Genomic DNA, 54,427 nt, shown 5'->3' with positions numbered 1-54,427 from the left:
TGCGCCGCGCTGGAGATCACGCTCGGCCCGTTCGTCGCGACCCTGGCCTTCGCCGGCACCCTCGCCCTGACCGGGGCGGCGGCGCCGCTGCGCGTCGGCGGGCGGCCCGCGCCGATCAACGCCCCCGTCCCCTTCCGCGCCGGCGACCGTGTCGAGATCGGCCGCGCCGTGGCCGGGCTGCGCGGATACCTCGCCGTCGACGGAGGTTTCGCCGCGTCGCCGGTACTGGGCAGCCGCGCCACCGACACCCTTGCGGTGCTCGGCCCGCCGGTCGTCGGCGTGGGCGCCGTGCTGGCCGTGGGCCCCACGACCGGCGACCCGTCCACCGTGGACGTGGCGCCCCGCCCCGCCCTGGGCGGCCCCATCACGCTCGGCCTGACCTGGGGCCCCCGCCACGACTACTTCGCGGCCGCCGGTGACCTGCTCGCCGGCACGTACACCCTGAGCAACGACAGCAACAGGATCGGCGCGCGGCTCGGCGGCCCCGCACTCACCCGCGCCCACCAGCGCGAGCTCCCCAGCGAAGGCATCGTCCTCGGCGCCGTGCAGGTCCCGGCCTCCGGCCAGCCGCTGATCTTCCTCGCCGACCACCCCACCACCGGCGGCTACCCGGTCGTCGCCGTCGTCGACCCCACGGATCTGCCGCTGCTCGCCCAGGCCCGCCCGGGCGATACCGTTCGGTTCCGTGGACCTCAACAGTGACCTCGGCGAAGGCTTCGGCATCTGGACCCTCGGCGACGACGACGCCCTCCTGGACATCGTCACCAGCGCCAACGTCGCCTGCGGCTTCCACGCCGGCGACCCCTCCACGATGCGCCGCGTCTGCTCCAGCGCCGTCTCCCGCGGCGTCCGGATCGGCGCCCAGGTCAGCTACCGCGACCTGGCCGGCTTCGGCCGCCGCCGCATCGACGTCGACGCCACCACGCTGACCGACGAGCTGCGCTACCAGATCGGCGCCCTGTCGGCGTTCGGCCCGGTCACCTACGTCAAACCGCACGGCGCCCTCTACAACACCGCCGCCGTCGACCCCGTCCACGCCTCGGCCGTCGCCGCCGCCGCTGCCGCCTTCGGCCTCCCCGTCCTGTGTCAGCCCGGCTCGGTCCTGGCTCGGCTCGCCGCCGAGGCAGGCCTGCGCGTGGTTTTTGAGGGCTTCGTGGACCGCGGTTACCTCCCGGACGGCCGCCTCGTGCCCCGCGGCACCGAAGGCGCCGTCCTGACCGACATCCCCACCGTCACCGACCGCGCCGTCCGCATGGCCCGCACCGGCGAGGTCGTCGCCATCGACGGCACCGTGCTCCACCTGCCGTTCGAGTCCCTGTGCGTCCACGGCGACACCCCCGGTGCCGTGTCCATGGCAACCGCCGTCCGCACCGCCCTCCTCGCCGCAGGCCTCCCCTTGTCCCCCTTCACCCCCAGCGAGCCGCCCCCACCCTCCGCTTCCCCGTGACCCGGAAGACTCCGACACACCCTCTTCCGCCTCACGGTCGACGGCATCGTCCGTGGGCACTGTCGTCTGCTGCCGACCCGGACCGGCACTGCTGCGGATGTCTGCGTGGGTCCCTGCGCGTCCACTTCCTCACCAGCGAGGCGTGTCCGCGGCCCGGTTTTCCGTGATCCGGAAGACTTTGTGCTGCTATGACGACATAAAGTCTTCCGGATCATGAGCCGTGGTCATTGCAGCGCCTTGGGTGTCGCTGAGTTGTGCTGGTGTTGGTCTTGCGGCGCATCCTGGTTGGCCGACTGGGCGGGCTGCGGGCTTCAACGCTCAGCGGCGGAGGGCGTTGGTGCTGCGGCGACAGGGGTTGCTGCGGAGGGTGGCGTCAGGTCTGGGATGGCGTGCTGTGCCTTGGTGATCCGGAAGACCTTGTGTGGATCGGGGGTGGGTGCGTGAGGTCTTCCGGATCGTAAACGGCGGGCTTGGGCGTCAGGTGTCGAGGCCGCGGAGGACCAGGGGGAGGCGCTGGGCGCCGTCCTTGGCTACGCGGATCGGGACGCCCCAGTCCTGGCGGGTCAGGTGGCAGGCGGGGAACTCCGCGTCGATGTCGCACGTCGCGGCCTGGGCCACCACCTGCAGGACGCCCTCGGTGACGTCGGGGGAGAGGACCAGGCGGCGGCGCAGGTCCTGGGTCACGCCGGCGCCTTCCAGCAGCAGCTCGGGTGGGGAGGCGGACACCTCCAGGCGGGTCGACGGGCCGAACGACTCGTCCAGCTTCTGGCCCGGCGCCGGCTCGAAGATCAGGTCGAGCTGGACCTCGCCGGGGGCGAGCATCGTCGAGGGGCGTTCGGTGCGGTGCCGGACGCCGGCGACGTCGATGCCCGCCGCTGCCAGGGTGCCGGGGGCGAGCCGGACCAGCCGGTGTGCGCCCGACTCGACGACCACGACGTCGCCGGTCGAGCTGAGGACCAGGTCGCTCGGCTCGCGGAGGCCGTCGACGACGGTGGACACCACGCCGTCGGCGATCCTGCGGATGGCGCCGTTGTACGTGTCGGCGACCAGCACGCTGCCGTCGGCCAGGGCCAGCAGGCCGAGCGGGTGCTGCAGCAGCGCCTGGTCGGCGGGGCCGTCGACGTGCCCGAAGTCGAACAGGCCCTGCCCGGCCACGGTCGACATCCGGCCGTCGGCGATGAAGCGGATCGCGCTGGACTCGCTGTCGGCGATCCACAGCGTCGTGCCGTCGGGCGACGCCGACAGGCCGGACGGCTGCGCCATCCACACCTCTTGCAGCGGGCCGTCGCGGAGTGCCTCGACGGTCGTCCCCGCGTACATGCCGGCGGTGCGCCGCACCGGGTTGAACCACCACAGCTGGTGGATGCCGGCCATCGCGACCACGACCTGGTCGTCGAACCACGCCACGTCCCACGGCGACGACAGGTCGACCGCAAGGGAGTCGTGCGCGTCGAAGTCGACGCTGCCGCGCCACTGCCGGCCGCTGCCGGCGACCGTGGTCACCTCGCCGGTCGAGAGCTTCAGGCCGCGCAGCAGGTGGTTGACCGTGTCGGCGACCACGACGTCATACCCGGCGATCTCGGCCACGTGCGGGGGCAGCAGGCACAGCCCGCCCGGCTCGGAGAACTCGGGATCCGTGCCGTCCTTGCGGCCGCGCTGCCCGGTGCCGATGCGGCGGATCAGGGTCTCGTTGTCGGCGTCGAGCTCGACCAGCGACTGGTGCGTCGAGTCGGCGACCAGGAAGTGCCCGTCGGCCAGGGCCAGCGCCTTGCCCGGGAACCGCAGCACCGTCTCCTCGGTCCTGGCGGCGACCTGCGGAGCGGAGCCGCGCCGCAGCGTGCCCCGCGCCTCGTGCACGCGGACGAGCTCCTCGACCAGCCGCGCCAGCCCTTCGGCGTGCCCCTCGCCGGCCATCGTCGCCACGACATAGCCCTCGGGGTCGATGACGGTCAGCGTCGGCCAGGCCTTCGCCGCATACTGCTGCCACATCTCCATCTCGGGGTCGTCCAGCACCGGATGGTCGACCCCATACCGCTCGACGGCTGCCGCGAGCGCCGCCGCGTCCTTCTCGTGCTCGAACTTCGGCGAGTGCACCCCGATGGTCACCAGCACGTCCGCGAACCGCTCCTCAAGCGGGCGCAGCTCGTCGAGCACGTGCAGGCAGTTGATGCAGCAGAAGGTCCAGAAGTCGAGAACTACAATCTTTCCCCGCAGATCGGACAGGGTGAGTCCGTCGGTGTTGAGCCATCCGCGCCCCCGGAGTTCGGGAGCGCGGACGCGGGCCTTGAGCAGTGGCGACTGTGCCGGGTCGGTCATGCCCTCAAGTCTGCCCGAGTGCCGCCGGGCGCTCCCATGCGACGTTGGCCCCGGGCGCCTAGGTCATTTGGCCGAGGCCGGACGGAGGCAGAGGACCTCGTCCTTCTGTCCCTTGTGCTGCAGCACGACGTACGGTTGGCTGGCGTCTGAGCAGCTCTCCGGCTTCTCCACCTTCTGCACGATCGTGAATGCGTCCTTGTCCGAGCAACTCGCCTTCTTCGCCGAGTTGCCGTCCTGCTTGACGCACGAGTTGACCGCGAAGCTGGTGCTGTCGGCATTGTTCAGCGCCACCACGATGCCTGTGCCGGCCACCGCGAGCAGGAAGACCACGACCACCACGACCAGCCCCATGATCAGGCTGCGCTTGCTCTTCTTTTCAGTTGGCGGCGTCGGTACGACCGGCGCCCCACCGACAGGCTCAGCACCGGAAGGGGGTTGATCGCCGGGCATGGTGACGAGGTCGCTGTAATGCGGGCCGGCCGGTGCTGAGCTCGGCACCGAAGCCTGGTACACGCCCGTGGCGGGCGGCGGCGCAGCCTGATAGATGCCGGTCGCGGGCGGCCCGGAGGCCGGAGGCGCCGAGAACGGCATGTTGGTCGCCGGTGGTGCTGACGCCTGGTAAAGCCCGGTCGCCGGCGGTGCGCTCGTGGGCGGCATGTTGGCCGGCGGCGCGCTGGTCGGGGGCACGTTCGCGGGCGGGACGGACACCTGTGCCCGTGCGGCGAACGACGCCGGCGGGATCTTCCCCAGGTTCGGTGCCGCCGGGACGGCCCCGGCGGGCTGTCCCGCTTCAGGGCCCGCCGCACTGGGCGCCGTCGATGCCGGCGTGCCGTACGTCGCGGGCGGGGCGGAGGTCGGGGCGCCGTAGGTGGCCGGCGGAGCGGAGGTGGGCGCGCCGAAGGCGGCCGGTGGGGCGGAAGTCGTGCCGTAAGTGGCCGGCGGAGTGGCAGCGGCCGGCGGCGCCGAGGTGGGAGCGCCATAGGCGGTCGGCGGAGCGGCGGCAGGCGCGCCGAACGCGGCCGGCGGCGCAGAGGGAGCCGAGCCGTAGGTGGCCGGCGGCGCAGAGGTGGGCGCGCCATAGGCGGCAGGTGGGGCGGAGGTCGGGGCGCCGTACGCGGCCGGCGGCGTGGAAGGCGAGCCGTAGGTGGCCGGCGGTGCGGAGGTGGCCGGCGGTGCGGAGGTGGGTGGGGGCGAGGTCGGGGTGCCGTACGTCGCCGGGGGTGCGGAGGTCGGCGGGACCGCGGACGGCGGAGGCATGGCGCCGGGGACCTGGGCGCTGCCGGAGACCTGGGCGGTGCCATACGTCCGGGCGCTCCCCGAGACGGGGGCCGCCGAGACGGGAGCGTTGCCGTGCTGGGCGCCAGGCACCGATCCGACCGGCGCGCCGCCGGACCCGGGCACCTGCGCCGACCCGGATGAGGGAACACCGGACACCGGCACCTGCGCGGATCCAGCCGAAGGCGCGGCGCCGGAAGAAGGGCCGGTGCCGGAAGAAGGTGCGGGGCCGGAAGCAGGGGCAGGCGGGGGGACCGGCACCTGGGTGTAGCCGGCAGGAGGGCCACTGGGGCCCGCCGGCGCCTGAACCGGATCCTGGGCGGCGGCGGCCGGGTCGCTCTGCGGAGCGGCGGACGAGGCCTCGCCGGCCGGTCCCGCCGGGGTGAAGCCAGGGAAGCTGCCCGGCGGGCCGGGAGGCGCGTTCGGCGGCGTGCGGGCCGGAAGCGGAGGGGCCGGCGGCGCGAACGGCCCAGCCGGCGGGAACGGCCCGGGCCTCGGCTGCTGCTCGGCGTCCTCGACCGCGCCCTGGCCGGTCGCGGCGGGCACAGCGGGAGGCGCGACCGGCGGCGCGGCAGGAGCGGGCTCTGAGGAGGCGGCGGGTGAGCCGTACGTCGCGGGGGCCGGCGGCGCCGCCGGGGACGACGGCTGGACGGGAGGCCTGGTCGGCATCGGGACCGACGCGGTCGCTCGCACGGTGCCGGCCGGGGGCGTGCCGGGCGGGGGTGAGCTCGGCGCGCTCGCCGCACTCTCGTCCGCTTCGGACGGGTGGGGCTGGTCGGACGTCATCGTGCCTCCTGTGGTCAGACCCTTGCGACCGTAGTCGACCCGAACCGTACATGGCAGAGCGGAGGCTCAGGTTCGCCGGCAAGCGCTCCCAGAATAGGTGAACAAAGCGATGCCGCCCCGGTCCGGGGAGGGTCGGACCAGGGCGGCAGGCGCGGGGTGGTGCGCAGGCTCAACTTCGGCTGAGCATGGCGTGGAGTTCGTCGCGCAGCGCGGCGGACGGGTTCTTGGCGATGGCGCGCTCGATCGCGTCGAGGCGGCGGGCGGCGTTGCGGCGGGCGCGGTAACGCTCCATGAAGGTGCTCACGGCGGGCTCCTTGGGAGAATGTAAGGACGAGGCTTGCTTCGCATCCATTACACGCCCAGCGGAAGATCGTTAGCCAGCGAATAGCAAGTGACGCGGCGCACGCGCCGACGATTCGTAGGGTTGCTGGCTGCGTAAACGCCCAGTTCGTCAGCCATATGACAGTGGCCCGGCGCGTCAGCGCCGGGCCACCTGCCGTGAATTGGACTGCTCAGCTCCAGGCCAGCAGCGATCCCTCGGGGTCCTCGAGGAACGCGCCGACGTCGCGCAGGAACTTGGAGCCCAGCTCGCCGTCGATGATCCGGTGGTCGAAGGACAGGCCGAGCGTCGTCACCTGCCGGATCTTGATCTTGCCCTTGTGGACCCACGGGGTGTCCCGGATCGCGCCGAACACCAGGATCGCCGACTCACCCGGGGGCAGGATCGGGGTGCCGGTGTCGACGCCGAAGACGCCGACGCTCGTGATCGTGAACGTCCCGCCGCTCATCGCCGCCGGCGACGTCTTGCCCTCGCGGGCGGTGGCGACGAGGTCGTTCAGCCCGTCGGCCAGCTCCCGCGTGGTGAGCGCGTCGGCGTCCTTGATGTTGGGCACGATCAGCCCGCGCTCCGTCGCCGCGGCGATCCCGAGGTTGACGTAGTGCTTGACCAGGATCTCCGAGCCCTGCCACGTGGAGTTCACCATCGGGTAGCGCTTCAACGAAACCAGGGCCGCCTTGGCGACCATGAGCAGCGGCGACACCCGCACGTCGCGCCAGTCCCGCTTGGCCTTCAGCCGTTCGAGGGCCTTCATCGAGCGGGTCACGTCGACCGTCAGGAACTCGGTGACGTGCGGTGCGGTGAACGCGCTCGCCACCATGTTCTCGGCGGTCAGCTTCCGCACGCCCTTGACCGGGATCCGCTCTTCGCGGCCGACGCGGGACGCCTGGGCCGCCGCCGGGGAAACCGGAGCGGCGGCGGGGGCGGACGACACGGACAGCACGTCGTCCCGCGTGACCGAACCGTTGGGCCCAGTGCCCGTGATCTCCGCGAGGTCGACGCCGAGGTCCCGGGCCAGCTTGCGGACCGGCGGCTTGGCCAGCACGTTGCCCCGCGCTGGCGGCGTCCGGTCCACGGGCTCCGCGACGACGACCGGAGCCGGCGCTACGGGCGTGGCGGGAGGCTTCGGCAGTACAGGTGCCGCGGTTGCATTTGCAGTTGTTCTTGGCCGGCGCTTCGCGGCGGCGGTTTTCGGACCGTAGCCGACGAGCACGGCGGTGCGGCCGCCCGGCGCGGGGCCGCCGATCATGCCGGGCTCGACCGGCGCGTCGCCGGCGATGTCGACGGCCGCCAGCGAGGCCGCGGAAGGCACACCCGTGGAGGGCGCCGGGGCGCCGCCCGGATCGGTGTCGATGGCGATGATCGGGGAGCCGACCTCGACCGTCGTGCCCTCCGGGTGGAAGATCTTGGCGACCTGACCGGCCCACTTCGCGGGGATCTCGACCGCCGCCTTCGCGGTCTCGACCTCCACGATCGGCTGGTTGAGCTCGATCGTGTCGCCGACCTGGACGAGCCACTTGAGGATCTCGCCCTCGGTGAGGCCTTCGCCCAGATCGGGAAGGTTGAACTCTTTGACCCGTGTCACTGCGCGTCCCCCTAGAACCCGAACGAGCGGTCGACGGCGTCGAGCACCCGGTCGAGGTCGGGCAGGTACTCCTCCTCGACCCGGGCGGCCGGGTACGGCGTGTCGAACCCGGTGACGCGCAGGACCGGCGCCTCGAGGGAGTAGAAGCACTCCTCGGTGATCCGGGCCGCGATCTCCGACCCGAGCCCCAGGTTGCCGGGCGCCTCGTGGACGACGATCGCGCGGCCGGTGCGCCGCACCGACTCGTAGACCGGGCCCATGTCCAGCGGCGACAGCGTGCGCAGGTCGATGACCTCCAGGTCGCGCCCGTCCTCGGCGGCGGCGGTCGCGGCGTCCAGCGCGGTGCGGACCATCGGGCCGTAGGCCAGCAGCGTCGCGTCGGTGCCGGGGCGCGCGATCCGCGAGACGTGCAGCGGTGCGCTCGCGGCGTCGACGTTGACCTGGCCCTTCTCCCAGTAGCGGCGCTTGGGCTCCATGAAGATGATCGGGTCGTCGGACTCGATCGACTGCTGGATCATCCAGTACGCGTCGTCGGGGTTGGAGCAGGAGACGACCTTCAGGCCAGCGGTGTGCGCGAAGTAGGCCTCGGGCGACTCGGAGTGGTGCTCGACCGCGCCGATGCCGCCGCCGAAGGGGATCCGGATGACGATCGGCAGCCGGACCTTGCCCTTGGAGCGGTAGTGCATCTTGGCGACCTGCGACACGATCTGGTCATAGGCCGGGTAGACGAACCCGTCGAACTGGATCTCGCACACCGGCCGGTAGCCGCGGATCGCGAGGCCGACGGCGGTGCCGATGATGCCGGACTCGGCGAGCGGGGTGTCGATGACGCGCTCATCGCCGAAGTCCTTCTGCAGGCCGTCGGTGATGCGGAAGACGCCGCCGAGCTTGCCGACGTCCTCGCCCATGACGAGGACCTTGGGGTCGCGCTCCATCGCCCGGCGCAGGCCGGTGTTGAGCGCCTTGCCGATCGTCAGGGTCTCGGCCATCAGTGCCCACTCCCCTCGAACGACGACAGGTACTTGTCGAACTGCGCCTTCTGCTGCTCGAGCTCCGGCGAACCATGCGGATACACGTGGTCGAACAGGGTGCGCGGATCCGGGTCCGGCATGGTGAGGACGCGCTCGCGCAGGTCGGCGGCGGCGACCCGGGCCTCCTCGTCGACCGCGGCGAAGAAATCGTCGCCGGCGATGCCCTGCTTGCCGAGGAACGCCCGCAGGCGCGCGATCGGGTCCTTCGCCTGCCACGCCTCGACCTCGCTGGCGATGCGATACCTGGTCGGGTCGTCCGACGTGGTGTGGGCGCCCATCCGGTACGTGTAGGCCTCGATCAGCGAGGGCCCCTGGCCGTGGCGGGCGTCGTCGAGGGCCTTGCGGGTGACCGCGTAGCAGGCGAGCACGTCGTTGCCGTCCACGCGCAGGCCGGGGAAGCCGAAGCCGCTGGCCCGGTGATACAGCGGGACGCGGGTCTGCCGCTCGAGCGGCTCGGAGATCGCGTACTGGTTGTTCTGGCAGAAGAACACCATCGGCGCGTTGAAGACCGACGCCCAGATGAAGGCCTCGTTGACGTCGCCCTGGCTGGTGGCGCCGTCGCCGAAGTAGGCGATGACGGCCTCGCCGTCGTCGGAGCCGACCTTGCCGTCCTTGGTCACGCCCATCGCATAGCCGGTCGCGTGCAGCGTCTGCGCGCCGATCACGATCGTGTACATGCCGAAGTTGAACTCGTTGGGGTCCCAGGCGCCCTGGTCGACGCCGCGGAACAGGGTCAGCGGTGCGATCGGGTCGACGCCGCGGCAGTACAGCACGCCGTGCTCGCGGTAGGTCGGGAACGCCATGTCCTGCTTGCGCAGCGCCCGGCCGGAGCCGACCTGCGCCGCTTCCTGGCCCAGCAGGCTCGCCCAGATGCCCAGCTCGCCCTGGCGCTGCAGAGCGGTCGCCTCGGCGTCGAGCTTCCGGACCACGACGAGGTCGTGGTAGAGCGAGCGGTATTCCTCATCGGTGAAGTCGACCGTGTAGTCGGGGTGTTCGACCCGGTCTCCCTCAGGGGTGAGCAGCTGCACGAACGCGGGTTCAGGCGCGGCCCGTGTTCCTGACGTCCGGGCCTTTGCTTCGCCCTTCGCCATCCGTTTCTCCCTGTCGTCTCTCGCGTCGGCAGCGGGGGTAACCCTGCCGCGCAGCGGGGGTGGCTGCTACGCGGCGGCCCTGTTGGAGCCGGCGCGTCGCGGTGGGTGTGAGTGGATCACGCCCGGGAGCCGGCTCTGAGGCTCAGTCGCAGGGTATGCGGACGCTACAGCCCCGTTGCCGGTGTGTGTCCAGCATCGCAGAAGGCGTGTGGATCGACACCATGGAGTCCGGGTTCGTCCGCGTTGCAAGGTCGAAAAATCCCTCCGAACCGGGCAGATCCTCGCCCGGCGTGCGGCAGTTGCTCCCAATGAGCTTCGTTCTGCCTTCCCCCGCACACTGGAGCGCTTCCTTGGAATCCGACGTCCGTACCCACCGCATACTGTCGCCGAACCGGCGGCCGTTGCTCATTTCCGCGCTGCTCGTGGCGCTGACCTCGGTGCCGACCCTGATCGTGGTCGCCGCCGGCAGCGCCTCGCTGGACACGGCGCCGTCCGTCCGGACGCCGATCGTCGCCGAGCCACGGCCCGGACCGCTCGTGCTCGCCCCGACGCCCAGCAGCGGGCTGCACGGCACGGGCACGCCGTCGCGCGCGGCGGAGCCGACCGCGCCGCTGCCCCCGGCGACCGTGGCGAAGCCGCGCGTCAGCGAGAGGACATCGGGTGGATCAGGCGGCGGTGTCGTCGTCGGTACGGGTACCAAGCCGCCCACGGTGGTGCCGGCTCCGCCGACCGCGCCGGCGCCCGAGGTGCAGGAGCCCCCCGCCGTCGTGCCCACGCCCTCACCGACGAAGGGCGTGCCCATCCAGGACAGGGCGTGGCCGGGGTGGAACGCCACGCGCAAGGGCAAGCCGGAGGCGGTCAAGAGCTGGACCGCGCATCGGCCCCGATCGGGGTCGGCCGATCAGTCAGATCTTGAGGACTGCCCGGCCGCACAGGTTTAGCGCTGGGTCATGAAGTGTGCGCGGGTCAGCGGCCGGCGCGTGTGTTGGAGTTGCGGGTCACCATCGCCCAGGCGGTGGAGAACGGCTTGCACGGCCAGCGCGCGCAGCCGGCCGCGCAGCGTGTCGCCTGATGGACGCGTAACGGCTGGTGGCGCGCCACGAGGCGGCGGGCGTCGGTCACGGCGTGGTCATAGATGACGGCCATCAGAACCCCTGCGTCGCGGGTGCGGTCCACAGGATCCAGGCGGGATACAGCTGCTGAGCGGTTGCGAGCGCGTCGTTCGCCGAGCGGAAGACGGCGATCTCGGACTTCCCATTCCCCAGGCGCCAGGTGAGCACGGCCTGATCCGGCAGCTCGTGACCCCAGGCGACAACCTGGGGGTGGTCGTCGTCGAACGGATCGGCGACAATGCCGAAAAGCCGTGGTGCGCCTTCGAGCAGGATCACGTCGTCTTCGATCACGACGGATCTCCCTCCGGCAGAGGAACCATCTCTGACCGCCCCAGAATGCATGTGCAGGTTTCCCGGGGCAATACGTTCCGTCAAACTTGAGTAGAGCAACCCAATCGCTCACTGACGCTCACGCTTGCGCGACAACCCGGTAACGGTGACACTCGTCCTGAGTAATGGAGGTGAGTGGTGTCGCACGCGCACAGCCCCACGTTCCCCCGCTTCCAGCTGGGCAAACAGCTCCGGCGACTGCGCGAGCAGGCGAGGCTCACCACCGAGGACGTCGGCCTGCAGCTCGACTGCTCGCCCAGCACCATCAGCCGCATGGAGGGCGGGAAGGTCGGCATCCGCCGCAGCACCCTCGAACAGTTGCTCAAGATCTACGACGTTGATGATAGCGATCTCACGGAGACATTGATCGCGCTTGCGAAGGAAGGTAAGACGCGGGGCTGGTTCGCCCGCTTCGGCGACCTTCCCAGCCACTACTCCCGCTACATCGGCCTGGAGTCCAACGCGATCGAGATGCGGGACTACGAGGCGCTCGTGGTGCCCGGCATGCTCCAGACGGAGGAGTACACGCGGGCGCTGCTCGCCGCCGCCTCCCCGTCCGGCGAGTCGGAGGACGCGGTCCAAGCGCATGTCAGCGCCCGGCGTGAGCGGCAGGAGCTGCTCACCCGGGCCGAGAATCCATTGCAGTTCATCGCGGTCCTCGACGAGAGCGTCATCCGGCGCCTCATCGGTGGGGCCGACGTGATGCGGTCGCAGCTCAAGCACCTGGCCGAAATGGGCCGGGCGAGGAACGTGACGATCCAGATACTCCCCTTCAGCGGGGGAGCCTATGCCGGCATGGCTGGATCATTCGCGATCCTCAAGTTCCAAGGTGCACCAAGCGTCGTGTACGCCGAAGCCATGGCCGGCGACATCTACCAGGAAGCCGGAGACGTCCAGCGTTACCACGACGTGTTCGAAAGTCTGCGAGCCGCCGCGCTCAGCCCATTCGAGTCGGTCAAGCTGATCGAGTCAACGGTCGCTGAGACGGCCTGACAACGAAGGAGTGCGCAGAATGGCTGCGCTGAACGAGCGGTGGCACAAGCCCACCCGGAGCGGTAACAACGGACAGTGCGTCGAAGCGCGGTTCGTCGACGGCGTCGTCGAGGTCCGCAACTCCAACTCCCCGGACGCGGGATCCGTGCGCTTCACCCGCGCCGAATGGGAGACCTTCATCGCCGCGGTCGACACCGACGGCGAATTCCGCCTTCCGTAACAAACCTGAGCAACAGCTTCCCCCAACCAAGCCTGAGCAACAGCGAAGGGACCGTCCCGACCGGCGGTCCCTTCGTCGTAGCTGCGAGCCGATTTGATGTTATCGCTCACCGGCTCCATCCATAACCGTGTGGCCACGATCCGCGTGTTGCAACAAAAGGCGTGAAACGGTCAGGCGGCGATCGGCCGGGGTGCAATACCGCGATGTGGGTGTCGCGGCGGTGCGCACCGGAGTAAGCATGAACACATGGTGACTGTTCGCGCAGATGACGGCGTAGGTGGCGGGGTCGCGACGCTGCAGCCGACGATCCGGGCGTATCGACCGACGGACCATCGCGAGTGCCGGCAGCTGTGGGCAGAGCTGACCGAGGAGCATCAGCACCTCTACCCGGCGGCGCCACCCGTCAGCGGTGACCCCGGGGCCGCGTTCGAGGAGTACCTCACGCGGCTCGACCTGTCCGGCATGTGGGTCGCGGAGATCCTCGGCGTCGGCGTGGTCGGCATGGTCGGGCTCATCCTCGACGGGCGCGGTGGGCAGGTCGAGCCGCTGGTCGTCGCGTCGTCCCGGCGGGGCGCGGGGATCGGGCGGGCGCTGCTCTCCCACGTCGCCGACCAGGCCAAGCGGCGGGGGCTCGGGCAGCTGAGCATCTCGCCGGCGGCGCGCAACGTCGACGCGATCCGGTGCCTGCAGGCGGCCGGGTATGACGCGCTCGCCCGGGTGACGCTCGCCATCGACCTGCACTCGGACGGCCACGACTGGCACGACGGGATCGACCTGCACGCGCAGCGGTTCCGCTTCTAGCGCCGCTTCCTGCTACTTGCCGCTTCTAGCGGTGTGCTGGCGTTTGTCAAGGTGTGGCCGGCGGTTGTGGATCGAATCGGGCGTTGTCCACAGCCGAAAACCGCGAGTTCCCGTGGGTGGCGGCGACCGCCAGGCTCGGGTGCATGACGACCGCGACCTCGACCCTCGCGCAGCCCCGGCTGCGCCTGCGCACCCCCGCTGACATCCTTGCCGGCACGCCGTACCTGTTCGGGTTCCACCCGTCCGACAGCCTCGTCGCCCTCGGGGTGCGCGACAAGCGGCTGCGCTTCCACATGCGCGACGACCTGCCCGATCCGGGCGAGGACCTCGACACCCTGGCCGACGGCTATGGCGCCCTGTTCGCCCGCCAGGACGTCGACCACGTCGTGCTCATCGGCTATGGCCCGCCCGAGCGCGTCGAGACCCTCATCCACGCCACCACCGCCGCGATGCGCCGCCACGGCATCGCCGTGCACGAGATGCTCTGGGCCCACGAGGGGCGCTACCGGTCGCTGATCTGCGAGTCGCCCTACTGCTGCCCGACCGAAGGCCAGCCCTATGACGTCGAGACGTCCGCGGTCGCGGCGACCGCCACCCTGATCGGGATGGTCGCGCTGCCCGACCGGGCCGCCCTCGTCGCCAGCCTCGCCGCCCCGACCGGCCCCGCCCTCGACGCCGCCGAGCGCGCCACCCGCCAGGCCCAGACCCGCCTCGTCCACTCGCCCGGCACGCCCGCCGAAGGCGTCGCCTCCATCGACGCGGCGCTGCGCCGCGTCCGCGCCGGCGAGGGCCTCACCGACGAGGAGGTCGCCTGGCTCGCGTTCCTCCTCCACAGCCTGCCCCTGCGCGACGATGCCTGGCTGCGCATCGACCGCGACCTCGACACCGACCTCGACCTCCACGACCGCCTGTGGACTGACGTGCTGCGCCGCTGCGCCCCCACGTTCGCCGCCCCGGCCGCGATGCTCGTCGCCTATGCGTCCTGGCGCTCCGGCAATGGTGTCCGCTCGCGGATCGCCCTGGACCGCGCGTTCGACGCCGACCCTGGCTATCGTGCCGCCAAGCTCATGGCCGAGATCCTCGACCGCGGCTTGTCCCCGCAGTCCCTGCCCCCGATCGGCCGCCGCGACGGCCGCCGCCCCACCCCTCCCCGCCGCCGCACCACCCGCCGCCGAAGGCGCTGAACCCTGCCTGGCGCCGCCCCATCCCGGCGTGCGTTGGCGGTCTAACTGCGTGCCGCTGCTGGCTCGGGTGTGGGGCGTCGGGTGGTCTGCTCGGTGCCGCGTTCCTGATTGATGGGAGGTGTTCAGGGCGTCGTGCCTGGTTGCGACCACGAGCCATGAGCTGTTGCGGGCGGCGGTCGACGCCGCGTTCGACCTGGTTGCGGTGTTTGCCGGTCCGGGTCGGACGCGGGTGGTCGGTCGCGGTGTGGTCCTCTCGGTCCGGTTGGCGATCTGTCCTTCGGTCGCGGGGTCACCGCCACTGTCCTGCGGGCCGCCCTGGATGAGGGTGCCTTGCCGTCCAGCCGAGTCCGGGCGGCGTGCTGGTGCGTGCGCACCGCCGGGGACTGTGGATGCGCCGTTCGTCTGAGGGCTGACCCGGCATTCCCGCCCGCGGGGAACTCGGCCGGTGTGATCAGGTCTGGGGCAGGCCGGTGATGCGGTGGGCGCCGGTGTAGACGTTGAAGGTCTGGCCGCGCAGGAAGCCGACGAGGGTCAGTCCTGCCTCCTCGGCCAGGTCGACGGCCAGGGTGCTCGGCGCCGACACCGCTGCCAGCACCGGGATGCCTGCCATCCAGGCCTTCTGGCACAGCTCGAAGCTCGCCCGGCCGCTGACCATCAGCACGTGACCGGCGAGCGGCAGGCGGTCCTGTCGCGCGGCCCAGCCGATCACCTTGTCCACGGCGTTGTGCCGGCCCACGTCCTCCCGGAGGCAGACCAGGCGCCCGGCCGCGTCGAACAGCCCGGCCGCGTGCAGGCCGCCCGTCGTCCTGAACGCCCGCTGGCCCGCCCGCAGCGCGTCGGGCAGGTCGGCCAGCACGGCCGGGGCCACCCGGATGCCGTCCGCCGCGACGTCGAACCGCGAGCGTGTCCGCACGGCGTCGATGCTGGCCTTGCCACACACGCCGCACGAGGAGGTGGTGTAGAAGTTCCGGCTCGGATCGGTCTGCGGGGCCGGGACCCCGTCGGCGAGCACCACGTCCACGACGTTGTAGGTGTTCGCTTCCTGGTCGCCGGCGCACAGTTGCGCCGTCCGCACGTCCGCGGCGGATCTGATGATCCCCTCGGTGAGGAGGAACCCGATCGCCAGGTCGAGGTCGTCACCGGGGGTCCGCATCGTGACCGCCAGCGCGGGGCGTGGCGTCCCGGCCGGTCCGACCCTGATCTCCAGCGGCTCCTCGGCGATCAAGGTGTCGGGCCCGACCTTTGCCGCGACCCCCGCCGGGCCGTCCGGGGCGGGGGTGACGGTGACCCGGGTGATCGTGCGCCGTTGCGTGACGCGTCCCATGGTCGGGCCTCCAGATGCGGGGAGTGGTTCCGGTCGTTGCCCGCTCGACGGTACGTTCTGCCCATGGGCGCAGCCACCGCATGGCCGGGACTCGTGGCCGTGATCCTCGCCGGGGGTGGCGGCACGCGCCTCGGTGGCCAGGACAAGCCGATGCTGCCCGTCGCCGGGGTGCCGATGCTCGACAGGGTGCTCGCCGCGGTCGAGGGGGCGGCGCTGCGGATCGTGGTCGGGCCGCCCCGGGAGGGGCTGCCCGCGGGGGTGCGCACCGTCCGCGAGGAGCCACCCGGTGCCGGCCCGGCGGCCGCGACCGCCGCTGCGCTCGGCCTCGTCCCGCGAGCGGCGTCGGAGGACCAGGCAGAAGCGGAGGAAGGGCCGGCGCTGGTCGGGCTGTTCGCCGCGGATCTGCCGTACCTCACGGCTGAAGGAGTCGAGGTCCTGCTCGCGGCGGTCGAGAGCCACGCGGATGGCGCGGTGTTCGTCGACGGGCGCGGCAAGCGGCAGCTGCTGTGCGGGGTGTGGCGGGCCGGCGCGCTGCGGGATGCGGTCGAGCGGCTCGGGGCGCCCGAAGGCCGGTCGATGCGGGCGGTGTTGGATGGGCTGGACGTGGTCGAGGTCGAGTGGACCGGTTCCGGGCCGGCGCCGTACTTCGACTGCGACACCGAAGAAGACCTGCGGCGAGCAGACGGGGGTGGAGACCGATGAGCGGGAATCCGGAGCTGGCGGCGTGGGTGGTGCGGGCGTGCGCGGAGCTCGGGCTGGAGCCGTTGGGCGCGGGGGAGCAGGACGCGATCCTCGACCTCGCGCGTGATGTGGCGCACAACGTGGCCCGGCCGGGGGCGCCGTTGACCGCGTTCCTGCTGGGGGTCGCCGTCGGGCGGGGCGCCGACCTCGAGGAGGCCCGGGCGCGGCTCGTCGCCCTGGTGGACGAGGGCTGACCGACGCCACGACCCGGAAGCAACCAGTCCGAGGAGCCCGAGGCACCCGCGACGTGCGTCGTCTGGATAGGGTGAGCCCGGGGGGATTGGAGGCGGTCATGGCGGATGATCAGGACTACGAGGCGGCGCTGTTCGACGACGAGGACCCGATCGGCGGGGACCTCAAGGAGAAGGTCGCCGAGGCCTGGCGCGACTTCGCGCGGCACCTGGTCGACGCGCTGCGGCAGCTCGCCCCCGGCACGACGCTCGATCTGACGCTCGACCCGACGGCGTCCGGGACCGGCGACGCCATCTACTCGGTGCAGGTGACCGGCGAGGACGGCGACATGCTCGCCGCGACCGCCGTCGGCAACGCCGACCTGCCCGCGGCGTATCGGCTGGGGCGGACCGTGATCGCGCAGACGGTGGCGCTCGGGTGGTCGCCGCCGGGGGTGGTGCCGGGCTCGGGCGAGGCGTTCGGCGTGCGGGTGCCCAAGAGCGAGGCCGTCCAGCTCAGCCGGCTCATCATGCGGACGCTGCGCGACATCTACGGCACGCCGCACCCCGCGTTCCTCACCTATCTCGCCCACGACGCGCAGGGGCTGGTGGCGGCCCTGCCGTCGCTCGGCGTCGCCCGGTCGCTCGCGTCGATCGTCGAGACCGACGGCGACGGGCCGGTGGCGGTGGTGCGGGCGAAGCAGCACCAGGCGGGTGACGAGCAGGACGACCTGCCGCTGCACGACAAGGTGATCACGGTCGTGGCCCGGCTGATGAAGACGACGCCGGAGGAGCTGACGATCGACCCGGACGGTGACATCGGCATCCGGTCCGGGTCGGCGATGGTGTTCGTCCGGGTGCGGGACAACCCGCCGCTGGTCGACGTGTATTCGCCGGTGCTGACCGAGATCGAGCCGACCGAGCGGCTTTACGTGAAGCTGTCCGAGCTCACCAACCGGATGCCGATCGGCCGGCTGTACTGCACCAACGACACGGTGTGGGCGTCGGTGCCGGTGTTCGGCCGGGACTTCCAGGCGACCCACCTGATGCTCGCCGTGCAGGTGATGACCGGGCTCGCGGACGAGCTGGACGACCGCCTGCAGGGCGAGTTCGGCGGGAAGCGGTTCTTCGGCGAGAACGACACCCCCAAGCAGGTCGAGGGCGAGCGCACCGGGATGTACCTGTAAAGCGCGGCAGACGCTAGAGCCCGCAGGAGCGGCGCAGCGCCCGGGACACCCGGCCGAAGAGGTCGACGTCCCGCGTGCGCAGCAGCGTGACCCGCGTGCCGCGGTAGTCGGCGAGCAGCGTGTGCTGCCGTGGCCAGCGGCGTGCGTAGACGACCCCGACGACCCAGGTGATCAGCAGCGCCGACAGCGCGACCAGGATGACCGGCACGGAGCCGGTGGTCGCCGCCGCGCCGAGGACGACGACGTTCGCGATCCCGACCGCGACGCACGCCCGCACGCCCGGGTGCAGGGTGCCGGTGCCGTGCGCCGGTCGCGACAGCTCCGCGATCTCGTAGCGGCCGCGGTCGGTGGCGAAGATCCGGTCGGTGACCAGGATCCCGTGCTGGTTGTAGTGGATGACCGGCCGGGACTCGAACGACTGGGGTGCGTAGGAACTCATGGTCGCGCTCCCTTGCTGCTGGTCGGGGCCCGGATCGCGGACGCCGACGCGACGAACGAGGAAGGCGGCAACCGGCCACGGTGACGGCCGCCGTCCAGCGTGCCTCCTGGGATGAGGCACATCGAAGCCCAAGCGTCGCCGTCGCTGGGTGAGGCGGATCATGCAACCTCACTAGTAGCTTCTAACTTGATTACGCATCAACTCGCTGTCAGATGCAAGTGCAACCCAGTGCCGAAAGTTCTCAGTATTTGAGTGTGGATGCGGTACGGTGTGGTCGATGTCCTCGAAGCCGAGCCCGACTCTGCTCCGTCGCCAGCTCGGAGCCGAGCTGCGCCGGTTGCGGGAGGCTGCCCGGAAGACGGCCGCCGATGTCGCAGCCGAGCTCAAGTGGTCCGAGTCCAAGGTCAGCCGGATCGAGACCGCCAACAGCAGCGTCCGCAACCCGGACCTGACGAAGCTCTTCGACCTCTATCAGACCGCAGAGGCCGAGCGCACCCGCATCACCGCCCTCGCCGCGCAATCGCGCCAGCGGGCCTGGTGGGAAGCCTATGGCGACGCATTGCTCGGCGCCTATGAAACAATGATCGGGTTCGAATCCGAGGCATCCGACGTCTACATCTACGACGCGGTCATTCTCCACGGACTTCTGCAGACCGTGGAATACGCCGGCGCGATCATCAATTCGGTGTCCGTGGGGGAGCGGCCCGATGTGGTGAACCAGCGGGTGTCGGTCCGGATGGCGCGACAGGCCGTCCTGACCCGTGACCCGCCGCCGCGGATCTGGGCGATTCTCGACGAGGCGGTCCTCAAGCGGCCGGTCGGCGGTCATGATGTCATGCGAAGGCAGCTCATGAGGCTCCTGGAGATCGCCGACCGTCCGACGGTGACGCTGCAGATGGTGCCGTTCGACCGTGGGGCGCACCGGGGGATCGACGGGGCGTTCACGGTGCTCGACTTCGTCGGCGAGACCGAGCAGTCGCTCGTGTATTGCGACGGAATGACCGGCGGGGTGTTTCGCAACCGCCCCGAGGAAGTGCGGCGCTACCTGGTCGCCTTCGAATCGTTGCGCACTGTGGCGCTGAGCCACGCGGAAACACTTGATTACATTCAGCGGGCTATTCGCGAATACGAATAGCCCAGGTTCTAGGGGTCATCATCATGAGCATTGTGTGGCGTAAAAGCACGCGCAGCGGCGGCAACGGTTGCGTCGAGGTGTTACTCGACCCGAAGGCCGTCGGCATCCGGGACTCGAAGGACGCCAACAGCCCGGAGATCTTCGTGGACGCCGCCGCCTGGAGGGCGTTCGTGCAGCACGTCGCCGGAGAGCAGCGCTGACCAGACGGCGGACAGCGCTGACCGTGCGGCGGCGCTGACCGCCCAGCCGCGCCGACCGCACAGCGGCGCAGAACCGAAACGATCCAGCTAGAGCGCGATCCAGGCCTGCTCGGCCAGGGTCGCCGCGTCGGTCGCCTTCAGCCCCTGCTCCGACAGGGTCCACAAAGTGCCACCGATGATCAGCGAGCGGCGGATCGCCGTGTAGCGACCGGGGTGGGTGATCGCACCCGCCTCGGTGATCGCCGAGTCGCCGACCTTCAGCACCAGCACGGCCGGCTGGGTGTCGCGCCAGACCGGCACCGCGAGCAGCCCCAGCGGCGCCCAGTAGAGGAACGCGTGCGGGTCGTACTCCGCCTCGGAGCTGCCGCCCTGCCGCTTGAACTGCGCGACCCGCGACGGGTGCGCCGGGTCCCGCACGTCGAACAGCGACACCTGCATGCCCTGCACCCGGCCCTGCGCGTTGGCGTCCTGCCCCAGGCCGAGCAGCCGCCCGTCGCCCGCGGGGTGCAGGTATGCCGAGTAGCCCGGGATCTTCAGCTCCCCGACCACCTTCGGCGCCGCGGGGTCGCGCAGGTCGAGCGTGTAGAGCGGGTCGGTCTGCCGGAACGTGACCACGTAGCCGGTCGTGCCGATGAACCGCACGGAATAGATCCGCTCGCCCTTACCGAGGCCGTCGACGCGACCCGCCTCGGTGAGCCGGCCGCCGTCGCGGCGCAGCACGTACACCGCCGACGCCGTCGTGTTGTCGGCCGACATCGTCGTGGCGATCCGCAGGTGCCCGTCCCACTCCGACATCGAGTACTGGTTGAGCAGCCAGCCCGGCACCTCACCCGACGCGACGAACCGGGGGCTGCCCGGCGCGCCGATGTCGAACTTGAACACCTGGGTCGACGGCCGGGCCGGCGACGTCGCGACCTTCCTGCGCACCACGTCGGCGGCGAGCACCCGCCAGCGCTGGTCGTTGGCGATGTACAGGCTGGGCCCGTTGGCGTAGACGGTGTCGCCGTCGGCCACGACCGAGACCGGGTCGCCGCCGCCGAGCGCCGCACCGCCCAGGTCGAAGGTCAGCACCGTCAGCATCGACGTCGCCGAGTAGGTCGCCGGCCGGCTCACCGCGCCGCAGTCGACCCGCCCCTCGGTGCGCTTGCCGGCGGCGTCGGTCGCGGCCCACTTCGGCAGCCACGCGTCGACCGGCGCGGCCATGACCGCCGAACGGTTCGCCGCGATCCGCGCGTCGTCGCTGCCGAGCTTCGAGTTGCCGGGGAACGCGATCCGCGGCCGGGACACCACGACCACGCGGGCGGTGCCGCCGACCTGCCGGGCGTCGAGCAGGCCGCCCTCGACGGTGAACCGGCCGATCACCTTCGGCGCGCCGGCGAGGTCGACCAGCGTCATCTGCGCGCCCGACACGCCGGGCACGTCGTCGAAGCCGGCCCGGTAGTCGTAGCCGAGCACCAGCGCGCGGTCCCCGGACAGCAGCAGCTCCGTGGCGTTGGCGGCGCTCTTGCCGCTGACGTCGTCGACGGTGCCGATGGCCAGGGAGCCGGTCACCGCCCGGCCGGCGACGTCGACGACCTTCAGGGTGCCGCGCGACAGCGTCACGATCCGTTTGCCGTCGGTCTTCACGAGATCCGGCTCGTCGACACCCGCCTCATGGGTGTTGGTGCCAGAGAACTCCTGACCGGCCGGCGCGGCCGCCTTGCCGCTGTTGAGCCCGCCCTGCCGCTGTGCGCCGGTGTCCTCGGCGCGGCCGCCGCGCAGCATGCCGCCGTCGTTCAGGAACCCCCACGGCCCGACCACACCCGCGGCGGCGTCCCGCAGCGACGACAGCAGCTGCTCGCAGGAGTCGAACGCCACCAGCTTGAACACCGGCTCCGGCCCGGCGACCGTGGCCGGCGCGGACTTCGGCGACCCGCCGCCCGTACATCCGGCGACAACGAAAACCAGGGCACTCAACGCGGCAAGCGAGCGTCTCATGCGTGCTAGGACGTGGCAGGTGTCGATCCGGTTCCCGGCACGGTGACGACTTTCGGCGCCAGCCGCTCGACCAGCCGTGACAGCACGATCATGCTGCGGGTCGACGTCACGAAGGGCTCGGCGCGCAGCCGTTCGAGGGCCTCCTCGAGCCCCGCCATGTCGACCGCCCGCAGGTGGACCAGCGCGTCGGCCTCACCCGAGATGGTGTAGGCGCCGACGACCGCCGGGTGGCGCTTCGCGGCGTCGCGGATCTGCTGCGGCGACGTCCGCCCGGTGCAGAACAGCTCGACGAACGCCTCCGTCGTCCACCCCAGCGCGTCCGGGTCGACGAGCGCCGTATAGCCGCGGATCACTCCGGTCGATCGAAGCCGGTCGACGCGACGCTTCACGGCCGGTGCGGACAGCGCCACCCGCGATCCGATGTCCGCATACGATGAGCGGGCGTCCTCCTGCAGCAACGCAATGATCTGCTGGTCGATCGGGTCGAGGCGCAACAAATCCCTCCTCGAAAGCAAGCAATACCGCTGTTTTGTGCAACCCCACAAATCTACCGTTTGATCTCGTGACCCACGTCGAGCGGCAGCCACGCGAGCGCACCTACCTGATGTCGCCACCCGAGCACTTCGTGGTGGAGTACGCGATCAACCCGTGGATGGACGTGTCCACGCCGGTCGACACCGAGCTCGCCCTGAAGCAGTGGGAGGGCCTGCGGGAGACCCTGGTGCGGCTCGGCCACCAGGTGCACGTGCTGCCCCCGGAGATCGGCCTGCCGGACATGGTCTACGCGGCCAACGGGGCGTTCAGCGTCGACGGCGTCGTCTACGGGGCGCGCTTCAAGTACCCGCAGCGCATCGCCGAGGCCGCCGCGCACCGGCGGTTCTACGACAACCACGGCTGGAAGTTCGTCGCGCCGGCCGAGACCAACGAGGGCGAGGGCGACTTCGCCTACCTGCCCGACGCGCTCGGCGGCGGCGTGATCCTGGCCGGTCACGGCTTCCGGACCGAGACCTCGGCGCACTCGGAGGCGCAGGAGGCGCTCGGCCGGCCGGTGGTCTCGCTGCGCCTCGTCGACCCGCGCTTCTACCACCTCGACGTCGCGCTGGCGTCGCTGGACGACCGCACCGTCGTCTACTACCCGGGCGCGTTCTCGGCCGCGTCCCAGCGGGTGCTCGCGCAGCTCTTCCCGGACGCCGTGGTCGCCGACGAGGAGGACGCCCTGTCGTTCGGCCTCAACCTCGTCTCCGACGGGCGCAATGTGGTGCTCAACAGTGAAGCCACCGCCCTCGCGGCAAAGCTCCGCCAGGCGGGTTACGCGCCTGTACCGGTGGAGCTGACCGAGCTCAAGAAGGGCGGCGGCTCCGTGAAGTGCTGCATCGCCGAACTTCGGCCTTAAGAGGTCGCCGGAGCCGGCGCTGGGGTTTCTGTCCCGGTCCCGGTCCCGGCCCCGGCCGTGGACTGGATCAGCACGATCTGCGCCGTGTATGTCGTGGTGGGGGACGCCGCCGGGCTCCCGCCGCCGCCGCTGACCGTGATCGGGCCGCCGACCACCACCATGGAGCCCGCCTGCAGCGCGCCGGGCTGCACGCTCATGTGGTCGTTGTAGATCTTGGCGTTCTGGGCCAGGGTCCACGTCTTGGTGTAGCCGTCGGTCGACCGGACCGTCACGGACGTTTCCGTCGCCGCCGTCGCGGTGCCGTTCTGCATCGCGACCCGTATCGGGCCCTTCTTCGTCTGCACGATGCCCTCACCGTGCAGCACGTTCTTGAGCCAGTTCTCGTGCTGGCCACCCTGACCGGTCTCGCCGGGTGTCGGATCCGCCAGTGCGACCCCCGGCAGGGAGCCGACGATCACCAGGATCACGGCACTGAGCAACAGGCCTATGCGTGTGCGTCGCATCTGGGTACCTCCTGTCCGAGCTGCTCCGAGCTCCGCCGAATTGAGCCGACGGGTGCACTACCTCCTCTCACCCGGCCCAAACGGCACCGTCACCGTGAATCTTGCCCCGCCCTCGGGCGCGTGACCGGCCTCGATCCTGCCGCCGAGCCGGCGGGCCATCCGCGCGGCGAGCGCCAGCCCCAGCCCGCTGCCGACCTTGCGCGCGCCCTGGTACCGCCGCGACAGCGCACCCCGCTCGAAGGCCACCGCCAGGTCGTCGTCGGTGAACCCGGGCCCGCCGTCACGGATCTCGATCGACGCCTCCGCCGGCCCCCACACCAGCGCCAGCACCACCGGCACCCCCGTCGCCTGCTCGGACGGCACGACCCGCAGCGCGTTCTCCAGCAGGCCGTCGACGATCTGGCGGATCCGTCCCGGGTCGGTGCGCACCGGCACGGGCATCGGCGGCAGCTCCGTGCGCAGCAGCAGCCCCGCCGCCGTGAGCCGCCCGCCCCACGCCTCGGCGGTCGCCGCCACCAGCTGGGTCAGATCCACGTCGACCACCTCGACCGGCAGGTCCGCGGCCTCCAGCCGGGCCAGCACCAGCAGGTCGGCGATCAGCCGGTCGAGCCGCTCCGCCTCGTCGAGCACAGTCTGCCCGGCCCGCTGCGCCCCGTCCGGACCCACCACCCCGTCCGCGAGCGCCTCCGCGTAGCCGCGGATCGTCGTCAGTGGCGTGCGCAGCTCGTGCGACACCGACAGCAGGAAGTCCCGCTCGCGCCCCTCGCTCGTGGCGAGGGCCGCGGTCAGCGCGTTCACCGCGTGCGCCAGGTCCGCCACCTCCGCCGGCCCGTCCGCGTCCAGCGTGACCGACCGGTCCCCGGCGGTGAGCCGGTTGGCCGCGTCCGCCACGGTGCGGATGGGCCGCGCGATCCTCCTGGCCAGCAGCACGCCCGCCAGCAGCCCGGCCGCCAACCCGGCCAGCAGCGCCATCCACAGCTGCCCCCACAGCCGCGTGATGGTCGCCTGGCGCGACGGCATCCGCTCGGTCAGCACGATCCCGTTGCCCGCGTTGCCGATCGGCCGGCCCACCACGAGCTGGACCTGCTGGTCCACCACCGCCCGCCGGACCGGGACCGGCCGCCCGGCCCCGACCGTCTTGACCACCCCGTCGGGCAGCCCCGCGCGGTCCGGCTGCCCCGCCCGGATCAGGTAGACCTGGATCCCGCGGGTCCGCAGCCGCTCGACGATCACCTGCTCGTCCGTGCTCCTGGGCGTGTTGAACCGGGGGCGCAGCAGCTCGGCGGTCAGCGTCGCGTCGTCGGCCAGCCGGACCCGGGCCGCCTTGTTGGCCTCCTGGATCGCCAGCGGCGCCCCGACGAGCGCCGTCACCAGCACCGAGATGACCGCGACCAGGCACGTGACCAGCGCGCTGCGTCCGGCGATGGACCGGAACCCGGCCCTAAGCATCGGCGGTGTACCCGACGCCCCGCACCGTCCTGAGCACCCCCGCCGCGGCGCCGAGCTTCCCGCGCACCTGCGCCACGTGCACGTCGACCGTCCGGGTGCCGGAATGCGCGGCGTACCCCCACACCGAGCCGAGCAGCTCCTCCCGCGTGAACACCCGCCCCGGCCGGTTCATCAGGTGCGCCAGCAGCGCGAACTCCGTCGATGTCAGCACCACCGGCGCGCCGTCGACCAGGCACTCCCGCCGCGCGGGGTCGAGCGTGACGGGTCCGACGGTGCGGACCTGCTCGACGTCGGGCGGCCCCTGCGTGCGGCGCAGCACCGCCTTCACCCGCGAGACCAGCTCCCGCGGGCTGAACGGCTTGGTCACGTAGTCGTCGCCGCCCAGCTCCAGGCCGAGGATCCGGTCGACCTCGTCGTCCCGCGCGGTCAGGAACAGCACCGGCGTCCAGTCACCGGCCTCCCGCAGCCGCCGGCAGATCTCCGTGCCGTCCATCCCCGGCAGCGCGATGTCCAGCACGCACGCGACGGGCCGCAGCTTCCGCGCCGCGGCCAGGCCCGCCGTGCCGTTGTGCTCGACGTGCACCCCGAAGCCCTCGCGCGCCAGATACATGCGCAGCAGGTCGGCGATCGGCCGCTCGTCCTCGACGACCAGCACCAGCCCCTTGCCCTGATCCACGGGCCCATTCTGCCGCGCCCGCATCCCGCCCGATGTTCGGGCGAGGTTTGGGCATCGAGCCGGTCGGATACAAGAACATCGATCGGCTCACCCTTCGCGAGGAAGCCAGCGCCTGCCGCGAAGGGTGGGCCGATCGCTCACGCGAAGCGGAGGACCGCCTTGGCCAGGGCGGGGACCCGGGGCGTCGCGGCGGCGGCGACCACGCCCCACGGGGTGCGGAACGCCTGCTTGAGGGCCTCGTCGAGGCGCCACATCTCGACCTTGTTCGGCAGGCGGACCCAGACGTTCTCGCGGACGCCGTCGATGGCGGTCACGCCGAGCTGGATGCCGGAGCGGGTCGGCTCGGGGGTCCAGGTGACATCGGCGAGCGAGTGCAGGTCGGTGTTGAGGTGCAGGGAGACCCGGCGCAGCAGCGGCGACTCGGTGGTGATCACGAGGCGGCTGCGGGTCAGCATCAGCACGCTGTTGCGGGAGGCGCGCGACGTGCAGCGGGCGACGACGGCGACGGCGTCACGGTCCCCAGCGCAGCCGCGCAGCACCTGCACGTGGCGGCGGATGGTCGCGGCGGACAGCCTCGCCAGTGCGGTGGCCGGCAGGAACGTGCACGTGAAGGTGTCCAGCGTCTCCATATCGAAGCCAACGACGGTTCGCGCTCAGCGACACGCGTCGCGGCCCCGGAAATGCGCCGATCTTGCGGGCGTAGTGTCAGGACACTCCCACAATGTCCTTTTCGCCACCGCCACACCCGCAAGACCGGCGCACCGCCTGTCCGACAACCGGGGAGGGCTACGACGCGGACGGGCGGGGGCTGGGCTTGAGGGGAGCGCAGGCGGTGACGGCGGCCGCCACCTCCGCGTCGCCGGTGTCGAGCTGGTCGACCGGGCCGCTGACGGTGACGCCGTGCTCGGTCAGGCAGTTGCGGTACGCCGCATCCCGGCCGCCACCGTTGCCGCCGCCTCCGCCGTTGCCGAACCCGCCGCTCGGGAACGCGGTCGGGCGCAGCGACTCGCAGGCCTTCTGCGCCTTCTCCCAGGTCTGCTGGTCCACGCCGTTCGGCGCGGCCGTACCGAAGAAGCCACCGCCACCGCCGCGGAACCCACCGCTGCCGGACGGACGCGGCTGCCCCGACGGGAACGCGGTCGGGCGGCCCGACGCGTTGCCGTCAGGACGGGCGGTGGGGCGTCCGGAGCCGTTCATCTGCGGCAGGTTGACGCCGTTGTCGCGCAGGCACGACGCGTAGTCGGTGCCGGACGCCGCCGTGGCCGGCGCCGCGCTGTCCGAAGATCCGCAGGCTGTGGCGAAGAACGCCACCGCGGCGAGCGCGAGGGCGGCCCCACCGATCCGCTTGGTCATCACTCCCGACATGCAACGGCGCGAACCTCGACGCACCGTGGGCTGGACCTCAAAATTCGGTGAGAGCGCCTTCCCAGGGAACTTTGAGGTCCGGTCGAGCTGACCGGGAGCCGGGACCGGTCAACTAGCAGGCATGAAGGTCTGGTGGCTGGCCGGAGGGGCTGCCGTGCTCGCGGTCGCGGTCGTCGTGGGGGTCCTGCTGACCGGCGACGAGAAGGTCGCGCCGGCGAAGGTGAGCACGACGAAGGTGACCCGCGGGACGGTCTCGACGACGGTCTCCGCGTCCGGGACGGTGCAGGCGCAGCAGAGCCGCACGCTCGGGTTCACCAGCAGCGGCACGCTGACGGAGCTCAACGTCAAGCCCGGCGACGTCGTCGCCGCCGGCATGGTGCTGGCCAGGATCGACGCGACCGCCGCGCAGGAGTCGGTGGACGCCGCCGAGGAGAGCGTCGACAGCGCCGAGGACGCCCTGGACCGCGCGGAGACCGCCCAGGCGAGCGCCACCAGCACGCCCAGCGTCAGCCCGAGCGCCAGCCGCGCTCCCGGCAGCGGCGGCGGCGGACAGAACCCTGGCACCGGCAACCAGAACAGCGTCCAGAACGCCAGCGACAACCTGCTCAACGCGCAGCAGCGGCTCAACAACGCGAAGCTCACCCTCACCCAGGCCAACGCCAAGCTGGCCGGGACGGTGATCACCGCGCCGCTCGCGGGCAAGATCCTCGCCGTGAACGGCACCGTCGGGTCCGCCGCCGGCTCGAGCGTGATCACGCTCGCCGGCACCGGCGACGTCGTGGTGAAGGCGCAGTTCACCGAGGCGGAGGTGGCCGACCTCAAGGTCGGGCAGGTCGCCCGGATCACGCTGCCGGACAACGCGAGCGCGAAGTCCGACGGCAAGGTCATCCAGATCGACCCGGCCGGCACGGTGTCGAACCGGCTGGTGCGCTACGCGGCGCTGATCGCGTTCGACACGGTGCCCGACACGCTGCTCTACGGGCAGAGCGCTACTGTCGCAGTGGTCACCGCGTCCGTGGACGGCGTGCTGTCGGTGCCCTCCACGGCCGTGCGCGGCGGGGTGGTCGTGGTCAGGGTCAACGGCCGCGACGAGGAGCGCAAGGTCGCGACGGGGCTGCGTGGCGACGTCAACACCGAGATCACGAGCGGACTTGCCGAAGGCGACGAGATCCTGACGGCGGGTCGGTGACGATGGAGCCGATGACCGTACAGGCGAACACGCCACAGCCGAAGGTCCTCGTCGTGGACGACGAGGCGAGCATCCGTGCCCTGCTGTCCGCGACCCTGCGGCTCACCGGCTTCGACGTGAAGGTCGCCGGCGGCGGGCGGGAGGCGCTCGCGGCCGCCGCCGAGTTCGCGCCCGACCTGGTCGTGCTCGACGTGATGATGCCCGACCTGGACGGGTTCGAGGTCGCGCAGCGGCTGCGCAGCGGTCAGCGGCCGGTGCCGGTGCTGTTCCTGACGGCGCGGGACTCCGTGGAGGACCGCATCTCGGGGCTGACGGTCGGCGCCGACGACTACGTCGCGAAGCCGTTCAGCCTGGAGGAGGTCGTGCTGCGGATCCGCGCGATCCTGCGCCGCAGCCTGGGCGATCAGCAGCAGCTCGTCGACGGCGGGGTGCTGCGCTACGCGGACCTGGAGATGGACGAGGACGCGCACGAGGTCCGCCGCGGCGGGCACCGGGTCGACCTCTCCCCGACCGAGTTCAACCTGCTGCGGTACCTGCTGACCAACGCCGGCCGGGTGGTCAGCAAGGCGCAGATCCTGGACCGCGTGTGGAACTACGACTTCGGCGGCGACGGGCGCATCGTCGAGTCGTACGTCTACTACCTGCGCCGCAAGGTCGACAAGTGGGATCCGCCGCTGATCCACACCGTCCGCGGGGTCGGCTACGCGCTGCGCCTGCCCCAGAAGTAGGCCGCAGCGGTGAGACTCAGGCCCTGGCGCCAGTGGACGGTCCGCACGAGGATCGTCGGCTCCGTGGTGGCCCTCGCCGGGGTCGCCCTCATCGCCGCCAACGCGATCGGTGTCGGGCTGCTCAACTGGTACCTGATGCAGCGCATCGACGACCAGCTGGAGCACTCGGCGCACCCGCCCGCGTTCGTCGGCCGCAACCCGAACCCGAGCCCCAGCGCCTCGGTGACGGGCGGGCGGCGCGACCGGTACAGCGGCGAGTTCTTCCCCGGGCCGCTGTACCAGATCTACCGCTTCGACAGCACGGGCAAGCTCAAGGAGCCGCCGACGGTCGTGCTGGACCCGGCGCTCTTCGGTGACGTCCGGCAGCGGGCCGAGGACCCGAAGCCGTTCACGGTCACCAGCCCGGCCGGCGAGGACTGGCGGGTGATCGTGTTCGCGCTGCCGGTGCCGACGGGCACCGCGGCCGGGGCCAACGGATACGGCGCCAACGCGGTCTCCCTCGTCGAGATCCAGGACACGCGGGACCGGATGCTGCAGTACTCGCTGCTGGTGAGCCTGATCGTGCTCGGCTTCGCCGGGTTCGCGACGGCGTCGCTGGTGCGGGTCGGGCTGAGCCCGCTGACCCGCATGGAGGAGACCGCGGTCGAGATCGCGGACGGCAACCTGTCCAGCCGGATCGTCGACGCCGACCCGCACACGGAGTCGGGGCGGCTCGGCATCGCATTGAACACGATGCTCACCCGCATCGAGGAGGCCGTCGAGGACAGCGCCGACTCGGAGCGCCGGCTGCGCCAGTTCCTCGCCGACGCCGCGCATGAGCTGCGCACGCCGCTGACCTCCGTGCAGGGTTTCGCCGAGCTGTACCGGCGCGGTGGTGCCCCGCCCGGACCCGCGCTGGACGAGGCGATGGCGTGCATCGAGGCCGAGGTCAGCAGGATGCGGCTGCTCGTCAACGACCTGCTGACCCTGGCCAGGATGGACGAGGAGCGGGCCCTGCAGCGGCACCCGGTGGACCTGCTCGCCGTCGCCGCCGACTCGGTGCGCGACGCGCACGTGCGGGTGCCGACCCGGTTCGTGCAGCTGTCGGCGCTCGACGAGCGGTCGGTGACGTTCGAGCCGGTCACCGTGGAGGGCGACGAGGCGCGCATCCGGCAGGTCGTCGCCAACCTGGTCAGCAACGCGCTGCAGCACACGCCGGAGGACACCCGCGTCGTCGTGCGGGTCGGGCGGGCGACCGGCGACACCCCGCCGCCGACCGCGTCGATCGGTGCGCCGCTGCCCGAAGGGGTGCCGCTCGCCGCGATCGAGGTCAGCGACACGGGGCCGGGCATGAAGCCGGAGGACGCCACCAGGGTGTTCGAGCGCCTGTACCGCGCGGAGGGCTCCCGCTCCCGCCGGCACGGCGGCGCCGGGCTGGGCCTCGCCATCGTCTCGGCCATCGTGCAGGCGCACGGCGGGCGGGTCGAGCTGTGGACGGCACCGGGCGTCGGTGCGCGGTTCCGGGTGCTGCTGCCGGCGATGGACGAGCCGGACTTCGAGGACGAGCCCGACGGCCCTGACGACGACGAATCCGGAGAAACCGGGGCAACCGAATTCCGAGGTAACTCCGAGGTGGACTGAGGGTCGCTCCGAGCGGCACCGACCACGATTCCCCTCATGCGTTTGTCGCTGCCGTCTCTACGCCGGCCTCGTCCGAACTCCGTGGGTCTGATCAACGCCGCGCTCGCGGTCGCCACGGTCGGCGGCGGGCTCTGGGCCTATCAGATCGTCTCCGGCCCGGCGGCCGCCCAGGCGTCGCAGACCACCACGCGGACCAGGGTCGTCGCGGCCTCCCAGGGCACGGTGTCGCAGACGGTGTCGGCGTCGGGCTCGGTCGCCAGCTCCGCGACCGCCAACGCCAACTTCACCAGCTCGGGCACGGTCACCGAGGTGGACGTGAAGGTCGGCGACGTGGTCACCAAGGGGCAGGTCCTGGCGAAGATCGACCCGACGGCCGCCAACGCGTCGCTGAACACCGCGAAGGCCAACCTGACCGCGGCGAAGGCGGCGCTGACCCGGGCGGAGAACAACAACGCCGACGACGCCACCATCGCCTCCGCGGAGGCGCAGGTCGCGACCGCGCAGGCCAGCGTCACGTCGGCGCAGACGACCGTCAACGGCACGGTCTTGACCGCCCCGATCGCCGGCACGGTCACCGCCGTGAACGGCGCCGTCGGATCGGCCTCGTCGTCTTCCGGGTCATCTTCTGGTTCGTCCGGCGGCGGCGGTACCGGCGGCGCGACCTCCTCCAGCAGCAGCTCGAGCGGCTTCATCCAGCTCGCCGACCTGACGAAGCTGCAGATCAACGCCGGGTTCGCGGAGGCCGACGCGACGAAGCTCAAGCCCGGCCAGACCGCGGAGATCAGCTGGAGCGCGCTGAGCGGCACGCGCGCCACCGGCAAGGTCAGCACGATCTCGCCGACGGCGACGACCACCAACAACGTCAACTCCTACGCGGTGGTCATCGGCCTGGACACGCTGCCGGAAGGGGTGCGGCTCGGACAGAGCACCACGGCGGTCGTGACGATCGCCGAGGCGCAGAACGTGGTGCGCATCCCGACCCAGGCGCTGCGCACGGCCGGCGGCCAGCGCACCGTCCAGGTGCAGGTCAACGGCCAGGTGGAGACCCGCACGGTCGAGGTCGGCATCAGCGGCGGCTCGTTCGTCGAGATCAAGTCGGGGCTCACGGCCGGCGAGCAGGTCGTGATCACCACGACGACGACCGGCTCGACGACCGGCACCAACACCAACCAGTTCCCCGGCGGCGGCAACTTCCCCGGTGGCGGTGGCGGCTTCACCGGCGGCGGTGGCTTCACCGGTGGCGGCGGCGGCCGCCAGGGCAACTGATGGGACCCGGCGACATGCACCCAGTTCTGGACGTCCAGAAGGTCAAGAAGATCTACGGGCAGGGCGAGACCGAGGTCCAGGCCCTGCGCGGGGTGTCGCTGACCGTCGAGCGCGGCGACTATGTCGCCATCATGGGCTCGTCGGGCTCCGGCAAGTCGACGCTGATGAACATCCTCGGCTGCCTCGACATCCCGACGACCGGCAAGTACCTGCTCGACGGCGTCGACGTGAGCCGCCTCAACGACCGGCAGCTCGCGCTCGTGCGGAACCGGCGGATCGGATTCGTGTTCCAGGCGTTCAACCTGATCGCGCGGACCACCGCCCTCGCCAACGTCGAGCTGCCCCTCGCCTACGCGGGGGTGAGGTCCGCGGAGCGCCGCCGCCGGGCCAACCTGGCCCTGGCGATGGTCGGGCTAGCCGACCGCGCCGGCCACGAGCCCAACCAGCTCTCCGGCGGCCAGCAGCAGCGGGTCGCCGTCGCGCGGGCCCTGGTCACCGCGCCGGCGCTGGTGCTCGCGGACGAGCCGACCGGCAACCTCGACACGCAGTCCACCAGCGACGTCCTGGCCGTCTTCGACCGGCTCAGCGCGTCGGGCCGGACGATCGTGCTGATCACCCACGAGCCGGACGTCGCCGAGCGGGCGAAGCGACTGATCCGGCTCGTCGACGGACACATCGTCCAGGATGAGCGGCTGAAATGAACATCGTCTTCGCCCTGCGGGCGATCACCGCCAACAAGCTGCGGTCCGGCCTCACCGTGCTCGGCATCCTCATCGGCGTCGCGGCGGTCATCCTGCTCGTCGCGGTCGGCAACGGCTCGGCCCAGGCCGTACAGAAGCAGATCGAGTCACTGGGGACGAACACGCTGACCGTCACGGCCGGCGGTGGCGGTGGCGCGCGAGGTGCGGCGGCGACCACGAGCACCGCGCTCACCATGGACCTGGTGCCCGCGCTCTCCGACAAGGACGAGGCGCCGCACGTGCGCAGCGTGTCGCCGGTCGTCACCGGCTCGCAGTCGGCAACGTACGAGGGCACCGACCACACGATCGCGCAGTTCGTCGGCACCTACCCGGGCTATGTCGCGGCCTCGAACTTCAAGGTCGACAAGGGTGCCCTCTTCACCGACGAGGACGTCAAGGACTCCCGCAAGATCGTGCTCATCGGCAAGACCGTCGCGGAGGAGCTGTTCGGCGCCGTCGACCCGCTGTCGAAGCAGATCACCGTGTCCGGCAAGCTCTTCACCGTCGTCGGGGTGCTCGCCGACAAGGGCGGCACCGGCTTCACCGACCCCAACGACGTCGCGATCGCCCCGGTCACCGCGGTGCAGGAGTCGCTGACCGGCTACGGGTCGCTGAACCAGCTGCTGGTGCAGGCGACCGCGCCGGAGGACGTCAGCGACGCGCAGGGCGAGGTCACGGCGATCCTCAACGCCAAGCTGAACATCACCGGGTCGAGCACCAGCGCGTACCGCATCCAGAACGCCTCGCAGCTGCTGGAGACCCGCGCGAACACCGCGGAGACCTTCACGCTGCTCCTCGGCGCGGTCGCCGGGATCAGCCTGCTGGTCGGCGGGATCGGCATCACCAACATCATGATGGTCACCGTCACCGAGCGGACCCGCGAGATCGGCATCCGCAAGGCGCTCGGCGCGCCGAAGCGCACGATCCTCACCCAGTTCCTGGTCGAGGCGACCGTGCTGAGCCTGATCGGCGGGCTCCTGGGCGTGGCCGCGGCGGTGATCGGCAGCCGGTTCACGATCGTCAGCATCCAACCCGTGATCGTGCCCAGCTCGGTCTTCCTGGCGCTGGGGTTCTCGGTCGCGATCGGGCTGTTCTTCGGCAGCTACCCGGCCAGCCGCGCCGCCGGCCTGCGCCCCATCGAAGCGCTGCGCTATGAGTAGGAGATTCCTGTGAGCCACGCCTTTCGCCGGCCTTCCGACAATGCGGACACCGAGGTCCTCGAGCCGGTCGTGCTCCTCGAAGAACCGGAGCCGGAACCGGACGACCTGCTCGCGCAGCCGCTCGACGACGACCTGAGCGAGCGGATCAGCAAGGCGGCGCCGCGCCGGCTCGCCAACCGCGCCACGTACGTCCTGGCGGGGCTGGCGCTGCTGGTCGCCGGCTTCGTCGGCGGCGCGCAGGTGCAGAAGTCCTACGGCACCGCCCCGGCGGCCTCGACCCCGGGCGGCGGCGCCAACCCGGCGGCGCTGGCGAGCCAGTTCGCCGGGCGGGGCGGCTTCCCCGGCGGAGCGCAAGGCGGCACCGGCACCGGCACGGGGCAGACGGGCACGCGGGGCGGCATCACCGGCACCGTCAAGCTCGTCGACGGCACCACCGTCTACGTGGAGACCGCCGACGGCCAGACGCTGATCGTGAAGACCAGCGGCACGACCACCGTCTCGATGCCGGGCGCGCTGAAGGACCTCACCGCCGGCTCCAGCGTGACGATCGTCGGCCAGAACGCCGACGGGACCGTCACCGCCACCTCGATCACCAAGACGAAGTAGCGCATGCTGGGGGGCATGGACCTCCGCAGCGGAACCTTCGACCCCTCGCAGCCGCAGCCGCAGCCGCAGGCGACCGCCTTACGGTGGCGGGTGTCGACCGGCTTCGCCGCGCTGAAGGCCTGTGCGGCGATCGGCCTCCTGGTCGCCGGCGTGTTCGCCGCGGGCGACCGCCGGATGCTCACCGCCGCGGTGGTCGCCGCGGCCATCCTCGGCATCTATGCGCTGCGGGACTTCGTCGCGCCGGTCCGTCTCGCCGCGGACCCGGACGGGGTCACCGTCGTCAGCGGCTACGCGGGCCGCCGCCGGGTCGAGTGGGTGCAGGTCGAGCGGATGCGCGTCGACGCCCGGTCCCGTGGCGGCATGCGCAGCGAGCTCCTGGAGATCGACGCGGGCGAGCAGCTGTTCCTGCTCAGCCGGTACGACCTCAACGCGCACCCGGCCGACGTCTATGAGGAGCTGCTCCGGCTCCGCGGCTTCTAGCCGTCGTCGGCTTCCAGCCGTCGCTGGGTGCTAGCTGTCGTTGCGGACGGCGAAGATGGCGATGTCGTCGCGGGGCGCCTCCGCGGAGAAGCCCAGCGTCGTCGCGCGCAGGCGGGCGACGACCACGTCGGCGGGGAAGCCGGCCAGCAGCGCCGCCTCCTTGCGCAGCCGGTCGACGCCGAAGAGCTCCGCGCCGCGGCGGCGCTCGGTGACGCCGTCGGTGTAGAAGATCAGCGTGTCGCCGGGCTGCAGCGTGATCTGGGTGCGCGGGGTGTTGATCGTGTCGAGCAGGCCGAGGGCGGTGCCGCACCGGCCGGCGAGCTCCGTGCTGCCGTCGGCGCGCAGCAGCACCGGCTGGTCGTGCCCGGCGAGGTGCAGCGCCACGTCCAGGGTGCCGTCGGGGCGGCGCAGGATCTCCGCCAGGCACAGCGTGCAGAAGCGGCCGGCGCCCCGCTCGAGCAGCGTCTCGTTGATCCGCTTCAGCGTCTCGGGCATCGGCCGGCCGTCACGGACCAGCACGCGGGTGACGTCCCGCACCAGGCCGGTGACCGTCGCCGCCTGGACGCCCTTGCCCGACACGTCGCCGACGACCACCAGCCAGCGGCGGCCGGAGAGCGGCACCACGTCGTAGAAGTCGCCGCCGACGTCGACCCCTTCGCCGGTCGGCACGTATTCGGCGCCGAACTCCACGCCCTCGGCCTTCGGCAGCTGCGGCGGCAGCAGCGAGCGCTGCAGGGCCTGGGCGATGCTGCGCCGCTCGGCGTGGATGTTGGCGTTGTCGATCGCGAGCGCGGCGCGGCGGGCCACGTCCTCGACGACGGCGACCTCCTCGCTGCGCTGCCACGTGTCGCCGCCACCGCCGACCGTCAGCGTGCCCAGGTGCTGCCCGCGGGCGATCAGCGCGAGGACATACCCCTCCAGCGGCGGGCCGAGCGGCACCACCGCGTCGGTGCCCATCGCCTCCTTCAGCTGCGGGGCCGCGTGCGTGAGCGAGTCGAGCAGCCCGGTGAGCATCGACTCGTCGGCGTGCGCGGCCGCGGCGAGCCGCAGCTCACCGCCGGCGTCGGCGGCGTGGATCGCGCACCAGGTGCCCAGCCGCGGCACCACCAGCCGCGGGATGAGCGCGAGGGTCAGCTCCACGTCCAGGGACTGGGCGAGCAGCTCGCTGGCGTCGGCGAGGAACGTCAGCCAGGTGCGCCGCTCCGAGTCGGCGCGGCGCAGCCGGTGGTTCTCGATCAGCAGCATCAACCGGTCCGCGGCGAGCGACGTCAGCGGCCGCGCATACGGGTTGCCGCCACCGCCGGCCACGAGCAGCTCCGCCCGCCAGGGCTTGGTGACCCGAAGCGGCACCCGCAGGCCGCTGTCGACGGTCCCGGTGAGCCGGCCGACGGCGGCGACCGTGTGCGGGCCGTCGCCCTCGTCCAGGGTCAGCGCCGCGCCGGTCCCGCCGATCACGCCGACGAGCCGCTGCAGCAGCTCCTCCGAGACCTCGGTCAGCGACGTGCCGGTGCCCGACCAGCCGAGCGCGCTGAGCGCCTCCGGTGCGGGCGCGACGGGGATCTCGAAGCTGGGCGGTGTCCTGTCGCTGCCGACGGTGCCGGGCTTCTTGTCCAGCCGGAACCAGACGCCCTTGCCGCCGCCGAAGTGCAGGGTGCCCCAGGAGGACGCCAGCTGGTCGACGAGCAGCAGGCCGCGGCCGCGCTCGTCCAGGTCGGTGCCGGGTGCGGGGATGTTGGGCACGACCGTGCCGGGCTTGAAGTCCAGCACGGTGACCGTCAGCGAATTGTCGGCGGCGGTGATCTCCACATCGACCTCGGTGCCGGCGTGCACGACGCTGTTGGTCGTCAGCTCCGTCACCAGCAGCAGCGCCTCGTCGAGAATGCCGCCCAGATCCCGTTCGTGCACGATCGTCCGGATCGCTTCGCGGGCCAGCCCAGGAGAGCTATGGTCGGCCGGGAGTCGGATCCTCCGGACGGTCGGGGCGTTCACACCTCGCAGTCTCTACCGAACGGTGGTAACAATCCAACCTGGAGACGACGATGGGTGGACACCGCCTGCCCCCGAGACCGGTGGAGACGTCATGACCACAGTCGAAGAAGTCACCCAGAAGAGTCCCGAGACGCTGCTGCTCGAGGAGCTGTCCACCGGGCTCGACCGGTTGGCGTCGGGCGACCTGAAGTACCGGCTGAGCCGCCGCGACGGCCTGCCCGGCGAGGTCGTCGAGCGCTTCAACCGGCTCGCCGAGCTCAAGCTGCGGCACACCCGCGAGGTCATGCGGATCAGCCGGGTCGTCGGCCGCGAGGGCCGCATGACCGAGCGCCTCGACGAGGAGGGCTTCGAGGGGGCGTGGCTGGACCGCATCCACGCGGTCAACTCGCTGATCGACGACCTGGGGCGGCCCACCACGGAGATCGCCCGGGTCATCGTCGCCGTCGCCGAGGGCGACCTCTCGCAGCAGCTCGCGCTGGAGATCGACGGCCGACCGCTGCGTGGCGAGTTCCTCACCATCGGCCGCACGGTCAACACGATGGTCGACCAGCTGTCGTCGTTCGCCGACGAGGTCACGCGTGTGGCCCGCGAGGTCGGCACCGAGGGCAAGCTGGGCGGCCAGGCGCAGGTGACCGGTGTCGCCGGCACCTGGCGCGACCTCACCGACTCGGTCAACTCGATGGCCGCGAACCTCACCGGCCAGGTCCGGTCGATCTCCACCGCGGCGACCGCGCTCGCCCGCGGCGACCTGTCGCAGAAGATCACGGTGACGGCCAAGGGCGAGGTCGCCGAGCTCGCCGAGACGATCAACTCGCTCGTCGACACGCTGCGGATCTTCGCCGAGCAGGTGACCCGCGTGGCCCGCGAGGTCGGCACGGAGGGCAAGCTCGGCGGCCAGGCGGACGTGCCGGGTGTGGCAGGCACCTGGAAGGACCTCACCGACAACGTCAACTCGATGGCGTCCAGCCTCACCGGCCAGGTCCGGAACATCGCCCAGGTCGCCACCGCCGTGGCCCGGGGCGACCTGTCGCAGAAGATCACCGTCGTCGCGCAGGGCGAGATCCTCGAGCTCAAGGACACCGTCAACACGATGGTGGATCAGCTGTCGTCGTTCGCCGATGAGGTCACGCGTGTGGCCCGTGAGGTCGGCACGGAGGGCAAGCTGGGCGGTCAGGCGCAGGTGACGGGCGTTGCCGGCACGTGGCGGGACCTGACGGACAACGTGAACTTCATGGCGTCCAACCTGACGTCCCAGGTGCGTAACATCGCGCAGGTCGCGACGGCGGTGGCGCGTGGTGACCTGTCGCAGAAGATCACGGTCGACGCCCGGGGCGAGATTCTGGAGCTGAAGTCGACGGTCAACACGATGGTCGATCAGCTGTCGTCGTTCGCCGATGAGGTCACGCGTGTGGCCCGCGAGGTCGGCACGGAGGGCAAGCTGGGCGGTCAGGCGCAGGTGACGGGCGTCGCCGGCACGTGGCGCGACCTGACGGACAACGTGAACTTCATGGCGTCCAACCTGACGTCCCAGGTCCGTAACATCGCGCAGGTCGCGACGGCGGTGGCGCGTGGTGACCTGTCGCAGAAGATCACCGTTGACGCCCGGGGCGAGATTCTGGAGCTGAAGTCGACGGTCAACACGATGGTGGATCAGCTGTCGTCGTTCGCCGATGAGGTCACGCGTGTGGCCCGCGAGGTCGGCACGGAGGGCAAGCTGGGCGGTCAGGCCCAGGTGCGCGGCGTCGCCGGCACCTGGCGGGACCTGACGGACAACGTGAACTTCATGGCGTCCAACCTCACCGCCCAGGTCCGTAACATCGCCCAGGTCGCCACCGCCGTCGCCCGTGGTGACCTGTCGCAGAAGATCACCGTCGACGCCCAGGGCGAGATCCTCGCCCTCAAGTCGACGGTCAACACGATGGTGGATCAGCTGTCGTCGTTCGCCGACGAGGTCACGCGTGTGGCCCGCGAGGTCGGCACGGAAGGCAAGCTCGGCGGTCAGGCGCAGGTGAAGGGCGTCTCCGGCACCTGGCGCGACCTCACCGACAACGTCAACTCGATGGCGTCCAACCTGACGTCCCAGGTCCGCAACATCGCCCAGGTCACCACCGCCGTCGCCCGCGGCGACCTGTCCCAGAAGATCACCGTCGACGCGCACGGCGAGATCCTGGAGCTGAAGTCGACGGTCAACACGATGGTGGATCAGCTGTCGTCGTTCGCCGATGAGGTCACGCGTGTTGCCCGCGAGGTCGGCTCCGAGGGCAAGCTCGGCGGTCAGGCCCAGGTGCGCGGCGTCTCCGGCACCTGGCGCGACCTGACGGAGAACGTCAACCAGCTCGCCTCGACGCTGACCACCCAGCTGCGGGCGATCTCGCAGGTGTCCACCGCCGTGACCCGCGGCGACCTGACCCAGCGGATCGCGGTCGAGGCGCTCGGCGAGGTCGCCGAGCTCAAGGACAACATCAACCAGATGATCGTCACGCTGCGCGAGACGACGAAGAAGAACGCCGAGCAGGGCTGGCTCGACTCCAACCTGGCCCGCGTCGGCGGCCTCCTGCAGGGCCAGCGCGACCTCGGCGAGGTCTGCCGCATGATCATGGCCGAGGTGACGCCGCTGGTCGACGCGCAGATCGGCGCGTTCTTCCTGGCCGGCGCCGACGCCGGGTCCGGCCTGCGGCTGCGCCTGGAGGCGTCCTACGGCTACATGGCGCCCGGCGCCGAGGTCAGCTTCGCGCCCGGCGAGGGCCTGATCGGGCAGGCGTCGCTGTCGCGCCGCGCGATCCGGGTCAGCGCACCCCAGGACGGCCGGCTCCAGGTCCGCTCCGGGGTCGCCGCGACCCCGCCCGCGGACCTCGTCGTCCTGCCGGTGCTGTTCGAGGGCGAGCCGCTCGGCGTCATCGAGTTCGCCGGCGTCGCCTCGTTCTCCGAGCTGCACCTGGCGTTCCTCGACCGGCTCGTGGTCACCATCGGCGTCGCGCTCAAGACGATCCTCGCCAACCGGCGGACCGAGGAGCTGCTGTCCCAGTCGCAGCGCCTCGCGCTGGAGCTGCAGGACCAGTCCGCGGAGCTCCAGCGCACCAACGCCGAGCTGGAGGAGAAGGCGACGCTGCTGTCGGAGCAGAAGGGCAACATCGAGAAGCAGAACCGCGAGATCGAGATGGCCCGCCTCGGCCTGGAGGAGAAGGCGCAGCAGCTGGCGCAGGCGTCGCAGTACAAGTCGGAGTTCCTCGCCAACATGAGCCACGAGCTGCGCACCCCGCTCAACTCGATGCTGCTGCTGTCGCGGCTGCTCGCCGACAACCCGGACGCCAACCTCACCGCGAAGCAGATCGAGTTCGCCGCGACGATCCACAACGCGGGCTCCGACCTTCTCGCCCTCATCGACGACATCCTCGACCTGTCGAAGATCGAGGCGGGCCGCATGGACGTGGAGCCCGGTGAGGTCTCCTTCGACGAGATCCGCTCGTACGTGGAGCAGGCGTTCGCCCCGCAGGCGGAGGACAAGGGCCTCGACTTCACGGTCGGCACGACCGAGGAGCTGCCGCCCGCGATCGTCACCGACCCGCAGCGCCTCCAGCAGATCCTGCGCAACCTGATCTCCAACGCGGTGAAGTTCACCGAGAAGGGCGCGGTCACGCTGTCGATCAGCGTCGCCACGCCCGACCTGCAGTTCTCGTCGCCGACGCTCGCCGGCGCGCGCCGGGTGATCGCGTTCGCGGTCGCCGACACCGGGATCGGCATCTCCAACGACAAGGTCGCGCTGATCTTCGAGGCGTTCCAGCAGGCGGACGGCACCACCAGCCGCAAGTACGGCGGCACCGGCCTCGGCCTGTCGATCAGCCGCGAGCTGGCCCGGCTGCTCGGCGGTGCGATCGGGGTCACCTCGGAGGTCGGCCGGGGCGCCGTCTTCACCCTGTACCTGCCGGACGTCATCGCGACCGAGGTCACCCAGACCGTGCACACCGTGCCGGCGCAGCCCCTGGCGCCGGTGCGCAGCCTGCCGCCCGGCCCGGCGATGCTGCGGGCGCTGCCGACCCCGGAGCGGCGCCCGACCGCGGCGGCGCATCAGCTCGACGGCGCGACCGTGCTCATCGTCGACGACGACGTCCGCAACGTCTTCGCCCTCACCAGCGCTCTCGAGCTGCACGGCATGACCGTCCTGTACGCCGACAACGGCGCCGACGGCGTGCGCGTGCTGTCGGAGCACCCGGGCGTGGACATCGTGCTGATGGACGCGATGATGCCCGACCAGGACGGCAACGAGACGACCCGGGCGATCCGGCGCAACCGGCGCTTCGCGAAGCTCCCGGTGGTGTTCCTGACCGCCAAGGCGATGCCCGGCGACCGCGAGTCGTCCCTGGCCGCCGGGGCGAGCGACTACATCACCAAGCCGGTCGATCTTGACGAGCTGCTTGACGTCATGGCCGCTTGGGTAAACGGGGAGGGTCGCGCGGTGTAGGTTGCTCCGAAACGGAAGAAAGGGGCGCGTCCTTGACTGGACCGGACCGGCCGGCGAAGGTGCTGCTCGTCGACGACCGGCGGGACAATCTCCTCGCCCTGGAGGCGATCCTGCAGGGGTTGCCGGTCCAGGGCGTCGCCGCCGAGAGCGGCGAGGAGGCCCTCAAGCACCTGCTGGTGGACGACTTCGCCCTGATCCTGCTGGACGCGCAGATGCCGACGATGGACGGCTTCGAGACCGCCCGGCACATCAAGCGCCGCGAGCGGACCCGGCACGTGCCGATCATCTTCCTCACCGCGGCCGACCGTGACTCGCATCTGGCGCTTCGCGGGTACGCTGCCGGCGCCGTCGACTACCTCACGAAACCCTTCGACCCATGGGTGCTCCGGGCGAAGGTGTCCGTGTTCGTCGAGCTGTGGACGAAGACCTCACAGCTCGCGGTGCAGTCCGAGCTGGTCAAGGCCCGGGACGGCGAGCTGCGGGCCGCCGGGGTCGCCGTCGACGAGGCCACCGCGCTGCTGAAGGCCGGGCTGGCGGCCGGCGGCGAGGTCGGCCGCTCGCAGGTGGAGAAGGCGATGGAGGCGCTGACCAGAGCCTTCAGGCAGGCTCCTGGATCATCAGTGCGCCCCTGAGGCCCGTGATGTCCAGGACGCGGATCAGGAACGCGCCGACGTTGGTCAGCACCAGGTAGCTCTGTGCCATGGTCGCCTTGCGGCTGAGGACGACGAGCGTGCCGAGGCCCTGCGAGTCGCAGAACGTCACGCCACCCATGTCGAGGACGACCCGCTGCGGGGCGTCGCCGCCGAGGATCTCATCGACGGTTGTCGCCAGCCGCTGGACCGTGGACATGTCGATCTCGCCCGCGAGCGATACCACGGTCTCGGTCGGCGCGCGCCGCACTGTGACGGAAAGCTCCGGTCGATCCACCCGCACAGCCTAACGTGGATCAGCGCCCGCAGTGGCGTCGGGCACAGGTCGCCCGGGGGCGGTCGGCGTCGCCTCGGGCAGGCTGTCAGAATGGGCAGGCTGTGACAGCTATTGACTCCGCCGGCCTCGGCCCCTACGCGGGTGACGCTCCGGCTTCGCAGGCACTGTTCGACCGCGCTCAGGCCATCGTGCCGGGTGGGGTGAATTCACCTGTCCGGGCGTTCCGCGCGGTCGGTGGCACCCCCCGGTTCATGGTCAGTGGCGAGGGCTGCTGGCTCACCGACGCCGACGGGCGACGCTATGTCGACCTGGTCTGCTCGTGGGGGCCGCTGATCCTCGGCCACGCGCATCCCGAGGTGATCGGTGCGATCACCGCCGCGGCCGCGCACGGCACCAGCTTCGGCACCCCGACACCGGGCGAGGTGGCGCTCGGCGAGGAGATCGTCGCGCGCACCCCGGTCGAGCAGGTCCGCCTGGTCAACTCCGGCACCGAGGCCACGATGAGCGCGCTCCGGCTCGCCCGCGGCTTCACCGGCCGGCCCAAGGTGGTCAAGTTCGCCGGCTGCTACCACGGCCACGTCGACGCGCTGCTCGCCGCCGCCGGGTCCGGGGTCGCGACCCTCGCGCTGCCCGACTCGCCCGGCGTCACCGGTGCGGCGGCGGGGGACACCATCGTCCTGCCGTACAACGACATCGCCGCCGTCGAAGCGGTCTTCGCCGCCGAGGGCGACCGGATCGCGGCCGTGATCACCGAGGCGGCCTGCGGCAACATGGGCGTCGTCGCGCCGCACGACGGGTTCAACGGCAAGCTCGCCGAGCTCGCCCACCGCCACGGCGCGCTGCTCATCCTCGACGAGGTCATGACCGGCTTCCGGGTCAGCCGGGCCGGCTGGGTCGGCCTCGAGCCCGTCGACGCCGACCTGTGGACCTTCGGCAAGGTCATGGGCGGCGGGCTGCCGGCCGCCGCGTTCGGCGGTCGCGCGTCGATCATGGCGCACCTCGCCCCGGCCGGCCCGGTCTACCAGGCCGGCACGCTGTCGGGCAACCCGCTCGCCTGCGCGGCCGGCCTCGCGACCCTGCGACTGGCGACCCCCGAGGTCTATGCGCAGCTCGACGCGACGGCGGCCACGATCGGCAAGCTGTCCTCCGATGCGTTGGCCGCGGCGGGTGTACCGCACACGCTCGCCACCGCCGGCAGCATGTTCTCGATCTTCTTCACGGCGCAGCCGGTGCGGAACTACGACGACGCGCGCACGCAGGACGTGGCGGCGTTCAAGGCGTTTTTCCACACCATGCTGTCCCGGGGTGTCTACCTGCCGCCCAGCGCCTACGAGTCGTGGTTCGTCTCCACCGCGATCGGCGCCGAGGCCCTGGACGTCATCTCGGCCGCCCTCCCGCACGCCGCCCGCGCCGCCGCGGCCGCCTCGGCGGGCCTGTCATGACGACGAAGACGATCGTGCACGTGTTGCGGCACGGTGAGGTGTACAACCCGGAGAAGATCCTCTACGGCCGCCTTCCCGGCTACCGGCTGTCGGAGCTCGGCGTGCAGATGGCCAAGGCCGCCGCCCAGGCCGTCGCCGAGAAGGACATCACCCACGTGGTGGCGAGCCCGCTGGAGCGCGCCCAGCAGACCGCCTCGCCGATCGCCGACCAGTTCGGGCTGCCGATCGCCGTGGACGAGCGGCTCATCGAGAGCGGCAACTTCTTCGAGGGCAAGCGGGTCGGCGCCGGCGACGGCGCGCTCCGCGACCCCCGCAACTGGTGGGTGCTGCGCGACCCGGTGACCCCGTCGTGGGGCGAGCCGTACACGGCGATCGCCTCGCGCATGTTCGCCGCGCTGATGGCCGCCAGGGAGGCCGCCGAGGGCCACGAGGCCGTGTGCGTGTCGCACCAGCTGCCGATCTGGACGCTGCGCCGGCACGTCGAGCGCAAGCGGCTGTGGCACGACCCCCGCAAGCGCGAGTGCAACCTCGCCAGCTACACCAGCTTCCACTTCGAGGACACGAAGATCGTCGGGGTGGCGTACAGCGAACCGGCCGCGCACCTCGTCGCCATGTCGCCGGGCGCGCGCGACGCGAAGGGTGCATGATGCGAGCTCGCCTCCTGTGGATCCTCGTCGCCTGCGTCTTCCTGGCCGCCTGCGACAGCGCCGCCCCGCAGAACGCCCTCAGCAGCCGCAAGATCGCTGTCTCCGACCGGGTGGCGGCGCCGGCGATGCGCGGCAACTTCATGGACCGCGCCGGCTCGTTCGACCTCGCCCAGCACAAGGGCGAGGTCGTCGTGATCAACTTCTGGGCGTCCTACTGCGCGCCGTGCCGCACCGAGGCGCCGGAGTTGGAGAAGGTGTACGACGCGACCAAGGGTGACGGCGTCGTCTTCGTCGGCGTGAACGTCCACGACCAGCGCGACCCCGCCGCCGCCTTCCTGGCCGACGTGAAGCCGTCGTTCGGCAGCATCTTCGACCCGCCGGGCGAGCTGCCGCTGAACTTCGCCGTGCCGCCCAACACGATCCCCGCGACGCTGGTCATCGACCGCGGCGGCCGGATCGCCGCGGTCATCCGCTCCCAGATCGACCAGAAGCTGCTCGAGCCGATCGTGCGCGACCTGGTCGCCGAGCAGGCCTGATGCTCCTCGCCGGCGTCTTCGACTTCACCACCAGCGGCCCGCTGGTCGGTGCGATCGCCGTCGCCGTCCTCGCCGGGCTGGCCAGCTTCCTGTCGCCGTGCATCCTGCCGCTCGTGCCCGGCTATCTCTCCTACGTCACCGGCCTCGCGGGCGCCGACCTCGACTCCGGGCAGCGCCGGGGCCGGGTCGTCGCCGGGGTCGCGCTCTTCATCGCCGGGTTCACGGCCGTCTTCGTCACCCTCATCGTCCTCGCGACCAGCGCCGCCATGCAGCTCATGGTCCACCGCCGGACGATCGAGATCGTCGCGGGCGCGATCGTCATCGTCCTCGGTCTGGCCTTCATCGGCCTGGTGCCGGGGCTGGAGCGGCAATGGCGGATCCAGCGGCTCCCGGCCGCCGGGCTCGTCGGCGCCCCCGTCTTCGGCGTCGTCTTCGCCCTCTCGTGGGCGCCGTGCACCGGCCCGACGCTCGCCGCGATGATCGCGCTCGGCTCCACCAGCGGCTCGCAGGCGCGGGCGGTGACCCTCGCCATCGCGTACAGCCTCGGCATCGGCCTGCCCTTCATCGCGGTCGGGCTGGGCTTCCAGCGGCTCATCGGCGTCATCAAGTTCATCCGCCGCAACAGCCGTTGGGTGACCCGCATCGGCGGCGCCCTGCTCGTCCTCGTCGGCGTCGCGCTCATCACCGGCGTCTGGCACTCGCTCATGATCGCCCTAACGGCCAACTTCGGGCCCGGATTGGTGCCGCTGTGACGCGCTGGCTCGTCTCCGTGTGCCGGCGCGCCTGGCGCCAGCTGACCTCGATGCGCACCGCGCTGGTGCTGCTGTTCCTGCTCGCCGTCGCCGCCATCCCCGGCTCGGTCCTGCCGCAGCGCAACGTGTCGCCCGAGCAGGTCCGGCAGTACCTGCGGGACAACCCCGACTGGGGCCCGACGCTGGACCGGTTCTTCTTCTTCGACGTGTACGCCTCGCCGTGGTTCTCGGCGATCTACCTGCTGCTCTTCACGTCGCTCGTCGGCTGCCTGGTGCCCCGCTTCCGGTCCCACTTCGCCGCGATGGTGCGCAAGCCCCCGCCGGCCCCGGCGCGGTTCTCCCGGCTACCCGCCTCTGCTGCTGACTTGCCCGTTTCATCCGTCCCTTCGGTTCTGAGTGTTCTGCGGCGCCGGCGCTTCCGGACCGTCGTACGGGTCTCGGGCGACGTCACCGAGATCAGCGCGGAGAAGGGGTACCTCAAGGAGACCGGCAACCTGGTCTTCCACTTCGCGCTGCTGTCGCTGCTGATCGGCGTCGCGTACGGGTCGTGGTTCGGCTGGCACGGCAACCGGCTGCTCATCCAGGGGCAGGACTTCGCCTTCTGCAACACCCTGCTCAACTACGACGAGCACGCCCTCGGCGCCCAGGTCGGCGAGGGTGACCTGCCCCGCTTCTGCGTGCGGATGGACAAGTTCGCCGCCACGTACCTCGACAACGGCCAGCCCGTCACCTACAAGGCCGACGTGACCGTCACCGAGCGGGGCCGCTCCTCCAAGCACGTGCTGCAGGTCAACGACCCGCTGCGCCTCTCAGGCGCCAACGTGTCGCTGCTCGGCCACGGGTACGCCCCCCGGCTGCGCTACACCGACAAGTACGGCAAGACGCACGAGCAGGTCGCCGCCTTCCTGCCCAAGGACGGGATGCTCACCAGCGACGGCGTCGCCACCTTCCCGGACGTCAACCTGAACCCGTCGACCGGCACCCGCGACGAGAAGGCCCAGATCGGCTTCTCCGGCGTCTACCTGCCCACCCTGCCGTCCGACCCCTCGGTCGCGTCGTCGGCCTTCCCCGCCGAGAACGACCCGCGTCTCATGCTGCAGGCGTACCGCGGCGTCCTCGGCTTCGACGCCGGCGCGCCCCTGTCCGTGTACACGCTGGACCAGCGCCAGATCGACGCGAAGCGCCTCAGCCCCTTCGGCGACCCGATCATGCTCAAGCCCGGCGACAAGGGCACCCTCCCGGACGGCACGACGGTCGAGTTCCTCGGCACCGAGCAGTGGATCAGCATCTCGATCCGCCACGACCCCGGCCAGCCGATCGTCCTGGGCGGCGCGGCCGCGCTGCTGCTCGGCCTGCTGGGCTCCCTCACCGGCAAGCGCCGCCGCGTGTTCTTCCGCATCACCCCGACCGGCATGTCCGCGGGCGGCCTGCCGCGCGGCGACTACCCGGGCTTCGCCGAGGAGTTCGAGTCCATCGTGGCCGCGGTGACCCCTGCCGCCACTGTGCCGGACCAGGTGGCGCAGACTGACGCTGACGTCAAGGAGGTCGTTTGATGGGTGGGTTGTCCAATCAGCTGCTGGTCGTCACGATCTTCAGCTACGTCCTGGCCATGCTGGCGTACGCCGTCGAATACGCGTTCGGCGCCCGCAGCATCGTCGGCCAGCGCGCGCTGATAACTGCTGGCGCCCCAGCGGTCGAAGCCATCCCGGTGGCCGCGGCGGCTTCCACCTCTTCCGCGCTTTCCCCTTCTTCTCCGGCCTCCTCTTCCCCTTCTCCCGCTTCCCTTTCCTCCGCTGACATTTCCGATTTTTCGGATAAGCCGGACTCTTCGGGTTCGGGTCTTCGGTGGGCGGGCGTCGCGGCCGTCGGTCTCACCGTCCTCGGCTACCTGGCCCACGTCGGCGCCCTGGTCACCCGCGGCATCGCCGCCGACCGCGCCCCCTGGGGCAACATGTACGAGTTCGTCATGACCGCCACCCTCGTCGGCGTCTCCGCCTGGCTGGTCGTGCTGTTCAAGTGGCGCAACCTCCGGCACCTGGGGCTCTTCGTCACCCTGGTCGCGTCCCTCCTGCTCGCGATCGCCGGCATGACGCTGTACGTCCGGGTCGGCCCCCTGGTCCCCGCGCTCCAGTCCTACTGGCTCGTCATCCACGTCGGCGCCGCCTCGATCGCCTCGGGCGTCTTCCTCGTCGGCTTCGTCGCCGCCGCCATGCACCTGATCCGCACCGGCCACGACCAGGGCAAGCGCAACTTCCCGTACAGCCTCGGCGAGCGCATCCCCCAGGCCGACGCCCTCGAACGCGTCACCTTCCGCGTCCACGCCTTCGCCTTCCCCATCTGGACCTTCGGCGTCATCGCCGGCGCCATCTGGGCCGAGGCAGCCTGGGGCCGATACTGGAACTGGGACCCCAAGGAGGTCTGGTCCTTCATCGCCTGGGTCGTCTACGCCTGCTACCTCCACGCCCGCTCCACCCCGAGCGTCAGCCGCCGCGTCACCTCCTGGATCGCCGTAGTCGGCTGGCTGACCATGCTCGTCAACCTCTTCGGCGTCAACCTCGTCGCCAGCGGCCTCCACTCCTACGCCGGCGTCTGACCCTCACCCCACCACCGCCTCACACCGCCACCCTGCCCACCGCCACTTGATCGAAGTCCAGTTCTGGCGGTCATGCCGACCAGTTCGGTCCTTGGATCATCACGCTGACGGGCGCCAGTCCGGTGGATGCCGCAGAGGGATGGCCCGTCCGCTGGGCAGTCGGGTGTCTGCCGCGCGGGTGCGGGTCGGCCGGCTCTGGGTCTTCGCTGCGGTGCCACCCGCCGATGTCTGGTCCTGTTCGGTCGGCGTCGCGCTGGTGTGATCCAAGGATGGTTCCGGCGGTCATGACGGCCGGTCCGGTCCTTGGATCATCACACTGACGGGCGCCAGTCCGGTGGATGCCGCAGAGGGGTGGCCCGTCTGCTGGACAGTCGGGTGTCGGCCGCGCGGGTGCGGGTCGGCCGGCTTTGGGTTTTCGCTGCGGTGCCACCCGCCGATGTCTGGTCCCGTTCGGTCGGCGTCGCGCTGGCGTGATCCAAGGATGGTTCCGGCGGTCATGATGACCAGTTCGGTCCGTGGATCACCACGCTGCTGGACCCCGGGTCGGTGGAATGCCGCAGCGGTGGACGCCGCGGCGGGCGGCAGCGGCGGCGGGCGGCAGCGGCGGCGTTGCCCGCCTCAAACCGGATCGGCCGCGGTCGGCCGTCGTTGGGGCGGGGTCAGCTGCTGGAGCTGACGATGCTCGGGTTGGCGGCGGCGTCAACGTGAGTGCCAACTGCCTACGGCTGCGCGAGGTCCCATGCCTGATGCCCGTGTCCGACGTCTGCGCGGAACGTCGACACCTGCATGCGACGCCGACGTGGACGCTGACGTCCTTGCGAAGGCCTCGCGCCGGACGCCTGACGTCTGCGGGAACGTCAACGTCAAACGCGAAGGCCCGCGCAAACGCTCAACGACTGCGGAAAACACCAACACGGATGCCTGACGCCCACGGCTGCGCGAGGGTCCATGCCTGATGCCCGTGTCCGATGCCGGCGTGGAACGTCGACGCCTGCGGCCGATGCCGGCGTGGAACGTCGACGCCTGCGGCCGATGCCGGCGTGGACGCTGACGTCCTTGCGGAGCCACGCGCCCGGCGCCAGTGACGTCCGTGGGAAGGCTTCCGTCCGACGGACGTCGGGACGTCAGTGTCCGATGTGGGTGCCAGGCGTCGACGTGGGCGGGGTCGAGGTTGGTGAGATGGGTCAGGGGCGGAGGCCGCCTAAGACGGTCAGGTCGAGGAGGGCGAACACGAAGAGTGCGATCCCCACGAAGCCGTTGGCGGTGAAGAAGGCTCGGTTGACGCGGGACAGGTCGTCGGGGCGGACGATGGCGTGCTCGTAGATGAAGGCGACGGCCGTGGCGGCCAGGCCGATCCACCACAGCCAGCCGAGGTCGACGAGCTGGCCGAACCACACGAACAGGCCGAACGTCACCACGTGGGCGGCGCTGGACAGGTGCAGGGCGAAGGGGACGCCGTAGCGGGAGGGGACGGAGTGGACGCCGATCTCGCGGTCGACGGTGGCGTCCTGGCAGGCGTAGATGAGGTCGAAGCCGCCGATCCACAGGCCGACCGCGGCGCCGAGCACCCAGGCGGGGCCCGAGCCGCGCAGGTCGCCCGTGACAGCGAGCCAGGCGCCGACCGGGCCGACCATCTGCGCCAGGCCGAGCAGCGCGTGCGGCCAGTTGGTGAAGCGTTTGCCATACGGGTAGAGGACCAGCGGCACCACGGCGAGCGGGGCGAGGACCAGACACAGCCAGTTGAGCAGAGCGGCGGCGCCGAGGAACACGACGAGGGCGACGGCGGCGCCGGTCCACGCGGTGCGGACGCTGACGGCGCCGGTGACGAGCTCGCGCTGGGCGGTGCGCGGGTTACGGGCGTCGATGTGGCGGTCGATGATCCGGTTGGCGGCCATGGCGAACGTGCGGGCGCCGACCATCGCGATCGTCACCAGGAGCAGATCGGCCCAGTTGACGTGGCCGCCGTGCACGGTCATCGCGGTCAGCGCCGACAGATAGGCGAACGGCAGCGCGAACACCGAGTGCTCGATCGCGACGAGCCGCAGGAAAGCCTTGACCCGGCTCGGGGGTGCCTCAGCGAGCGTCACTTGAACCCATACTCTCTCCAGCGCTTGTCGACCCGCGCCACGACCTCGGGGGACATGATCATCTCTTCCGGCCAGCCGCGATGGTAGCCCTCCGACGGGCCCTTGCGGGTCGCGTCGAGGCCGGCCTTGCCGCCCCAGAACTGCTGATAGGACGAGTGGTCGAGGTGGTCGACCGGCCCCTCGGTGATCAGCAGGTCGTGCTTGTAGTCGACGTTGCCGAAGGCGCGGAAGGCGACCTCGGCGTAGTCGTGCACGTCGCAGTCCTCGTCGACGACCACGATCAGCTTCGACAGTGACAGCAGGTGCGCGCCCCAGATGGCGCTCATCACCTTCTGCGCGTGCTTCGGATAGCGCTTGCGGATCGACACGATCACGCAGTTGTGGAACACGCCGGCCGCGGGCAGGTCGTAGTCGACGATGTCGGGGATCATGATCTTCAGCAGGGGCAGGAAGATCCGCTCGGTCGCCTTGCCGAGGCCCAGGTCCTCCTGCGGCGGCTTCGACGTGATGATCGAGTGGTAGATCGGCTGCTTGCGGGTCGTCATGCACTCGACGTGCAGCACCGGGAAGTCCTCGACCGGCGTGTAGAACCCGGTGTGGTCGCCGAACGGCCCCTCGGGCAGGCGCTCGCCGGGCTCCAGATAGCCCTCGAGCACGATCTGCGCATTGGCCGGCACCTGCAGCGGCACGGTCAGGCAGTCGACCATCTCGACCCGCTCGCCGCGCAGGAACCCGGCGAACAGGTATTCGTCGATGTCGGACGGCAGCGGGGCGCTCGCCGAATAGGAGACGACGGGGTCGGCGCCGATGGCGATCGCGACCGGCAGCCGCTGCCCGAGCCGCTCGGCCACCGCGTGGTGCGCGGTCGAGTCCTTGTGGATCTGCCAGTGCATGCCGAGCGTGTTGTGCGAGTGCTGCTGCAGCCGATAGAGCCCGAGATTGCGCTTGCCGGTCTCGGGGTGCTTCGTGTGGGTCAGCCCGAAGTTGTGGTAGATCCCCCCGTCGTCGGGCCAGATCTGCAGGCCGGGGAGCCGGTTGAGGTCCACCTGGTCGCCCTTGTAGACGACCTCCTGGCAGGGCGCGGTCTTCACGTGCTTCGGCGGCACGGCCTTGAGCTGCAGCAGCTTGCCGATGCCGTCGCGGATGCCCGCCCAGCCGACCGGCAGCTCCGGCTTGACCAGCGACCCGATGCGCTCGCCGACCTCGTCGAGATGGGAGACGCCGAGCGCCATCGCCATCCGCCGCTCGGTGCCGAACAGGTTGATCGCGACCGGCATGTCGCCACGTGTCGGCCGGTCGAACACGAGCGCCGGCCCGCCCGCCCGGACGGTCCGCGTGACGATTTCGCTGATCTCCAGGTGCGGGTCGACGGGTGCGGACACGCGATGCAGCTCACCTGCCCGCTGGAGGTCGGCGAGGAAGGCGTTGAGGTCTGCGTACGGAAAGCCGCGTGCCATGCCCACCATCCTGCCAACCCGGTATGACACTTTCCGAGCGGGCTGGTCAGTTGTGGCAGAGTTGACCGCGTGGTGGATCAGCGCAGGCCGTGGGTCGTCGGGGTGTCCGGGGCGTCCGGCACGCCATACGCGGCCGCGGTGATCCGGGCGCTGTTCGACGCGGGCGAGGCCGTCGACCTCGTCGTGTCACGCGCCGCCCGGCTCACGATCCTCGACGAGACCGGTGCGCCCTTCCGTGACGCGCACTGGAAGGACGACCTGGCCACCTGGGTGGGGCAGGAAGCGACAGGAGCAGACGTCGCCTACTGGCCCGCCGGTGATCTCGCCGCCGGTCCAAGCAGCGGGTCGTACCAGGTCAAGGGCATGCTCGTCGTGCCGGCGAGCACCGCGGCGTGCGCCGGCATCGCGATCGGCCTCTCCAAGGACCTGCTGCAGAGGGCTGCCGAGGTCAACCTCAAGGAGCGCCGTCCGGTGGTCGTCGTCCCGAGGGAGACCCCGGTGACCCGCAGTCACCTGGAGCACCTCATCGCCCTGCATGACGCCGGCGCCGTGGTCCTCCCCGCCAGCCCCGGCTTCTACTCGGCCGGAGCGGCGGCCACGGCCGCCCAACTCGTTGACTTCATCGCCGGCAAGGTCCTCGACGCTGCCGGCGTCACTCATACCTTGTTCACTCGTTGGTCGGGTGAACTCGGCCATTCCCGTTAGAGGTGTCGTCGAGCGTCTCGTCTCCTTCGAGCAGTGCCCGCACCTCGGATTCCCGGAACCGCCGGTGTCCCCCCGGGGTTCGGATGCTGCTGATCCGGCCGGCCGCAGCCCAGCGTGTCACCGTTTTGGGGTCGACACGAAACAAGGCGGCGACTTCGCCGGGCGTCAGCAGACGATCTCCCGTCTCCACGGCCCCTCCTTAACCCATGGGTGGCTCGATCGGGCCCGCGCACCCCCATGCGGCAAGCTGAAAGCACGAGTCATCCTGGGATGTACGCCCATTACAGCACCGCTAGCGTGCCGTGTCCGGGAAACGAGGAAATCGCACGTGTTGGGTAATTAGCTGTGCTAAAACCCTGACCATTAGGCTGGACGCGATGGATGCGATCGATCGACAACTCATCGACCTGCTTCGAGACAACGCCCGGCTTCCATACGCGGAGCTGGCCCGGAAGGTGGGCCTGTCCGCGCCGGCCGTGCACGAACGCGTCGGCAAGCTCGAGTCGTCGGGGGTCATTCAGGGCTACCGCGCCGAGATCCACCCGGAGGCCATGGGGCTGCCGCTGACCGCCATCATCGGCATCGTGCACGACAGCAACGGCGACACCGACGACATCCTCGAGGCCCTCCGCGAGCACCAGGAGATCGAATCCTGCTACTTCATGGCGGGCGAGGAATCGTTTCTGTGCAAGGCGCGCGTGAAGACGATCGGCGACCTGGAACGGCTCATCATCGACCTCAACCGCGTCAAAGGCATCGCCCGCACGCGCACGGCGATCGCCCTCTCCACGAAGTGGGAAGGCCGCACCCAGCCCCCGGCCTAGGCCAGCGTCGCAAGCCCCGGATAGTCGACCACATAACCGTCCGTGTCCAGCTCCAGCTCGGCCGTGAAACCCTCCGAGGAATAGCGGACCCGTCGGCCGGGCAGCACCTCGTACACCTGCTGCAACGGCAACACGGCCAAGCTGGGCAGCAGGACCCACGCCGCCTCGATCGTCGCCACCGTGCCGGGCTCCGCGCGGTGCAGGCCCAGCCTGCGCACCGGTAACGTGTTGGTCAGCGGGGAGTTGTAGAGGTCGACGTCGAGCACCTGATGCAGCCGGTCGGGCTCCTCGATGCCCGCGAACGGCGCCGTCGGCAGCACCCCCTCCAGATCGCCCTGCTCGCCAGTGGTGACCCGCCACCGGCCCGCGGCCCGCTCCATGCGCAGCGTCCGTCGCCAGCCCGCACCCTCGGCCGTCACCTCCAGCCGCGTGCTCGCCCAGCCCTCGTCGGTGTGCAGGTCATATCGGCACGAATACAACGCGTTGTCGGCGGCGAACGCCGTGCCCTTGGCGTAGAGCCCGCGGCGATCGTCGAGCGTGACGAACTCGCCGCCTGTCGTGTCGGTCCGCTGCCACGCGAACGCCCGAGGAAGCACCGTCATGCGTCGACGCTATCCGATGGGTACGACAAAAAGGCGGTCCGCACCATACGCGGACCGCCCTTGTCGTCAGCGACTAACGCCGTGGACGACGATCATGGTCGTGATTCGGCCGCCGGGCCGGACGACCACCGTGCGACGGGGCACTGCGCTGGATGCGCACCGGCACACCGCTCGGCTGCCGAGCGCCCGTGACCTCGGCCAACGCCGGGTCGCCGGCCCGCACCCGCAGCTCGGTCGGGGTGACCCCGGCCTTCGCGAGCAGCGCCGCCGCCCGCCGCCGCTGCCGTGGCAGCACCAGCGTCACGACCGTCCCCGCGGCCCCCGCCCGTGCGGTCCGCCCGGCACGGTGCAGATAGTCCTTCTGGTCACGCGGGAGGTCGACATGTACGACCAGCGACACGTCATCGATGTGGATGCCACGCGCCGCGACGTCGGTCGCCACCAGCACGTTGCACGTGCCCTCTTTGAACTCGGCGAGCGTGCGCGTGCGCACCCGCTGCGTCTTGCCGCCGTGCAGGGCACCGGCCCGCACGCCGACGGCCGCGAACTGC

At 71.2% G+C, this 54,427-nt stretch carries 58 protein-coding genes (2 of these 58 cut by a window edge); 34 read left to right on the top strand and 24 right to left on the bottom strand.

Annotated elements, in window-relative coordinates; all coding sequences use genetic code 11:
* Positions 1-702, top strand: partial view of a biotin-dependent carboxyltransferase family protein gene (locus ACQEVZ_RS25925; protein ID WP_433370968.1) — the 3' portion only. 153 nt of this gene lie to the left of the window's left edge; only the last 702 of its 855 coding nucleotides appear in the window; the start codon falls outside the window, past its left edge; the stop codon is at positions 700-702.
* Positions 686-1,447 (top strand): LamB/YcsF family protein, encoded by a 762-nt coding sequence (locus tag ACQEVZ_RS25920; protein ID WP_433370965.1) that lies wholly within the window; start codon positions 686-688, stop codon positions 1,445-1,447. Before ACQEVZ_RS25925 ends, ACQEVZ_RS25920 begins: the two co-directional genes overlap by 17 nt.
* 477 nt (positions 1,448-1,924) lie before the next feature.
* Here the strand turns inward: ACQEVZ_RS25920 and ACQEVZ_RS25915 are convergent, their stop codons facing one another.
* Positions 1,925-3,763, bottom strand: a complete 1,839-nt coding sequence (locus ACQEVZ_RS25915; protein ID WP_354889548.1) for an NHL domain-containing thioredoxin family protein — start codon at positions 3,761-3,763, stop codon at positions 1,925-1,927.
* A gap of 63 nt (positions 3,764-3,826) precedes the next feature.
* Positions 3,827-4,354 (bottom strand): LppU/SCO3897 family protein, encoded by a 528-nt coding sequence (locus tag ACQEVZ_RS25910; protein ID WP_433370961.1) that lies wholly within the window; start codon positions 4,352-4,354, stop codon positions 3,827-3,829.
* A 55-nt stretch (positions 4,355-4,409) separates the two neighbouring features.
* On the opposite strand from ACQEVZ_RS25910, the gene ACQEVZ_RS25905 reads away from it, so the two are divergent.
* The 3 genes from ACQEVZ_RS25905 (at position 4,410) to ACQEVZ_RS25895 (ending at position 5,858) form a co-directional block, all read left to right on the top strand.
* Positions 4,410-4,631, top strand: a complete 222-nt coding sequence (locus tag ACQEVZ_RS25905; RefSeq protein WP_433370959.1) for a hypothetical protein — start codon at positions 4,410-4,412, stop codon at positions 4,629-4,631.
* A gap of 276 nt (positions 4,632-4,907) precedes the next feature.
* Positions 4,908-5,309: a hypothetical protein gene (locus tag ACQEVZ_RS25900; RefSeq protein WP_433370956.1), complete on the top strand. Its 402-nt coding sequence runs from the start codon at positions 4,908-4,910 to the stop codon at positions 5,307-5,309.
* Positions 5,310-5,420: 111 nt separating this feature from the next.
* Positions 5,421-5,858 carry a hypothetical protein gene (locus ACQEVZ_RS25895; RefSeq protein WP_433370953.1) on the top strand — a complete coding sequence of 146 codons (438 nt, stop codon included), beginning with the start codon at positions 5,421-5,423 and terminating at the stop codon, positions 5,856-5,858.
* 135 nt (positions 5,859-5,993) lie between these two features.
* Here the strand turns inward: ACQEVZ_RS25895 and ACQEVZ_RS25890 are convergent, their stop codons facing one another.
* The 4 genes from ACQEVZ_RS25890 to pdhA all read right to left on the bottom strand — a co-directional run bounded on the left by ACQEVZ_RS25890 (position 5,994) and on the right by pdhA (position 9,868).
* Entirely contained in the window at positions 5,994-6,128 is a 135-nt protein-coding gene (locus ACQEVZ_RS25890; RefSeq protein WP_344508274.1) for a hypothetical protein, read from the bottom strand.
* Between the two features lie 208 nt (positions 6,129-6,336).
* On the bottom strand, positions 6,337-7,746 hold the full coding sequence (locus tag ACQEVZ_RS25885) for a dihydrolipoamide acetyltransferase family protein (RefSeq protein ID WP_433370950.1): 1,410 nt from the start codon (positions 7,744-7,746) through the stop codon (positions 6,337-6,339).
* Between the two features lie 11 nt (positions 7,747-7,757).
* Positions 7,758-8,738, bottom strand: coding sequence for an alpha-ketoacid dehydrogenase subunit beta (locus ACQEVZ_RS25880; protein ID WP_389331358.1), 981 nt, complete (start codon positions 8,736-8,738; stop codon positions 7,758-7,760).
* Complete coding sequence (gene pdhA, locus ACQEVZ_RS25875) at positions 8,735-9,868, bottom strand: pyruvate dehydrogenase (acetyl-transferring) E1 component subunit alpha (RefSeq protein WP_344508270.1); 1,134 nt, start codon at positions 9,866-9,868, stop codon at positions 8,735-8,737. Before pdhA ends, ACQEVZ_RS25880 begins: the two co-directional genes overlap by 4 nt.
* Positions 9,869-10,158: 290 nt before the next feature.
* On the opposite strand from pdhA, the gene ACQEVZ_RS25870 reads away from it, so the two are divergent.
* Positions 10,159-10,809 (top strand): hypothetical protein, encoded by a 651-nt coding sequence (locus ACQEVZ_RS25870; RefSeq protein WP_433370947.1) that lies wholly within the window; start codon positions 10,159-10,161, stop codon positions 10,807-10,809.
* 25 nt (positions 10,810-10,834) lie between these two features.
* Here ACQEVZ_RS25870 and ACQEVZ_RS25865 read toward each other — a convergent pair whose 3' ends face one another.
* Positions 10,835-11,014 carry a hypothetical protein gene (locus tag ACQEVZ_RS25865; protein WP_360566492.1) on the bottom strand — a complete coding sequence of 60 codons (180 nt, stop codon included), beginning with the start codon at positions 11,012-11,014 and terminating at the stop codon, positions 10,835-10,837.
* Positions 11,014-11,271, bottom strand: a complete 258-nt coding sequence (locus tag ACQEVZ_RS25860) for a hypothetical protein (protein WP_344508266.1) — start codon at positions 11,269-11,271, stop codon at positions 11,014-11,016. Before ACQEVZ_RS25860 ends, ACQEVZ_RS25865 begins: the two co-directional genes overlap by 1 nt.
* A 177-nt stretch (positions 11,272-11,448) precedes the next feature.
* On the opposite strand from ACQEVZ_RS25860, the gene ACQEVZ_RS25855 reads away from it, so the two are divergent.
* The 4 genes from ACQEVZ_RS25855 (at position 11,449) to ACQEVZ_RS25840 (ending at position 14,508) form a co-directional block, all read left to right on the top strand.
* The gene (locus tag ACQEVZ_RS25855; RefSeq protein ID WP_433370943.1) at positions 11,449-12,303 is read left to right on the top strand and encodes a helix-turn-helix domain-containing protein; all 855 of its coding nucleotides are present in this window, start codon (positions 11,449-11,451) and stop codon (positions 12,301-12,303) included.
* A gap of 19 nt (positions 12,304-12,322) precedes the next feature.
* Positions 12,323-12,523: a DUF397 domain-containing protein gene (locus tag ACQEVZ_RS25850; RefSeq protein ID WP_344508262.1), complete on the top strand. Its 201-nt coding sequence runs from the start codon at positions 12,323-12,325 to the stop codon at positions 12,521-12,523.
* 246 nt (positions 12,524-12,769) lie between these two features.
* Positions 12,770-13,324: an N-acetyltransferase family protein gene (locus ACQEVZ_RS25845; RefSeq protein ID WP_433370939.1), complete on the top strand. Its 555-nt coding sequence runs from the start codon at positions 12,770-12,772 to the stop codon at positions 13,322-13,324.
* 143 nt (positions 13,325-13,467) lie between these two features.
* Positions 13,468-14,508, top strand: a complete 1,041-nt coding sequence (locus ACQEVZ_RS25840) for a DUF4192 domain-containing protein (protein ID WP_354889541.1) — start codon at positions 13,468-13,470, stop codon at positions 14,506-14,508.
* Positions 14,509-14,959: 451 nt separating this feature from the next.
* Here ACQEVZ_RS25840 and fdhD read toward each other — a convergent pair whose 3' ends face one another.
* Positions 14,960-15,832, bottom strand: a complete 873-nt coding sequence (gene fdhD / locus ACQEVZ_RS25835; protein WP_433370935.1) for a formate dehydrogenase accessory sulfurtransferase FdhD — start codon at positions 15,830-15,832, stop codon at positions 14,960-14,962.
* Between the two features lie 99 nt (positions 15,833-15,931).
* On the opposite strand from fdhD, the gene mobA reads away from it, so the two are divergent.
* The 3 genes from mobA to ACQEVZ_RS25820 all read left to right on the top strand — a co-directional run bounded on the left by mobA (position 15,932) and on the right by ACQEVZ_RS25820 (position 17,930).
* A complete protein-coding gene (mobA, locus tag ACQEVZ_RS25830; RefSeq protein WP_433376985.1) occupies positions 15,932-16,534 on the top strand; it encodes a molybdenum cofactor guanylyltransferase in 603 nt (200 codons plus the stop codon).
* Positions 16,531-16,767, top strand: a complete 237-nt coding sequence (locus ACQEVZ_RS25825) for a DUF6457 domain-containing protein (RefSeq protein WP_344508255.1) — start codon at positions 16,531-16,533, stop codon at positions 16,765-16,767. Before mobA ends, ACQEVZ_RS25825 begins: the two co-directional genes overlap by 4 nt.
* A 98-nt stretch (positions 16,768-16,865) precedes the next feature.
* Positions 16,866-17,930: a T3SS (YopN, CesT) and YbjN peptide-binding chaperone 1 gene (locus ACQEVZ_RS25820; protein ID WP_344508253.1), complete on the top strand. Its 1,065-nt coding sequence runs from the start codon at positions 16,866-16,868 to the stop codon at positions 17,928-17,930.
* Between the two features lie 13 nt (positions 17,931-17,943).
* Here the strand turns inward: ACQEVZ_RS25820 and ACQEVZ_RS25815 are convergent, their stop codons facing one another.
* On the bottom strand, positions 17,944-18,369 hold the full coding sequence (locus ACQEVZ_RS25815; protein ID WP_354889535.1) for a DUF6232 family protein: 426 nt from the start codon (positions 18,367-18,369) through the stop codon (positions 17,944-17,946).
* Between the two features lie 277 nt (positions 18,370-18,646).
* Between ACQEVZ_RS25815 and ACQEVZ_RS25810 the strand changes: the two genes are divergently transcribed.
* Positions 18,647-19,504 carry a helix-turn-helix domain-containing protein gene (locus tag ACQEVZ_RS25810; protein WP_344508249.1) on the top strand — a complete coding sequence of 286 codons (858 nt, stop codon included), beginning with the start codon at positions 18,647-18,649 and terminating at the stop codon, positions 19,502-19,504.
* 23 nt (positions 19,505-19,527) lie between these two features.
* Positions 19,528-19,704, top strand: coding sequence for a DUF397 domain-containing protein (locus ACQEVZ_RS25805; protein ID WP_344508247.1), 177 nt, complete (start codon positions 19,528-19,530; stop codon positions 19,702-19,704).
* A gap of 87 nt (positions 19,705-19,791) precedes the next feature.
* On the opposite strand, the gene ACQEVZ_RS25800 is transcribed toward ACQEVZ_RS25805, so the two are convergent.
* Positions 19,792-21,681, bottom strand: coding sequence for a beta-propeller domain-containing protein (locus ACQEVZ_RS25800; RefSeq protein WP_433370928.1), 1,890 nt, complete (start codon positions 21,679-21,681; stop codon positions 19,792-19,794).
* Positions 21,682-21,686: 5 nt separating this feature from the next.
* Positions 21,687-22,175, bottom strand: coding sequence for an Lrp/AsnC family transcriptional regulator (locus ACQEVZ_RS25795; RefSeq protein ID WP_433370925.1), 489 nt, complete (start codon positions 22,173-22,175; stop codon positions 21,687-21,689).
* Positions 22,176-22,243: 68 nt separating this feature from the next.
* Here ACQEVZ_RS25795 and ddaH point away from each other — a divergent pair, with 68 nt between their 5' ends.
* Positions 22,244-23,074, top strand: a complete 831-nt coding sequence (gene ddaH / locus ACQEVZ_RS25790) for a dimethylargininase (protein ID WP_433370922.1) — start codon at positions 22,244-22,246, stop codon at positions 23,072-23,074.
* Here the strand turns inward: ddaH and ACQEVZ_RS25785 are convergent.
* From ACQEVZ_RS25785 to ACQEVZ_RS25765, 5 genes are all read right to left on the bottom strand, one after another.
* Positions 23,071-23,577: a hypothetical protein gene (locus ACQEVZ_RS25785; RefSeq protein WP_433370919.1), complete on the bottom strand. Its 507-nt coding sequence runs from the start codon at positions 23,575-23,577 to the stop codon at positions 23,071-23,073. The genes ddaH and ACQEVZ_RS25785 overlap by 4 nt on opposite strands.
* A gap of 57 nt (positions 23,578-23,634) precedes the next feature.
* On the bottom strand, positions 23,635-25,026 hold the full coding sequence (locus tag ACQEVZ_RS25780) for a HAMP domain-containing sensor histidine kinase (protein WP_344508237.1): 1,392 nt from the start codon (positions 25,024-25,026) through the stop codon (positions 23,635-23,637).
* On the bottom strand, positions 25,019-25,702 hold the full coding sequence (locus ACQEVZ_RS25775; RefSeq protein WP_433370915.1) for a response regulator transcription factor: 684 nt from the start codon (positions 25,700-25,702) through the stop codon (positions 25,019-25,021). The genes ACQEVZ_RS25780 and ACQEVZ_RS25775 overlap by 8 nt, the downstream gene beginning before the upstream one ends.
* A gap of 137 nt (positions 25,703-25,839) precedes the next feature.
* On the bottom strand, positions 25,840-26,331 hold the full coding sequence (locus ACQEVZ_RS25770; protein ID WP_344508233.1) for a hypothetical protein: 492 nt from the start codon (positions 26,329-26,331) through the stop codon (positions 25,840-25,842).
* A gap of 157 nt (positions 26,332-26,488) precedes the next feature.
* Positions 26,489-27,055, bottom strand: a complete 567-nt coding sequence (locus ACQEVZ_RS25765) for a hypothetical protein (protein ID WP_433370911.1) — start codon at positions 27,053-27,055, stop codon at positions 26,489-26,491.
* A gap of 133 nt (positions 27,056-27,188) precedes the next feature.
* Here ACQEVZ_RS25765 and ACQEVZ_RS25760 point away from each other — a divergent pair, with 133 nt between their 5' ends.
* The 8 genes from ACQEVZ_RS25760 to ACQEVZ_RS25725 all read left to right on the top strand — a co-directional run bounded on the left by ACQEVZ_RS25760 (position 27,189) and on the right by ACQEVZ_RS25725 (position 34,856).
* Entirely contained in the window at positions 27,189-28,256 is a 1,068-nt protein-coding gene (locus ACQEVZ_RS25760) for an efflux RND transporter periplasmic adaptor subunit (RefSeq protein ID WP_433370908.1), read from the top strand.
* Between the two features lie 11 nt (positions 28,257-28,267).
* Positions 28,268-28,984, top strand: a complete 717-nt coding sequence (locus tag ACQEVZ_RS25755) for a response regulator transcription factor (RefSeq protein ID WP_363393633.1) — start codon at positions 28,268-28,270, stop codon at positions 28,982-28,984.
* Positions 28,985-28,993: 9 nt separating this feature from the next.
* Positions 28,994-30,604: a sensor histidine kinase gene (locus tag ACQEVZ_RS25750; RefSeq protein WP_433370905.1), complete on the top strand. Its 1,611-nt coding sequence runs from the start codon at positions 28,994-28,996 to the stop codon at positions 30,602-30,604.
* 81 nt (positions 30,605-30,685) lie between these two features.
* Positions 30,686-31,870: an efflux RND transporter periplasmic adaptor subunit gene (locus ACQEVZ_RS25745; RefSeq protein ID WP_433370902.1), complete on the top strand. Its 1,185-nt coding sequence runs from the start codon at positions 30,686-30,688 to the stop codon at positions 31,868-31,870.
* A gap of 14 nt (positions 31,871-31,884) precedes the next feature.
* Positions 31,885-32,571, top strand: a complete 687-nt coding sequence (locus ACQEVZ_RS25740; RefSeq protein ID WP_344508221.1) for an ABC transporter ATP-binding protein — start codon at positions 31,885-31,887, stop codon at positions 32,569-32,571.
* Complete coding sequence (locus tag ACQEVZ_RS25735) at positions 32,568-33,770, top strand: ABC transporter permease (protein ID WP_433370898.1); 1,203 nt, start codon at positions 32,568-32,570, stop codon at positions 33,768-33,770. Before ACQEVZ_RS25740 ends, ACQEVZ_RS25735 begins: the two co-directional genes overlap by 4 nt.
* 9 nt (positions 33,771-33,779) lie before the next feature.
* Positions 33,780-34,376 carry a hypothetical protein gene (locus ACQEVZ_RS25730; RefSeq protein ID WP_433370895.1) on the top strand — a complete coding sequence of 199 codons (597 nt, stop codon included), beginning with the start codon at positions 33,780-33,782 and terminating at the stop codon, positions 34,374-34,376.
* A 15-nt stretch (positions 34,377-34,391) separates the two neighbouring features.
* The gene (locus ACQEVZ_RS25725) at positions 34,392-34,856 is read left to right on the top strand and encodes a PH domain-containing protein (protein WP_433370892.1); all 465 of its coding nucleotides are present in this window, start codon (positions 34,392-34,394) and stop codon (positions 34,854-34,856) included.
* A 30-nt stretch (positions 34,857-34,886) separates the two neighbouring features.
* Here the strand turns inward: ACQEVZ_RS25725 and ACQEVZ_RS25720 are convergent, their stop codons facing one another.
* On the bottom strand, positions 34,887-36,845 hold the full coding sequence (locus ACQEVZ_RS25720; RefSeq protein ID WP_433370889.1) for a SpoIIE family protein phosphatase: 1,959 nt from the start codon (positions 36,843-36,845) through the stop codon (positions 34,887-34,889).
* 91 nt (positions 36,846-36,936) lie between these two features.
* On the opposite strand from ACQEVZ_RS25720, the gene ACQEVZ_RS25715 reads away from it, so the two are divergent.
* On the top strand, positions 36,937-41,304 hold the full coding sequence (locus ACQEVZ_RS25715) for a HAMP domain-containing protein (RefSeq protein WP_344508211.1): 4,368 nt from the start codon (positions 36,937-36,939) through the stop codon (positions 41,302-41,304).
* A gap of 32 nt (positions 41,305-41,336) precedes the next feature.
* Complete coding sequence (locus ACQEVZ_RS25710) at positions 41,337-41,936, top strand: response regulator (RefSeq protein ID WP_344508209.1); 600 nt, start codon at positions 41,337-41,339, stop codon at positions 41,934-41,936.
* Here the strand turns inward: ACQEVZ_RS25710 and ACQEVZ_RS25705 are convergent.
* Complete coding sequence (locus ACQEVZ_RS25705) at positions 41,902-42,231, bottom strand: STAS domain-containing protein (protein ID WP_360566448.1); 330 nt, start codon at positions 42,229-42,231, stop codon at positions 41,902-41,904. The genes ACQEVZ_RS25710 and ACQEVZ_RS25705 overlap by 35 nt on opposite strands.
* Before the next feature lie 101 nt (positions 42,232-42,332).
* Between ACQEVZ_RS25705 and hemL the strand changes: the two genes are divergently transcribed.
* The 6 genes from hemL to ccsB are packed head-to-tail and all read left to right on the top strand — an operon-like array spanning position 42,333 to position 48,201.
* Positions 42,333-43,673 carry a glutamate-1-semialdehyde 2,1-aminomutase gene (hemL, locus tag ACQEVZ_RS25700; protein ID WP_354889508.1) on the top strand — a complete coding sequence of 447 codons (1,341 nt, stop codon included), beginning with the start codon at positions 42,333-42,335 and terminating at the stop codon, positions 43,671-43,673.
* Positions 43,670-44,320, top strand: a complete 651-nt coding sequence (locus ACQEVZ_RS25695; RefSeq protein WP_433370883.1) for a histidine phosphatase family protein — start codon at positions 43,670-43,672, stop codon at positions 44,318-44,320. The genes hemL and ACQEVZ_RS25695 overlap by 4 nt, the downstream gene beginning before the upstream one ends.
* Positions 44,317-44,856: a TlpA family protein disulfide reductase gene (locus ACQEVZ_RS25690; RefSeq protein ID WP_433370880.1), complete on the top strand. Its 540-nt coding sequence runs from the start codon at positions 44,317-44,319 to the stop codon at positions 44,854-44,856. The genes ACQEVZ_RS25695 and ACQEVZ_RS25690 overlap by 4 nt, the downstream gene beginning before the upstream one ends.
* On the top strand, positions 44,856-45,608 hold the full coding sequence (locus ACQEVZ_RS25685) for a cytochrome c biogenesis CcdA family protein (RefSeq protein ID WP_433370877.1): 753 nt from the start codon (positions 44,856-44,858) through the stop codon (positions 45,606-45,608). The genes ACQEVZ_RS25690 and ACQEVZ_RS25685 overlap by 1 nt, the downstream gene beginning before the upstream one ends.
* The gene (resB, locus tag ACQEVZ_RS25680; protein WP_433370874.1) at positions 45,605-47,161 is read left to right on the top strand and encodes a cytochrome c biogenesis protein ResB; all 1,557 of its coding nucleotides are present in this window, start codon (positions 45,605-45,607) and stop codon (positions 47,159-47,161) included. Before ACQEVZ_RS25685 ends, resB begins: the two co-directional genes overlap by 4 nt.
* Complete coding sequence (gene ccsB, locus ACQEVZ_RS25675) at positions 47,161-48,201, top strand: c-type cytochrome biogenesis protein CcsB (protein ID WP_433370871.1); 1,041 nt, start codon at positions 47,161-47,163, stop codon at positions 48,199-48,201. Before resB ends, ccsB begins: the two co-directional genes overlap by 1 nt.
* A 1,184-nt stretch (positions 48,202-49,385) precedes the next feature.
* Here ccsB and mqnP read toward each other — a convergent pair.
* Together mqnP and ACQEVZ_RS25665 are read right to left on the bottom strand one after the other, a co-directional pair.
* Positions 49,386-50,288, bottom strand: coding sequence for a menaquinone biosynthesis prenyltransferase MqnP (mqnP, locus tag ACQEVZ_RS25670; RefSeq protein WP_433370867.1), 903 nt, complete (start codon positions 50,286-50,288; stop codon positions 49,386-49,388).
* Complete coding sequence (locus ACQEVZ_RS25665; RefSeq protein WP_344508962.1) at positions 50,285-51,745, bottom strand: menaquinone biosynthesis decarboxylase; 1,461 nt, start codon at positions 51,743-51,745, stop codon at positions 50,285-50,287. The genes mqnP and ACQEVZ_RS25665 overlap by 4 nt, the downstream gene beginning before the upstream one ends.
* A 72-nt stretch (positions 51,746-51,817) precedes the next feature.
* On the opposite strand from ACQEVZ_RS25665, the gene ACQEVZ_RS25660 reads away from it, so the two are divergent.
* On the top strand, positions 51,818-52,450 hold the full coding sequence (locus ACQEVZ_RS25660; RefSeq protein WP_344509361.1) for a UbiX family flavin prenyltransferase: 633 nt from the start codon (positions 51,818-51,820) through the stop codon (positions 52,448-52,450).
* Here the strand turns inward: ACQEVZ_RS25660 and ACQEVZ_RS25655 are convergent.
* Entirely contained in the window at positions 52,413-52,640 is a 228-nt protein-coding gene (locus ACQEVZ_RS25655; RefSeq protein ID WP_344508964.1) for a BldC family transcriptional regulator, read from the bottom strand. The two genes, ACQEVZ_RS25660 and ACQEVZ_RS25655, sit on opposite strands and share 38 nt — an antisense overlap.
* Positions 52,641-52,827: 187 nt before the next feature.
* Here ACQEVZ_RS25655 and ACQEVZ_RS25650 point away from each other — a divergent pair, with 187 nt between their 5' ends.
* Positions 52,828-53,274: an Lrp/AsnC family transcriptional regulator gene (locus ACQEVZ_RS25650; RefSeq protein WP_344508966.1), complete on the top strand. Its 447-nt coding sequence runs from the start codon at positions 52,828-52,830 to the stop codon at positions 53,272-53,274.
* Here ACQEVZ_RS25650 and ACQEVZ_RS25645 read toward each other — a convergent pair.
* Together ACQEVZ_RS25645 and ACQEVZ_RS25640 are read right to left on the bottom strand one after the other, a co-directional pair.
* On the bottom strand, positions 53,271-53,876 hold the full coding sequence (locus tag ACQEVZ_RS25645) for a putative glycolipid-binding domain-containing protein (protein WP_433370862.1): 606 nt from the start codon (positions 53,874-53,876) through the stop codon (positions 53,271-53,273). The genes ACQEVZ_RS25650 and ACQEVZ_RS25645 overlap by 4 nt on opposite strands.
* 73 nt (positions 53,877-53,949) lie before the next feature.
* Positions 53,950-54,427 carry the end of a DEAD/DEAH box helicase gene (locus ACQEVZ_RS25640; RefSeq protein ID WP_360566526.1) on the bottom strand. 827 nt of this gene lie beyond the right edge of the window, so the window shows 478 of its 1,305 coding nt (coding positions 828-1,305); its start codon lies beyond the right edge, outside the window — the gene reads right to left on this strand; it ends in the stop codon at positions 53,950-53,952.

It is taken from the genome of Dactylosporangium sp. CA-152071, from assembly GCF_050936335.1.
Taxonomy (GTDB): Bacteria; Actinomycetota; Actinomycetes; order Mycobacteriales; family Micromonosporaceae; genus Dactylosporangium; species Dactylosporangium maewongense.
This window is presented reverse-complemented; position numbering and strand designations above follow the sequence as displayed.

Excerpts from the sequence above, each read along its gene's own strand:
- ACQEVZ_RS25915 (WP_354889548.1), bottom strand. The coding sequence starts at position 3,763 with ATGACCGACCCGGCACAGTCGCCACTGCTCAAGGCCCGCGTCCGCGCT.
- ACQEVZ_RS25910 (WP_433370961.1), bottom strand. The coding sequence starts at position 4,354 with ATGCCGTTCTCGGCGCCTCCGGCCTCCGGGCCGCCCGCGACCGGCATC.
- pdhA (WP_344508270.1), bottom strand. The coding sequence starts at position 9,868 with ATGGCGAAGGGCGAAGCAAAGGCCCGGACGTCAGGAACACGGGCCGCG.
- ACQEVZ_RS25865 (WP_360566492.1), bottom strand. The coding sequence starts at position 11,014 with ATGGCCGTCATCTATGACCACGCCGTGACCGACGCCCGCCGCCTCGTG.
- ACQEVZ_RS25850 (WP_344508262.1), top strand. The coding sequence starts at position 12,323 with ATGGCTGCGCTGAACGAGCGGTGGCACAAGCCCACCCGGAGCGGTAAC.
- ACQEVZ_RS25845 (WP_433370939.1), top strand. The coding sequence starts at position 12,770 with ATGGTGACTGTTCGCGCAGATGACGGCGTAGGTGGCGGGGTCGCGACG.
- ACQEVZ_RS25840 (WP_354889541.1), top strand. The coding sequence starts at position 13,468 with ATGACGACCGCGACCTCGACCCTCGCGCAGCCCCGGCTGCGCCTGCGC.
- fdhD (WP_433370935.1), bottom strand. The coding sequence starts at position 15,832 with ATGGGACGCGTCACGCAACGGCGCACGATCACCCGGGTCACCGTCACC.
- ACQEVZ_RS25825 (WP_344508255.1), top strand. The coding sequence starts at position 16,531 with ATGAGCGGGAATCCGGAGCTGGCGGCGTGGGTGGTGCGGGCGTGCGCG.
- ACQEVZ_RS25820 (WP_344508253.1), top strand. The coding sequence starts at position 16,866 with ATGGCGGATGATCAGGACTACGAGGCGGCGCTGTTCGACGACGAGGAC.
- ACQEVZ_RS25815 (WP_354889535.1), bottom strand. The coding sequence starts at position 18,369 with ATGAGTTCCTACGCACCCCAGTCGTTCGAGTCCCGGCCGGTCATCCAC.
- ACQEVZ_RS25810 (WP_344508249.1), top strand. The coding sequence starts at position 18,647 with ATGTCCTCGAAGCCGAGCCCGACTCTGCTCCGTCGCCAGCTCGGAGCC.
- ACQEVZ_RS25805 (WP_344508247.1), top strand. The coding sequence starts at position 19,528 with ATGAGCATTGTGTGGCGTAAAAGCACGCGCAGCGGCGGCAACGGTTGC.
- ACQEVZ_RS25800 (WP_433370928.1), bottom strand. The coding sequence starts at position 21,681 with ATGAGACGCTCGCTTGCCGCGTTGAGTGCCCTGGTTTTCGTTGTCGCC.
- ACQEVZ_RS25785 (WP_433370919.1), bottom strand. The coding sequence starts at position 23,577 with ATGCGACGCACACGCATAGGCCTGTTGCTCAGTGCCGTGATCCTGGTG.
- ACQEVZ_RS25780 (WP_344508237.1), bottom strand. The coding sequence starts at position 25,026 with ATGCTTAGGGCCGGGTTCCGGTCCATCGCCGGACGCAGCGCGCTGGTC.
- ACQEVZ_RS25770 (WP_344508233.1), bottom strand. The coding sequence starts at position 26,331 with ATGGAGACGCTGGACACCTTCACGTGCACGTTCCTGCCGGCCACCGCA.
- ACQEVZ_RS25765 (WP_433370911.1), bottom strand. The coding sequence starts at position 27,055 with ATGACCAAGCGGATCGGTGGGGCCGCCCTCGCGCTCGCCGCGGTGGCG.
- ACQEVZ_RS25760 (WP_433370908.1), top strand. The coding sequence starts at position 27,189 with ATGAAGGTCTGGTGGCTGGCCGGAGGGGCTGCCGTGCTCGCGGTCGCG.
- ACQEVZ_RS25755 (WP_363393633.1), top strand. The coding sequence starts at position 28,268 with ATGACCGTACAGGCGAACACGCCACAGCCGAAGGTCCTCGTCGTGGAC.
- ACQEVZ_RS25740 (WP_344508221.1), top strand. The coding sequence starts at position 31,885 with ATGCACCCAGTTCTGGACGTCCAGAAGGTCAAGAAGATCTACGGGCAG.
- ACQEVZ_RS25735 (WP_433370898.1), top strand. The coding sequence starts at position 32,568 with ATGAACATCGTCTTCGCCCTGCGGGCGATCACCGCCAACAAGCTGCGG.
- ACQEVZ_RS25725 (WP_433370892.1), top strand. The coding sequence starts at position 34,392 with ATGGACCTCCGCAGCGGAACCTTCGACCCCTCGCAGCCGCAGCCGCAG.
- ACQEVZ_RS25715 (WP_344508211.1), top strand. The coding sequence starts at position 36,937 with ATGACCACAGTCGAAGAAGTCACCCAGAAGAGTCCCGAGACGCTGCTG.
- ACQEVZ_RS25695 (WP_433370883.1), top strand. The coding sequence starts at position 43,670 with ATGACGACGAAGACGATCGTGCACGTGTTGCGGCACGGTGAGGTGTAC.
- ACQEVZ_RS25690 (WP_433370880.1), top strand. The coding sequence starts at position 44,317 with ATGATGCGAGCTCGCCTCCTGTGGATCCTCGTCGCCTGCGTCTTCCTG.
- ACQEVZ_RS25685 (WP_433370877.1), top strand. The coding sequence starts at position 44,856 with ATGCTCCTCGCCGGCGTCTTCGACTTCACCACCAGCGGCCCGCTGGTC.
- ccsB (WP_433370871.1), top strand. The coding sequence starts at position 47,161 with ATGGGTGGGTTGTCCAATCAGCTGCTGGTCGTCACGATCTTCAGCTAC.
- ACQEVZ_RS25665 (WP_344508962.1), bottom strand. The coding sequence starts at position 51,745 with ATGGCACGCGGCTTTCCGTACGCAGACCTCAACGCCTTCCTCGCCGAC.
- ACQEVZ_RS25650 (WP_344508966.1), top strand. The coding sequence starts at position 52,828 with ATGGATGCGATCGATCGACAACTCATCGACCTGCTTCGAGACAACGCC.
- ACQEVZ_RS25645 (WP_433370862.1), bottom strand. The coding sequence starts at position 53,876 with ATGACGGTGCTTCCTCGGGCGTTCGCGTGGCAGCGGACCGACACGACA.